Here is a 57,164-nt window from a genome sequence, read left to right on the forward strand (position 1 = left end):
GCCGCGGCCGATGCCGCCGAGAAGGGTGCCGTCGACACGGAGGCTCTGGTCGCGCGCAAGGGGCGAGCGAGCTATCTGGGCGAGCGGGCCATCGGGCACCGCGACCCGGGAGCGCAATCGTCGTCGCTCATCCTGCGCGAGGCCGCCGTGGCCGCGGGTGTCAAATGAGTGTCGGGCTACTGCTCGTCTCGCATTCGTCGAAGATCGCCGAGGGGGTGGCCGACCTGGCGCACCAGATGGCCGCGTCCGTGACGATCGTCGCGGCGGGGGGCACCGACGAGGATGGCATCGGCACGAGCTTCGAGAAGGTGCAGAGCGGTCTGGCCTCGGCCGACTCGGGCGACGGTGTCGTCGTCCTGTATGACCTGGGCTCGGCTCTGTTGACGACCGAGACGGCCGTGGATTTCCTCGAGGACGATGCCGTGCGTGAGCGGGTCCGCGTGGTCGATGCGCCGCTCGTCGAGGGTGCGGTCGCGGCTGCGGTCGCGGCCGAGATGGGTTCGGGGCTGGATGACGTCGTCGCGGCGGCGCGGACCGCCGGTGGCGGGGCTGAGGCCGGGGTCGAGGCAACGGCTGCGGCGTCAGGATCGGACTCGGGCGCTCACGATGGAGATGCATCCGCAGCCGCTGACGGTGCCGTCGAACGCACGGTCGTGCTCGTGAACCGCGACGGGTTGCACGCGCGACCCGCGGCCGACTTCGTGAAGCTTGCCGGATCGTTCGATGCGCGCATCGACGTGAACGGCGTGGATGCGCAGAGCCTGCTGGCGATCATGTCCTTGGGACTGGTTCGCGGGGCCGAGGCTCGTATCCGGGCCACCGGACCCGACGCACGTCGCGCCGTCGACGAGTTGAGCGAGCTCATCGAGACCGGCTTCGGCGAAGACTGACTGCCCAGAGCGGGGCAGTTTCTTGGGGCATTCATAGGAAAATGCCGCTTTATCGTCTCATCGGGCATTCGGTCGATGGAGCCCTCGGCGTGTCCCGAAAATCGCTTGTGTGACCCCAGTGGTCTGACTACAGTGATCGAGGATGTGGCCGCCGAGATGCGCGGGTGCTGCGGCCAATGTACTTCGGTCGAGACGCATCCGGTATGAAAGGCCTAGCCCCTATGACCCGTCGATCGTCCTTCTTCACCACCGTGACGGTGGCGGCCGTGCTGGCCGCCGGAGTGTTCGTTGGTCCGGCATCCCCGGCCCTGGCGGCGCCGAGCTACCCCAGCTGGGACGACGTCACGTCGGCGCGCGCCAACGAGAACCAGAAGAAGGCCGAGATTGATCGGCTGACGGGCCTGCTCCAGACCCTGAAATCGGATGCCGACGCCAAGGGCGTTGCGGCGCTGCAAGCGGGCGAGGCCTATCAGGTGGCTCTGGTTGCCGAGCAGGCCGCGACGAAGACATCCGACGATCTGAAGGCGAAGCTCGCCACCGCGAAGGAGACGGCTGACGCCTCGGCGAAGAAGGTTGGGCGCATCGTGGCGCAACTCGGCCGCACAGGCGCCGGGGGAGACCTCGAGGCGTCGCTGTTCACCGGCGGGGGCACGAACGCAAGCGATCTGCTGTCGAAACTGGGCACGCTCAACCAGGTGGGCGCGCATTCAGCCGAGCTGCTCGAGCAGGCCAAGAAGGATGCAAACCAGGTCACGTCGCTGAGCGAACAGGCCGAGAAGGCCGCCCAGGCGCTCACGGCCGCGGCCGAGAAGTCGAAGTCGGCGCTGGCGGTCGCGAACGCGGCGGCCCAGGCTTCGGAAAAGGCCTTGGCCGAGCAGCAGTCGCACGCCGACGAGCTCGACGCTCAGCTGGCCTATCTGAAGGGCCAGACCGAGAACACCGAGAAGGAATACCAGGCGGGCGTCGAGGCCCGCGCCGAGGCCGCTCGTCAGGCCGCTGCCGCGGCTGCGGCCGAGCAGGCGCGACAGGCTGCCGCTGCCCAGGCTGCGGCCGAAGCCGCACGCGCACGGGCCGCGCAGAACGCGCAACAGAACACGAACGGGTCGCGGCCGTCGGGCGGCGGCGCTGCACCGGCTGCTCCCGCGCCGGCGGCCCCCGCCGCACCCGCGCCGGCGCCGTCGGGATCCGGCGCGCCGAGTTCCGCCGCCGCGAGCGCCGTGGCGTTCGCCTACGCGCAGCTCGGCGACCCCTACGTGTTCGCGGCCGAGGGGCCGAACGCCTGGGATTGCTCAGGCCTCACGATGATCGCGTACCGCCAGGCGGGCGTGTACATCGGCTACCACACGGTGGGGGCGCAGTATCGCGAGCTCAGCAAACAAGGCCGCCTCGCCTCGGCGTCGAGCCTCGTGCCCGGCGACCTGCTGTTCTATTCGCCCGGCAAGTCCACCAACTCGCAGGGCATGTACCACATCACGATCTATGTGGGCGGCGGCAAGATGATCGAGGCACCTGAGCCCGGCAAGCGCGTTCAGCTGGTTCCCGTGCGCACGCACAACCTCGTGCCCTACGTCGGGCGACCGGCGGGCTAGGTCGTCGAGACGGGGGTCTTCCCGAGCGCGACCGAGATGGCGTCGGCCGCGCGCACGAGAGCGAGGTGCGAGAGCGCCTGCGGTGTATTGCCGGCCTGGCGTTCCTCGCCGACGTCGTACTCCTCGCTGAGGAGGCCCACGTCGTTGGTCACGCTCAAGAGGCGGTCCATGAGGCGCGCGGCATCGACCTGGCGACCCGAGTGCGCATACTGCTCGACGAGCCAGAACGAACACGCCAGGAACGGATGCTCGGTGCCCTCGAGGCCGTCGACGCCGGACTCCGTGCGGTAGCGCAGGACCAGGTCGTGGTCGAGCAGCTCGGACTCGATGCGTGCGACGGTTGCGAGCATGCGCGGGTCGTCGTAGGCGCAGAAACCGACCTGGGCCAGCTGGAGGAGCGCGGCATCCACATCGTCGGCGTCGTAGTGCTGCACGAACGAACCGTGCGCGGCGCTGACACCGGAGGCATCGATCTCGGCCCGCACGTCGTCCCGCAGGCGGCGCCACTCGTCGACGGGGCCCTCGAGGCCGAACTCCTCGACGGCGCGCACGGCCCGGTCGAAGGCCGCCCACACCATCGCGCGCGAATGCGTGAAGTGCTGCGGTTCGCCGCGGATCTCCCAGATTCCACGATCGGGGCGCTGCCAGTTGTCGGTGAGGTAGGAGAGCAGGGCGCGCTGCAGCGGCCAGGAGAACTCGTCCTCGCGGATGCCGGCCTCGCGGGCCTCGTGCAGGGCGACCATGACCTCCCCGATGACATCCGTCTGGAATTGGGTCGCGGCGCCGTTGCCCACTCGCACGGGCGACGCGCCCTTGTAGCCGGGCAGGCTCGGCACCTCGACCTCGGGCAGATTGCGCTCGCCCGCGATGCCGTACATGATCTGCACGTCGGAGGGATCACCGGCGACGGCGCGCAACAGCCAGTCGCGCCATCCCACCGCTTCGTCGGAGTAGCCGTGGGCGAGCAGCGCACCAAGAGCCAGGGCGGCGTCACGCAGCCAGACGTAGCGGTAGTCCCAGTTGCGGCTGCCCCCGAACTGCTCGGGCAGGGACGTGGTGACGGCGGCGACGATGCCGCCCGTGTCTTCGTGCGTGAGGGCGCGCAGGACGAGCAGCGACGTGACGACCGCGGGACGATAGGAACCGTCGTGGGCACAACGGTCGGACCAGCGGCGCCACCAACCGGCCGTCGAGGCCAGGACGGCCGAGATGTCTTCGGGTTCGGGGGCTTCGCGGTGCGAGGGGTACCAGGTGAGCGACAGATCGACGGTCTCGCCGGCCGCGACCGTGAATTCGACGCCATGGCGGTGGTCTTCCGCGGCCAGTTTCGGGCTTCGCAAAACGACCGAGTCGGGGCCGGCCGTGGCGAGGAGGGCGGGGGCGCCGTCGGAGTCGGTGATCTGGCGCACCCAGGGGAGCGCGTCGGCGTAACCGAAACGGAACCGCGCCTCCTCGCGCACCACGACGCGGCCGCTGATGCCGCGCACGCGCCGCACCAGGTCGGCGCGACGGTTGCCGTGCGGCATGAAGTCAATGATCTCGACCACGCCGTCGGGAGTGGTCCACGTGTTCACGAGCACGAGTGTGCCCTCGAGGTAGCGTCGGCTATTCACGGCGTCCGGATGCGTGGGCGCCACCTTCCAGCGCCCGTGATTCTCGTCGCCGAGCAGGGCGCCGAACATCGAGGCCGAGTCGTAACGGGGAAAACACAGCCAATCGATGCTGCCGTCGATGCCGACGAGGGCGGCGGTGTGGCAGTCGCTGATGACGGCGTAGTCTTCGATCGGCAAGCTCATCCGCTCATCCTGTCAGGCGCGGGAGGGAACTGCCTGAGGCGCGGCGGGGGTTGCGCCGCCAGAGGGAGTCTGCCGTTGCCGCGTTGCCGCGTTGCCGCGTTGCCGCGTTGTCGCGTTGCGGCCTCCTGCGCGATGCCCCGGCGGTCGGCCGTCGACATGCGGGTCGTCGGCCTGAGCCAGCGTTCAGGTACGGTCGGCTTCGCCCGGTGTGCTCGTCGTGCCCTGCGGGTCGACCGTCTCGCCCGTGAGGGCCTCGCGATTGGTGGCGTAGACGACGAGCCCGTCGAGCAGCCCGAAGTGTTCGAGTCGATGGGAGAGGTCAGGGCGCACGCGGCTGACGGCCAGTCGGATGCCGCGATCGTGAAGTTTCTTCGCAACGGCGGCGAATGACTCGGAACCCGTGACGTCGACATCCGTGACGGCTTCGAGGTCGAGCACGATGGCTCGGGGTGCCGGCTCGGCGTCGGCCAGAGCACTCACGGCGCGCTCGAACGCTGCCGCATTCGCGAAGAAGAGCGGCGCCGCGAAACGCAGGATGACGGGCTGGCCGGGTGCGGGTCGGCGGGTTGCCGCGCCATCCGCCCCCACGGTGTCGATAGCGGGGGAGGCCGCGCGTTTGGCGAGATTGATGAGCGCGAGCACGAAAGCGAGCAGGATGCCGAGGATGGGGCCCAGCAGCAACGCGCCCAGGAAGCACACGGCGCCCACGACGAACTCGAACCGGTCGGCGGACCAGAGGCGTCGCAGCTCACCGATGCCGAGAAGCGGCAGGATGGCGACCGCGACGATGGCACCGATGGCGGGGGAGGGGATGTGCTCGAGGAGCGCCGTGCCGAAGACGAGGAGGAGGAGCGTGCCCACGGCGGCGACGATCGAGGGCAGCTGGGTGCGCGAGCCGATCTGGTCGAGCGCCGCGGTGCGCGAGGTGGACGACCCGACCGTGAAGCCGCCCGAAACCCCGGCCGCCACGTTGGCCGCACCGAAAGCGAGAAGGTCGCGGTTGGGGTCGGTCGGATAGCCGCGCTTCTCGCCGTAGTTGCGCGAGACGAGGAGCCCCTCGGCCATGGTCACCATCGTGAGGGCCAGCGCGGACGGAATCAGGGCCAACCAGCTCGACCAGGGAAGCATCGGCCACGACAGCGTGGGCAGGCCGGCCTCGATGGCGCCCAGCACTGAGACGCCGCGCGCCTCGAGCCCCGTCGCCACCACCACGATGGTCGAGACGACCAACACGGCGAGCGCCCACGGCACCTGGCGGCCGAATCGCCGTCCCACGAGGAGCACGATGACCGAACCCACCGACAGGGCGATCGAGAACACGTTCGCTGTGCCGAGGCCCGAGATCAGCGCCACGACCTTGTCGACGAATTCGGCGCCGCTGTCGATCTTGATGCCGAGCATCTTGGCGAGTTGGCTGACCAGGATGTCGAGCGCCAGGCCTCCGACGAACCCGATCAGGATGGGCTTCGACAGGAAGTTGGCGAGGAAGCCCAGGCGGAAGAGTGCGAAGAGCCCGAACATGAGCCCGCCGATGATCGCCTGCGCAAGAGCGAGGGTGGCGTAGTCGGCCCCGCCGGCGACGGCGAGCCCACCGAGCGACGACGCGACGAGGGCGGCGGCCGCGGCATCCGGCGACGCGACTAGTTGGCGGGACGAGACCAGCAGGGCATAGACGACCGACGGCAGAATGAGTGCGTAGAGGCCCGCCGTGGCCGGCAGGCCGGCGATTTGCGCGTAGCCGATGTTGAGCGGCACGGCGAGGGCGAGGAGCGTGACGCCCGCCGTGGACTCTCGCAGGGCTGTGCGTGCCGTGAGCCCGGGAAGCACGCGAAAACGAGATGCCACCGCGAGCCTCCCCTCGGGATGACGGGCCCGGAGCCCGTCGATGACCTCACTATAGGGGCGAGGCCGCGCGAGCACTATGGAGCGGACGAAGGGAGAGCACGCTCGGGCGTGTCGGCTTCGTGCAGGTTTCGCGTCGGCGGCGCCCGGTGCTTTTCGACACGCCGTTCGGTCGGAGAAACCCGAGCCGATTTGCTGACCGCCATTTCGCGTCGTCTTGCCGATGTGCGACGGGATGACGAACTTTGTCCAAACACTGGCCCCCCGGGCGGGGGGAGTCCTAGGTTAGCGTCCAAGGGGAAATCACCCCGCCAGGAAAGGACCGGAAAATGGCTGATCTGATTGTTATTGCGTTCGACGATGAGGCAAGCGCCGAGGGGGCGTATAACGAGATCCAGAGTCTGCAAACCGACCTCGTGGTCGAACTCGCCGGGCTCGCGCTGGTCAAGGTTGACCACGAGGGCAAGGCCCATGTCGAGACTCCCGGCCCGGCCGGCAAGGTCGGCGTCGGCGCCGCGAGCGGTGCCCTGTTCGGCGCGCTCATCGGCCTGCTGTTCTTCGTTCCGCTGTTCGGCCTGATCTCGGGCGGCCTCTTCGGCGCCCTGTTCGCGGGGCTCGACAAGACGGGCATCGACCAGCAGTTCCGCGACCGCGTGAAGCAGAGCGTTGCCGAGGGTAAGTCGTCGGTCGTCGTGTACGCCCTCAAGCTGACCGAGGACAAGTTCGCCGCCGCGCTGGCCCCGTACGGCGGCCACGTCGTGCAGACGTCGCTGTCGACCGAGGACGAGAAGGCCCTCATCCACGACTTGAGCGCCACGGCGTAGGTTGCAGCCACACGCCCGGTTGACTGACGGGCGCGTGACATCGAGAACGGGATGCGGGAGCGGCGCGAGAGCGTTGGCGTCCCGCATCCCGTTCGTGCGCGCAGGGCCCGTTCGTGTGTGGCGGCCCGCCGAGATCAGAGGACCGTGCAGGATCCCGTGCCGACGAGGGCGGGCAGGGAGGCTCGGGCCAGGCTATCGGTCGAGATCCACGACGACGTGTCGAGGGTGCGCACCCCGACGAGCACCTGCCCGCCCAGGAGGTTCGAGAGCAGGGCGCCCTGGAACGTCGTCGTGTAGACGCCTCCCGCCGAGGGCCCGGTCGTCGCGACCGATGAGCTGAGCGGCACGGTCTGCACGCCGGAAGCCTGCCCGTTCGACGACCACAGATACACGATGTCGGATGCCGTGTGCCCGGCGGGCAGCGTCCAGGTGATCGTCACCCGGCCGCCGACCAGGAGGACGTTGGCGGCCGAACATCCCGTGATGGTCGGGGCGGGGATGACCTTGGCGGCGAACGGTGCCGTCGTGACGACCGGGTCGGTCCAGGCGGCCAGGGTCTCTGTGGGCGGCGGCGCCAGCGACACGGTGACGGCGGCCAGGGCGGCGACGAGGGCCGCACTCCCGGCGGCTTTCGCGCGGTGGCGACGCGGCCAGAACGCCCAGGTCACGACGGCGGCCATCACCACGGTCGTCGTGCCGAGCACGACAGGGTTGGATGCCTGCGCGACGAGGGGCGCGATGCCCGGGAGCGAGAAGATCACGCGTTTGACGCTGTCGACCGTGTAGGGCGCCGGATCCTCGGTGCGGTTCGCGTCGCCCTTCAACGTGAGCGTGCGGGCGTGGCTGTTGGCGGATGCGGCGGCCGCTGCATCCTCGGCGACGCTCGTCACGCGGTGGGTCACGGGCAGCACGCCGGGGCGATCGACCGTGACGATGTCACCGACTGCGACCGCATCGGCCGGCACCTCTTGCACGAGCGCGATCGAACCGGCGGGGATGGTGGGGGACATGGACCCCGTCTTGAACATGATGATCGACACATGGAAGACGACGGCGAGGAGCACCAGCACGATGCAGAGCGAACCCCCGACCGCCAGGAGTGTCAGGATGGCGTCGGCGGCCCGGCCAGCCCGGCCGGCGCGGGTGGCGGCCGGCGGCTTCGCGGGCGCGGAGGCGAAGCCCGTCGGCGATGGGTCGGCCGACACGCCGTCCGGCGGCATCATTGCGCCGACGTCGAGGTGACGGTCCAGACCGCCGTGGCGGATTTGCCCTGCAGGCTGTTCGACGCTCCCGTCGGCAGGGACACCTCGAAGCACAGGGGCGTGGCCGCGCCCGGGGCCGAGGTGGTGGCGGCCGCGAGCGCCACCGTGGTGCCCGCGTTCTGCCCGGTGTTGAGCGCGCGGACATCGGTCGCGCCGCCGACCACCCACGTCGGCGTGCCCGTGAAGGCCGCGGCCGTGCACGTCGCCGAGCGGACGAGTCGGTAGCGCAGGGCGTCGCCGAGCAGCGGCGCCGTGTCGGTCGTGCCGTTCGTGACGGTCGCCGCCTGGATGTTCAGGCTGCCCGCGACACTGTTCGTCTTGGTGCGGACGGAGAGGAGGCCGTAACGCACGCTGCCCGCCGACATCCCAGACGTATCGAATGCGATCGTGGCACCGGGCGCCGTGGGGTGGTCGGCATAGGTGGTGCCGTTGACGCTGGCCTCGGTGTCGAAGACGGTCGCGGTGAACGAGCCCGCGGCGTTCTCGCTATCGACCCAGGCTGCGAGCGTCGCCGTCGCACCGACCCCGAGCACGAGGCCGCCCGCGAGGAGCGCGCGCACGCGGCGAGGGAGTCCCCGACGCCGCCGCACGCGCCCCGCTCGAGGCGCCGCATGAGCGGGCACCGGCTACTCCGAAACGGCCTGGAACTGCCAGGTGACGGTTCCGGTCTGGCTCTGCGGCAGCGTCGGCCCCGCGGTCACCGTGAAGCACAGATAGGCCGGGTCGCCCGCATCCGGCGACGTTCCCGCGGTCAGGTCGAGCGTCGTGTCGGCCGGAACCGTGCCGACGGCCGTTCCCGCGGCGACCAGAGACGTGCCCGTCGTCGTTCCGTCGCACCCGAAGGCCGTCGGCTGCGTGAGTGAATAGGTGAGGCCGACGACCGCGCCGGCGGAGGTGGTGGCCGTGATCGCCGTCGTGGCGTCGTAGGTGGTGGTGTCGTCGAGGCGGATTGCAAACGGCGCGAAGACCACATCGCCGGGGCTCAGGTTGGCGGCGTCGAGGGTGAAGTCGAGGTCGGCTGCCGAACCGGCCGCGGCCGTGGGGTGCGCGCTGAACGCGGTGCCGTCGAGGCTGCCCTCGAGGTTGAACGCGCCCGACGCGAACGTTCCCTGCGCGAACTCCGAGTCGTTCCACGCCGCGAGCGTGATGGCGGCACCGACTCCGAGCACGAGTCCTCCGGCGAGCATGGCCTTGAGCCGCCGACGGCGGGTGCGGCCGTTCCGCGTGTCGTCGGTGTGCGGCTGTGTGTTGGTGAGCTGAGTCACGAGATTCCCCTGGTTGAACCGCGGTCGACTACGAAATGCCGTCGCCCGCCCGATGTACACATGCAAACAAAACGGTCATCCGGCGACAATGCGGGGCTGTACGGGTCAATTACTGAGCTTTGTTTGCACTACGGGGGCCCAGTTCTGAGGCGGCGAACAGATCCCGCAACGACGGTTGCACAAGAGTTCTTGTTAATCGTAGAGTAAGGCCATGACGACAACCCCGAGGAAGAAGAAGAAGACGACGAAGCCGAACGCGATCGCACTCGACGATCCGAAGGCCATGCGGGCGCTCGCCCACCCGCTGCGCCTGAAGCTTCTCAGCGAGCTGCGCATTACGGGCCCGCGGTCGGTGGGGGAGTTGTGCGGTGTGGTCGACGCCGCGCCGGGTTCGGTGAGCTACCACCTGGGCGTCCTGGCCGAGAACGGCTTCGTCGAGCCGGCCCCCGAGCTGGCACGCGACGCGCGCGAAACCTGGTGGCGGGCGCGGCATGCCTGGACGACGGTCGAGCCGACGGGCCCCGACGCCCCGCCCGAGGAGCGGCTCGCCAGCCGAGCGCTGCGCCACGGCATCCTGCAGGCCTATGTGGCTGAGGCGTCGGCCGCTCTCGAACGCGAAGAGACGTTGCCGACCGAGTGGATCGAGGCGGCGACGTCGGGCGACGCCGTTGCACATCTCACGGCGTCCCAGCTCGCCGCCTGCGGTGAGGAGTTGCGCGCCGTCGCGGAGAAGTGGGCCGAGATCGGGGCTCGACCGGGCGACGACACCGCCCCGGCCATCCTCATCTACCAAGCGTTTCGCAAGGCCTGATCCGTCGTGCGTGCGCTTCTCGGGGTGCTGTCTGCTCTGGCGCTGTCGAAGGTCGGCAACGCTATCGTCATGGTGGCCGTGCCGCTCTTCGTGCTCGACCGCACCGGTTCGGCCGCGGCGACGGGGGTCGCGGGCATGTTCTCGACGCTCCCCGTCGTGATCGGGGGCGTTCTCGGCGCGCCCCTCGTCGACCGGTTCGGCTCCCGCGTCTCATCGCTGGTCGCCGACTCCCTCAGCGCCGCGTGCGTCGTCGCCGTGCCGATCCTTGCGATGCTGGATGCGTTGCCCTTCGGCCTCCTGCTCGCCCTCGTGTTGCTCGGCGGCATCTTCGACACGCCCGGTGACACCGCGAAGACCGTGGTCTTGCCCGAACTGGGCGAGCGGTGCGGATGGACTCTCGACCGGGTGACGGGAACCAGTTCGGCCATCCAACGCAGTTCGGCCCTCGTCGGTTCGGCCGTGGCGGGGTTCGGGGTGGCGATCGTCGGGGCGGGAAATGTGCTGTTCCTCACCGCGGTGATGTGTGCGGGCGCCGTCGTGTTGATCGCCGTCGCGCTCCCCGCTCGGCGTGTGCCCGTTCAGGCGGCGCCATCGACACCCGCCGCCGACACCCGTGGTTTCTGGTTCGGTCTAACGTTCCTCTGGCGCACGCCCCTCCTGCGCGCCCTCATCCTCCTCATCCTCGTCACCAACGCCATCGACTCGGCCAACCTCACGGTCATCATGCCGATCTGGGCCACCGGTGTTTCGGCGAGCGGCGCGCTCTTCGGGTTCATGATCGGATGCTTCTCGGCCGGCGCCCTCATCGGGGCCGCCGTCTTCCCCATGGTTGCCGCCCGGCTCCCGCGCCGTCGGTTCCTCGTCGTCGCACTGGCGCTGGCCGGCCCGCCGCCGTTCGTCGCCATGCTCGTCGGCGCGCCACCCCTCGTGGTGCTCGGCGTCTTGTTCTGCGCCGGCCTGGCCGCGGGGGCCATCAACCCCATCCTGCAGTCCACGCTCTTTCGTCAGATCCCCGTGGATGCGCGGGCGCGCGTGTTCGGAGCGACCACGGCCGTCGCCGCATCCGCCATGCCGATCGGAAGCCTGGTTGGCGGCACCGGCGTTGCGCTCTGGGGGTTGGCACCCGTGCTGCTCGCAGCGGCCGTCGCCTATGCGGTCCTCGCGCTCGTGCCCGCCGTCGGCTCTGTGTGGCGGGGCCTCGAGCGGCCGGTTGTCAACGGGCCGGGGCGCGTGGGCCTGCCGAGTTAGAGTGACGTATGCCCGTGAGCGTACGATCCCTCGAAACAGCTGTGCCGAAAACGATCATCAGACAACCCGATGTTCGGGATCTGTTTCGCGCTCAGCCGGGGATGGGGCGTCTGGCCGACCGTCTGATCGGGGCCGCCTTCGACGCATCGGCGATCGAGACACGGCACACCGTACTGGGCGAATTGGGTGGCGAGTTCGCCGACGACACCGAGGGCGTCTTCCTCGATCGCGAGACCGGTGTGCTGCGCAACCCGACGACGGGCGTGCGCAACGAGGTCTACATCGACCGGTCGCCCGAGCTGTTCCTCGCGGCGGCACGGCTCGCGCTCGAGACATCCGGTGGTCTGACGGCCGCGGATGTCACGCACGTCGTCACGGTGTCGTGCACGGGTTTCTTCGCCCCCGGCCCCGACTATCGCCTCGTGCGCGACCTCGGCCTGCGCGCGTCGACGCAGCGCTATCACTTGGGGTTCATGGGCTGCTACGGCGCCTTCCCGGCCCTGCGCGCGTCCCGCGACTTCTGCCTGGCCGACCCGGATGCCGTGGTGCTCGTCGTCTCGGTCGAACTCTGTTCTCTGCACATCTCGTCGTCGAACGACCCCGACACCATCGTCGCCTCGTCGGTATTCGCCGACGGTGCCGCCGCCGCGGTCGTGACGTCGCGCGACGCCCCGGCCGGTCACCCCGTGCTCGACCTCGACGCCTTCGAAACGGTTCTGACGCCCGTCGGCGAGACCGATATGGCGTGGAAGATCGGCGACCACGGCTTCGAGATGGTGCTGTCGAGCTATGTTCCGTCGATCATCGAGAAGCACATCGAGGGGGCCCTCGACCCGCTGTTGGCGCGCCTGGGGGAGTCGCGACCCGAGGCCAGCGCCGATATCGAGCGGTGGGCGATCCATCCGGGTGGGCGCAGCATCCTCGACAAGGTGCAGGATGCCGTGAAGCTGAGCGATGCTCAGATGGTCGAGTCGCGGCGCGTGCTGCGCGACTTCGGCAATATGTCGAGTGCGACCGTGCTGTTCGTGTTGCGCGAGATTCTGCACGACGCGGATGCTGCGGGCACGGGCACGGGCACGGGCACGGGCACGAGCACGAGCGAGAGCGCTGGTAACGAACGCGTGTGCGCCATGGCGTTCGGCCCCGGACTCACGGTCGAAAGCGCCATCCTCACGAAACGGGTCGCCGGATGAGCCGCGCCGCGGGCACGAGACCCGTCGTCCCGGCATCCACGCCGCGCCGCCCCGAATTCTCGCGGCGCGACACGAGCCTCGTCGAGCTCATGGACGACCCGCGCTGCGACGCCGCCCTGCTCGACGCCACCTATCGCGACTTCCGCGTCATCAACGCGCTCGTGTCGGGGTGGAAGGACGTGTACCGCAGCCGCATCCGCCCGCGCCTGTCGGCCACGCGCGAGAACACGCTGCTCGACATCGGTTCGGGCGGCGGCGACATCGCCCGCTCGATCGCGCGCTGGGCCCACCGCGACGGGTATCGCCTGAGCGTCACGGGCATCGACCCCGACGAGCGCGCCTACGCATTCGCCGCCTCGCGCCCCGAACGCCCGGGCGTGCGCTTCGAGGCGGCATCCAGCCGTGACCTCGTCGAACGCGGCGACCGCTTCGACATCGTCACCTCGAACCACCTGCTGCACCACCTGGACGACGCCCAACGCGCCGACCTGCTCGCCGACTCCGAGGCCTTGGCCGACCGCTTCGTCGTGCACAGCGACCTCGAGCGTTCGCCCGTCGCCTATCGCGCCTACCAGGTCGCGACCTGGCCGGTTTCGCGCCGCTCCTTCATCCACGTCGACGGGCTTCTGTCGATCCGGCGCAGCTTCCGCGTCGACGAGTTGGCGCGCGTGGCGCCCGCCGGCTGGACCGTGTGCGGGCAGAAGCCGTTCCGCGTGCGCCTCGAATTCGACGCTGCTGCCCGACGGCGCGGTGCTTCCCGTGCGTGACGTCATCGTCGTCGGAGGCGGCCCTGTCGGGCTCATGATGGCGGCCCTCGCGGCCGACCGCGGCCTCGACGTGGCCGTGTGGGAGAAGCGGGATCATCCGGCCACCCTGTCGCGGGCCATCGGCATTCACCCACCCGCCCTCGGAATCTTCGAGCGCCTGGGCCTGGCGGATCAACTCGTCGCCGAGGGCATCCCCATTCGCCGCGGTGTGGCCCGCAGCGGAGGGCGCACGGTCGGCACGCTGTCGTTCGGGGGAGTGTCGGACCGGTTCCCCTTCGTGCTGTCGCTGCCGCAGTACCGCACCGAGGCCAACCTCGAGCAGAAGCTCGCCGAACTCGCCCCGGGTGCCCTGCGCCGCGGCATCTCCGTCTCGGGCATCGAGGAGCACCCCGGCCATGTCGCAGTCACGGGCACAGCATCCGATGGCAGCACGGTCACCGAGCGTGCGCGTTTCGTGGTGGGCGCGGACGGGCCGCGCAGCACCCTGCGGCGGTTGCTCGGCGTCCGCGTGGCCACGAGGTTCTACCCCGACACGTTCGTCATGGGCGATTTTCGGGATGACACGGGCGACGAGTCCGACGCCGTCATCCACCTCGAGCGGCGCGGCGTCGTCGAATCGTTCCCGCTGCCCAGCGGCCTGCGCCGTTTCGTCGTCGCCACCGACGCCATGATGGAGCAGCCCGACGCCGATCACGTGGCCTCGCTCGTGGCCGAGCGCACGGGGGCCGCTGTCGAACCCTCGAGCAACCTCATGTTGAGCGCGTTCACGGTGCGGCGTCGTTTCGTCGAACGCGTGCTCGGCCGGCGCGTGGCCCTCATCGGCGACGCGGCCCACGAGATCTCGCCCATCGGTGGTCAGGGCATGAACCTCGGATGGTTGGACGCCCAGGCCCTGCTCCCGATCATCGCCACCACGGTGCGCCGAGGCTCTGTCTCGTCCGATCGGGCCGCTGACTATGCACGCGAGCGGGGGGTCGCCGCACGCCGCGCGGCGCGACAGGCGGAAATCAACATGGCGCTCGGGCGCCGGGCGTCGTCGCTGACGGTGGCGGGGCGCAACCTGGCGCTCGGCGGATTGCTGAAGTCGCCGGCATCCGGCCTGCTCGCGCAGGTTTATGCCATGAAGCTCATCTAGCGACGCCGACTCGCGAGCCTCTCCGGAGCTATTCGCGGCACGGCGAACCGGCGGGCAGGGCTCGTCTAACTCGCGGCCGCCAGGATGGTGCCGCCGCTGAGCGCGAGCTGCGCGACCAGCACGAGTGCCGACACGATGATCAGCTGGAACAGGAGGCGGCTCGGTGGCCGCGTGAGAACCAGCACGATGCCCATCACCGCGATCGCGCTGACGACGACGAAACCCGCCACGGCGAGCACGCTCGGGCCCGTGTCGAAACCCGCGTCGATAACCGGGCCGAGCATGACGAATGCTGCGCCGACGACCAGCGCCACGAAGGCGATCGTTCCCGTGGCTCGTCGCCCGAGGCGGTGTGGCAGCCCCGAGACGCCCGTGCGCGCGTCGTCGTCGAGGTCGGGCAGCACGTTCGTGAAGTGGATGGGAATGCCGAGCACGGCACCCGTCGCGGTCGCCCACCAGGCCGCGGCCGACGGTTCGGCGGCCGCGAGCGTCACGACGCTGGGCAACAGGCCGAAGCTCACGAGGAACGGCACGAGCGAGAAGGCCGTTCGCTTGAGCCCGGCGTTGTAGGCCCACCCCGAGGCGATGAGGATGGTGTGGGCGATGCCGGTCCCCGCGCTCAGCGCGAACGACAAGACGACGGCAATGGCGGCGGTGACGAAGGCGGCGTTACGCACCGTCGACGCCAGGATGGCGCCCGAGGCGATGGGCTTATCGGTGCGCCCGACCTCGGTGTCGCGCCGGGCATCGATCCAGTCGTTCGAGAGCCCGATCGACAGCTGGCCGGCCAGGATGGCGAGACCCACGAGCGCGACGCGCCACGCATCCAGGCCCACGGCGACGCCCAGGATGATCGACAGCGTCGTGACCGCAACCGTCGGCCCCGGATGCGAGGACAACGCGAGCAGTCTGGCCCGACCGAGCACGCTCATCGGCCCTCACCCTTCCGCGTTCCGGGTGCCGTGGCACTGACAAGATGGCGAGAGCAGTTCACGTCGAGTCGGCGAGGCCCGCTCGCGTCGAGTTGACGAATCGGGCTCACGCCGCGTCGGCGGGCACGCGCACGATCATCGCGCCGGGTTCGATGCGGGCGTTGAAGGCCACGACCTCGCCGAACGTGTCGCCGTCGAGCTCGATCTCTTCGGGGCGCGAGAAGCGGGCGACGAAGGTTGTGCCCGTCTCGTAACGGATGTCGCGGTCGTTCTTGCGCTGACCCGCGAGGGCCCGGCCGGCCTTGGTGCGCATGACGACGCCGTTGGTCCAGGCCACCTTCAGCCACACGCGGATCCAGCCGAGCACACCCTTCGGGCGCATCATCATGACGTCGAAGAGGCCGTCGTCGACCTTGGCGTCGGGCAGCAGAAGAATGTTGGCGGGCAGCGACCCGCAGTTGCCGAGGATGAGGGTGTGCACGGTGCGGCGTTCAGGCCGGTGGTTGTCGAGCTGGAAACGCACATGCAACTCGTTCGGGTCGCGCAGCGAGGTCACGATGGCCTTGACGTAGGCGGCCCAGCCGGCCTTCTTCTTCAGGTCGTCGTCGGTGTTCTTGATCATCTTGGCGTCGATGCCGAGACCGGCCATGACGACGAACACGTGCTTCTCTCGCGTGCGGTCGGCGCGCTCGATGTCGATGACACCGAGGTCGATCTCACGGTCGGCGCCTGTGAAGGCATATTGCACCGATCCGGGCATGTCGTTCAGGGTGAGATGCAGGTTGCGGGCCAGGAGGTTGCCGGTGCCGGACGGCAGCAGGGCGACGGGAACGCTCGTGCCGCGCGCGGCCTCCGAGACGGCCCGCACGGTTCCGTCGCCGCCCGCCGCGAAGATGAGGTCGGCGCCGTCGTCGATGGCGGTGCGCGTGACGCCCTGTCCGACATCCTCGATGGATGTCTCATACCAGCGCGTCTCGCCCCACCCGGCAGCCGCGGCCTCACGGTTGACGGTCTCGCGCAACTCGTCAAGGTCGACCTTGATCGGGTTGTAGACGACGGCGGCGGTTTTCGTGGCTACATCGGTCATAAGACATCCTCGGGTTCGGGTCAGGCTCTACCTTATGTGCGGGGGCGATTCCGGCTGGCAAGCGGGCGGGGGCTACCGGCCGGGGGAGTAAGCATGCTAGCGCCCCCGATGTGCGCGGCTCACTCGGCCGGACCGTTACCGGATGACGTGGCCCGGATGCGTGTCGTCGTAGCGCTGGCGGGCATCGGCGATGGCGGCGCGCTCGGCCAGCGACCAGTCGGCGAGCGCCTTGATCAGGTGGGTCAGTCGCGCCCCCGAGTCGGTCAGCGCGTAGGACACCTGCGCGGGAACCGTGGGGTAGACCGTGCGGCTCACGAGCCCGTCGCGTTCGAGCCGACGCAGCGTGAGCGTGAGCATGCGTTGCGAGATGCCGTCGATGGCCCGCTGCAGTTCGAGGAAACGACGCTCGGACGCGCCCAGCTCGGTCACGACCATGACGGTCCAGGTGTCGCCGACGCGGTCGAGCATGTCGCGGATGCCGCAGTCGGGGTGGTCGCTCGCGCCGCACGGGTCGAGGGTGGCGGTTACTTCGGTGTGCGTCACTGACACGAGAGTGCCTCCTTGTGGCGGTCGAAACGGGCGAACACAATCAGCTTAGTTAGGCATCAGAACCACGAAAGGTCTCGTCTTGATTCTCGTCACCGGCGCCAGCGGCCAGCTCGGCCACGCCATCCTCACCCTCCTGTCCGAGCGGGGGACCGCCGCCCGGGGGAGTAGCCGCTCGTCGTCGGCCCGCGGCCCCCTCGTTGACTTCGATGACCCCGCGAGTATCTCGTTCGAGGGCGTCGCTACGCTGGTTCTCGTGTCGGCCGGGGAGGCCGAGGACGATGTCGTCGTCGCGCGTCACGAGGCGGCGATCGCGGCGGCCGAGCGGGATGGTGTCGCACATGTCGTCTACACCAGCCTGGCTTCCGAGGGTGACCACCTCGCGTTCGCGCTGGCGCATCGGTGGACGGAACGACGCCTGCGAGAAAGCTCGCTGTCCTGGACCATCCTGCGCAACGGCCTCTACGCCGAGCTGTTCGGTTCGCTCTTCGGCTGGGACGGTTCGCGCCTCACGTCGGCGTTCGGCGGCGGGGCCCTCGCGGCGGTGGCACGGGCCGATCTGGCCGAGGCGGCGGCCGTCGTGGCCGACCGTCCTGAGCGGCACGTGGGACGCACCTACGACCTCGTCGGCGAACCGGTGACGGCGAATGACGTTGCGACCCGTCTCGGGGTCGACCTCGCCGACGTCTCGCTCCACGACAAGCGGGTCGAGTTGGATGCCGCCGGCCTGAAGCCCTTCCAGCCCGCGATGCTCCTGTCGATCTTCACGTCGGTACGGCACGGTTTCTTGAGCGCATCGGGGAGTGACTTGCGTCTGCTCCTCGAACGCGAACCGCGGGATGCCGTGCAGGTGGCAACCGAGGCGGCGAGCGCGGGGCGCCCGAACCTGTAGACGACTCACCGCGCGGCCGGTTTACTCGTCGAGGTCCTGCGAGAATGGCCGTATGACCTCGACGCGTTCGGCCCGGGCCCTGCGGGGCGCGCTGGCGGCGATCGCGTCGACCTTCGTGGCGTTGCTCTCGCACGTGGCGGGCGGGGGAGAGGTGCCCGGGCTGCTCGGCATCCTCGTGCCTCTCGTTCTGGCGACGGCCGTCTGCGTTCCGCTGGCCGGTCGACGTCTGTCGATCCTCCGCGTGTCGGCTTCGGTGATCGCCAGCCAGATGCTGTTCCACGTGTTGTTCGTTCTCGGGAGCGCCGGTAACACGTCCGCGGCATCGGCAACCGGGGGAGTAGGTCACGAGGGGCACGGAGGCCACGGTTCGGCAGCGGCACCGCTTCTGCTGGCGACTCCGGCCAGCGGCCCTAGCGCAGGTGTCCCCGCGCACGCACACGCCGGCATGTGGGCGGCTCACGCTGCGGCGGCCGCCGTGACGATCCTGGCGATCTATCAGGGCGAGCGGGTCGTTCGGCGACTTCGCACGCTCGCGGTCGCGCTCGTGCGCGTTCTACTTCCCGTCGTCTCCACGATCCCCGTTCCATTCCTCGCCGCCGCTCCCGCGGACATCGAGACGGTCTCGCTTCCTCGGTCGCTCAGCGTCTATCCCTCCACGCGGTCGCACCGCGGCCCGCCCGCAGTCTCCTTCCCCTCACTCCCTCTCGCGACCTGAGCAGCGATTTCCGCTGCCGGTGACGCCGGATGCCGCGCCGTGCGGCCCCTGCGTTCCCGTGTCGCGTTTCGTGTTGCCGTCGTCGACGCCTGAGAAGGCGTCACCTCGGCGAGGTCATCGAGCGGTACGGCTGCGGCTGGCCGCTCAGGAAGGAGCCACCGACCGTGGCCGAAAACAGAGACAACCCCACCCCGACATCCCCTCGACCCGCGCCCACCCCGATGCCCGATACGGAGCCCGACACCGATGCCGGCCCCGCTTGGAGCCCCACACCGCCTGGCTTCGTCGCAATCGCCCTCGCGATCTCGGTGCCGCTCGCCGTCGTGGCGACACTCCTCGGCCTCTCCCTCACGGGTGAACTCGGCCGCGGCCAGCTGCTCACCAACCCGGGGGAGTTGGTCACCTGGGGGCTCCCCATCGCGCGCGTGCTGCACGACGCGGCCGCCTCGGTGACCATCGGTCTGCTCCTCGCCGCCACGTTCTGGTTGCCGGGCCAGAAGATCGCCCCCGGCCTCATGTCGTTCTCGCAGGCCAAGGCTGTGTGGTGGGCAAGCTGGGCGGCCTCCGTCTGGCTGGCGGCGGGCATCGCGGTGCTCGTCTTCACCGCCGCGAACTCGATCGGCGTGCCCCTGACCGCGCCGTCGTTCCCCACGACGTTCGTCTTCTACGCGACCCAGCTCGAGCTCGGCCAGACGATGCTGGTGTCGATGGGATGCGTGGCCGCCGCGCTCTCGATCGCCCTGCTCGCGCGGCGGCAGTCCTGGGTGGCCACGGCCGCCGTCCTGTCTGTCGCTGCGCTCCTGCCGCTTTCGTTGTCGGGCCACGCCGCCGGATCGGACGAGCACGGCAACGCCGTCAACAGCCTCGCCATCCACCTCATCGGCGTCACGGCGTGGGCCGGTGGGCTCGTCGCCGTCATCCTCCTGCGCAAGAAGGTCGGCGCCCAGCTCGGCGCCGTCGTCGCCCGCTACTCCCTCCTGGCCGGGTGGGCCTTCGGCGCGGTCGCCTTCTCCGGTGTCGTGAATGCATCGCTCCGCATCAGCTCGCCGGCCGACCTCGTCACGCCCTACGGCATCCTGCTGATCGTGAAGGCGACGGCGCTCGTGCTGCTGGGCGTGGCCGGCGCGTGGCATCGCCTGCGTCTCATCCCGCGGCTGCGGCGCGACCCCTCCGACCGATCGGCTTTCGTGCGCCTGGCCGTTGGCGAGGTCGTCGTCATGGCCGTGACGATGGGTGCGTCGGTGGCGCTCTCACGCAGCCTGCCGCCCGTGTCGCAGGAACCCGTGGCCGACGACATCCGCCACCGCCTGCTGGGTTTCCCGTATCCGCCCGATGTCACGCCCCTGCGCATGTTCACGGAATGGCATATCGACTGGATGTGGGCGGGCCTCGCGCTCGTGGGCGCCGGCTGGTACGTGTGGGCGGCCCTGCGCGTGCGGCGACGCGGCGACAGCTGGCCCCTCGGCCGCATCGTGTCATGGGTGGCCGGGTGCGCCGCGCTCCTCTATGCCACGAGCGGGGGACCGGCCGTCTATGGGCAGGTCCACTTCAGCACGCACATGCTGCAGCACATGACGCTCATGATGGTGGTGCCGCCCCTGCTAGTACTCGGCGGGCCCGTCCTGTTGGCGCTGCGCACGCTGCCCGCTCGCAACGACGGCGGCCGCGGCATCCGTGAATGGATGCTCATCCTCGTGCACTCGCGCTATCTGCGGGTTCTGTCGACCCCGGCTGTCGCGGCCGTGCTCTTCGCGGGCAGCCTCGTGGTCTTCTATTACACCGGATGGTTCGAATGGGCCATGTTCGCGCACCAGGGCCACGTCTTCATGACGGTGCACTTCTTGGCGACCGGATACCTCTTCTTCTGGGTGCTCATCGGCATCGACCCGGGTCCGAACCGCCCCACGCACCTCATGCGTCTGCTCGTGCTGCTCGCGACACTGGCCTTCCACGCCTTCTTCGGCCTCACGATCATGGCGAACTCGGCCGTGCTCGCCGAGGCGTGGTGGACGGCGCTCGGGGGAGCGACGACCGCTCAGCTCCTCGCCGATCAGGGCGTTGGCGGCGGCATCGCGTGGAGCGCGGGGGAGATCCCCACGGTGCTGATCGCGCTCGTCGTGGTGGCGCAGTGGGTGAAGAGCGACGAGAAGTCGGCCAAACGCTACGACCGACGCGCCGAGCGGGACGGGGACGCGGAACTCGTCGCCTACAACTCCCGGCTGCGGCGCCTCGACGATGACGATCAGGGCTGAATAATCACGACCTTGCCGGAACCGCTCTCGGCCACGGTGTGCGCCTCGACGATGTCGGCGAGAGAAAATTCGTGATCCACGCGCGGCGTGTAGAGGCCCTTCTCGCCGAGCGCGGCGGCGTATCGGAGGAGCGCAGAATCGTTGCGAGCGTCCACCTTGCGGAGGCCCAGTCGCGCAGCCCCCTGATCGTCGATGACGGTGACGACGCGCGACGGGTCCCCGACGATCCCGAGCAGATCCGGCAGCGATTTCGACGGTGCGGAATGGAGCGCTGCGTGGACCCCGTCGGGCGCCAGGTCGCGCACCCGATCGGCGAGACCCGCTCCATAGGTGGTCGGGTGGATGCCGAGCGATTCGAGGTAAGCGTGGTTGCTCGCACGGCCCGTGCCGATGACGGTGGCGCCGGCCGCGACGGCGAACGCGGCGGCGGCGCTGCCGACGGCACCGGAAGCGCCTTCGATGAGCAGGGTCCGCTCGTTCAGGTCTCCGAGGGTTTCGAGGGCGGCAGCCGCGGTCGCCGATGCGAGCCCGGCCGCCGCGGCCTGAGCCGTGGACCAGGCGCTCGGCACGTCGGCCCAGGCCGTGAGCACCGCGAATTCGCCCGTGGTGTCGCTGATCCCGCCCAGGCCGAAGACGCGGTCGCCGACGTGTGCGTCTGACACCCCCTGACCGATCTCGTCGATGATGCCGACGGCGTCGCGGCCGGGGATCGCGGGCAGGGTGAGAGGCAGGAACTGCTGCAGGTGGCCGGCGCGCAGGATGACGTCGATCGGGTTCACGCTGGTGGCCAGCACCCGGACACGAATGGAACCGTCACCCGCATGAGGTTCGGGCGCATCGTCGACGAGGAGAACGTCGGGGGAGCCGTACGTGTGAAAGCGCGCAGCGAGCATCGAGTCAGACCTTTCGAAGGGGAGAGCAGCAAATGCTTGCTGCGGAAAGTAACCTAACCCGGATTCCTTTCCGTGGCAAGTATCGGTATCGTGGTGTCGTGACCACCTCAGATCGCCTCTCGCCTCAGCAGGACCGCACCTGGTCGTTGTTCGTCGGCGTCATGATGTGGTTGCCCGCCGAACTCGATGTGTATCTCGAACAGGTGGCGGATCTCAGTCATGCCGAGTTCGGGGTCCTGCGCTGCCTGGCCCTGGGGGAGGATCGTGAGATCCACATGAGCCGGTTGGCCGCCACGGCGAGCGTGACGCCGTCGCACCTGTCGAGGATCGTCGGGCGTCTCGAGAAACGAGGACTTCTCGCTCGAAGTGCCGATCCGACGGATGCGCGCAAGACGCTCGCGAGGCTTACGCCGGCCGGCGATCGACTCCTGGCTGAGGTCGAACCCGGATATGTCGCCGAGGTGCGTTCCCGGGTGTTCGACCTGCTCGGCGATCGGCAGCTGGATCAGCTCGAAGATCTCGCCGAAGCCATCCTCACGCCGCTGCGGGGAGAATGCGTCGACCTGTTGCCGCCTCGGTCGGCTCGCTGATTCCCTCTACGACTTCGCTCACTGAGTTCGCCGGCTGGGGAGGGTTCGAAACGGCTTTGTTGACATAATGTGCATTATCGGCACTCTATTGGGGAGTGGGAGCGGGGTCCTTCTCGGGCTCGTTTCGCGACAGCTGAGGCGCCGGCAGTGAGACGCGTAACGCCGTGCCGCCTTCGTTGCCGGGGCCGATCTTCATATCTCCCTGGAAGGCCTGGATGCGTCGTGACAACGACAGCAGGCCGCCGTCGATGGACGGGTCGTCAGCGATTCCGACGCCATTGTCGAAGACGGTGAGAACGATTCGTTTTCCCGCGGGCTCGGCATCGTCGACGACAGACAGCGACACCCGGATGCTGTCGGCCGCACCGTGCTTGAGCGCGTTCGTGATGCCTTCCTCGAGGCTCCGAACGAGCAGGGATCGCTGCGACAGGCCGATGACGTTGTCGGCGGGGTCGTCGAGCGCCCGGAATTCACGCGAGACGTCGAACTTCGTGACGATACTGGTCGGCAGGCGCTGCAGAATGGCGCGGATGCTGGGCGCGACACCCACCTCGAGCAACGGCGGCGAGAGCAGACGACTCGTGGCGCGGACATCCCGCTCGCGCAGTTCATCCACCCGGTTTTCGACCGACCGGATGTCTTCCTCGGAAACCGTCTCCCCCGAGCCGACCCGTTTCGCCAGCTCGTCGAGGCTCGCGGCGATGAACACGAGGCGCTGCTGCACCGTGCCGTGCAAACCCTCCGCGACCTCGCTTTTTACGCGCAGCTCTTCGCCTTGGAGTGCCTGCAGCGCCAGGTCGGCTGCCCGTCGCTGAGCCGTCTGCTCGCGTTCCTCGTGGCGGGTCCTGCGGCGCGCGGCCGAGACGGCGAACCCGAAGGCGCCGCACACCATGAGCGTCGCCACCGAGGCCCCGAACTCGACCAGCACGACATCGGCGGTCGGCGAGCGATACACCCCGAGCAGCAGCTGCAGGCCGACCCGCACAAGCCCGGCCACGCACGACACGGCGAATGTGAGCGCGAGCACACGGGGCCGCCACCACTCGTGCAGCGAGGGACCCCAGCGGGTCATGAGCAGGAAGCCGAGCAGGAGTACTGCTCCCCCGATGCCGACGACGTTCGCGGTGATGCGCTCGAAGAGCATGCCGCGTGACCCGCCGGGCGCCACCCAGGCGAAGATATAGACCGTCTGCATGGCCGTACCGATGCCGAAGGCCAGGGCGACGGCACCCGAGGCGACGACGAACGACCGCGAATCGCTGATGCGGTCGTTGCGATCGTCGTGGTCCCGCCTGTCGGTGTCATCGGCGCGCGACTGTGCCAGCCCCCGCGCCGGTCTCCTGATCCCCACAGGTCGATTTTCTCAAAGGAATCTCATTTTCGGCGGCAATCGGCGTGCCTATTTTGGGGGCATCGGCGACGCTCGCTGCGCATCCCGCCGAGAGTTTCCTCCCCCTTCGCGCGCATCCCACCCGGCATACTCGTCACATGGACATCTCGGAGCGCACCCCGCGCGCAGGCGGAACGTCGCGGTCATCCGGGGGCACCACTCCCCTGCGCGTCGGCGTCGTCGAAGACCAACCCCTCTTCAACGGCATGCTCGGCGACCTGATCGACAAGCATCCCCGCACGCGGCTCGTCGGTCGGGCCACCACGGTCGCGCACGCGCGCAAACTCTTCCTGCCGGGCACGGTCGACGTTCTGACGATGGACATCGAACTTCCCGACGGAAACGGCGTGAGCCTCGGGGTCAGCCTGAAACGCCAGGCCCCCGAACTCGGCATCGTCCTGCTCTCCGCCTACGACCTCATGGACATGTTGCTCGAGATGCCCGACGACATGCGGGGCGGCTGGAGCTATCTGTCGAAGAAGTCGGCGCTCACCTCGGAGACACTGTTCGCCGCCATCGAGGCGTCGGCGCGGGGCGACTCGATGCTCGACCCCGACCTCATCGCGCACGCCACGCCGCGCACTGAGTCAGTGCTGCACCGTCTCACCGACCGGCAGTACGCCGTGCTGCAGCTGCTGGCCCAGGGCCTGTCGAACCAGGGCATCGCCGCCCGGCTCGGAATCGCCGAGAAATCGGTGCAGAACCACCTGACGAGCATCTACAGCATCCTCGGCGTGCCGGCCGATTCGGCCAAGAACCCGCGCGTCCTGGCCGCGCTCACCCTGCTGGCAGAAACCGGCCGGGACAGCTAGTCCCTTGTGACGCCCCGGCCACTCGCCTAGCGTCGAAGGATGACCGACAGTCAGAGTTCGTCCGCCAGCACGTCCGCCTTCGCCTCCCCCGCACCGTCGACCCCGTCGAGTGACGAGCTCGAGATCGTCGACCGCTGGTGGCGCGCCGCCAATTACCTCACGGTGGGCCAGATCTACCTGCTCGGCAATCCGCTGCTCACGCAGCCGCTGAGCCCCGACCAGATCAAACCGCGCCTGCTCGGACACTGGGGCACCTCCCCCGCCCTGAGCTTCATCTATGCGCACCTGAACCGCGTCATCCAACACACCGACAACGAGTACCTCTACGTTTGCGGCCCGGGTCACGGCGGCCCGGCCATGGTCGCGAACACGTGGCTCGAGGGCACCTACAGTGAGCGTTTCCCGCATCTCGGCCAGGGCGTCGAGGGCCTCGCGGCGCTGTTCCACCAGTTCAGCTTCCCGGGCGGCATCCCTTCGCACGCGGCGCCCGAGACCCCGGGGTCGATCAATGAGGGCGGCGAGCTCGGCTATTCGCTGTCGCACGCCTATGGCGCGGTGCTCGACAACCCGCGCCTGATCGCGGCGTGTGTCGTGGGCGATGGCGAGGCCGAAACGGGCCCGCTGGCCACGAGCTGGCACGCCAACAAGCTCATCGACGCGAAGAACGACGGCGCGGTGCTGCCCATCCTCAACCTCAACGGCTACAAAATCGCCAACCCGACTCTTCTCGCACGCATCGGTGAAAGCGAGCTTCTCTCACTGTTCCGCGGCTACGGCTACGAGCCCGTCATCGTGTCGGGCGGTTTCGACGGCGAAGACCCCATGCTCGTGCACGCCCGCATGGCCCGCGCGCTCGACGCCGCCGTCGCGCGTATCGAACAGATCTGGTCGGATGCTCGAGACGCGGGTCACACCGACCGCCCCGCGTGGCCCATGATCATCCTGCGCACGCCGAAAGGCTGGACGGGCCCGAAGGAGGTCGACGGCGAACCCGTCGAGAACACGTGGCGGGCGCACCAGATCCCCGTCGACGATGTGCGCGAGAACCCCGAACACCTGCGTATCCTCGAAGACTGGATGCGGTCCTACCGAGCCGACGAGCTGTTCGACGAGAACGCCGTGCCCGCCGCCGACATCCGCTCGCTGGCACCCGGGGGCGAACGCCGCATGAGTGCCACGCCGCACGCCAACGGCGGCGAGCTGCGGCATCCGCTCGTCTTGCCGGCCGTCGAACCGCACGCCGTGCCCGCTCCCCCGAACAAGGGCGAACTCGTGTCGGCCACGGGAACCTGGGGAAAGTGGCTGGCCGAGGTCGTGCGCGAGAACCCGCACACGTTCCGCATCTTCGGGCCCGACGAGACCGCCTCGAACCGCCTGCAGGCCGTCTACGAGGTCACCGACAAGGTGTGGGCCGCCGACATCAAGAGCACCGATCAGCACCTGGCGCACACGGGCCGCGTCACCGAGGTGCTCAGCGAACATCTGCTGCACGGCATGCTCGAGGGCTACATCCTCACGGGCCGCCACGGCCTCATCAACACCTACGAAGCGTTCGTGCACATCGTCGACAGCATGTTCAACCAGCACGCGAAGTGGCTCGAATCGGCGGCCGAGGTCGAGTGGCGCGAGCCCGTCTCCCCCTTCGTCTACCTGCTGTCGTCGCACGTCTGGCGCCAGGACCACAACGGCTTCTCCCACCAGGACCCGGGGTTCCTGAACCTCGTCGTCAACAAACAGGCGCATCTCGTGCGGGTTTATCTGCCGCCGGACGCCAACACCCTGCTGCACGTGGGCGCCGGCGTCTTCGACACGACCGATCGCATCACGGTCATCGTTGCGGGCAAGCAGCAACAGCAATCCTGGCTCGACATCGACGACGCCCGCGCGCACGTCGAGCACGGTATGGGCGTCTGGCCCTGGGCCGGCAACGAGGCGGCATCGTCCCCGGGTGACCACACCGGCGCGGATGCTGCCCCCGACGTCATCTTCGCCTCGGCCGGCGACGTGCCCACGCTCGAGGCCATCGCGGCCGCCCAACTCATCCGCGAGAACGTCGAGGGTATGCGCGTGCGCTTCATCAACGTCGTCGACCTCATGCGCTTGCAGGACGAGAAAGCCCACCCGCACGGCATGCCCGATGCCGAATACGACGCCATGTTCCCCGAGAACGTGCCCGTCGTCTTCGCGTTCCACGGCTACCCCTCGCTCGTGCACCAGCTGGCCTACCGCCGGCACAACCACGACGATATGCACGTGCACGGTTTCGCCGAGAAGGGCACGACGACCACGCCGTTCGACATGGTCATGCTCAACGAGATCGATCGCTATTCCTTGGCGATGGATGCCGTGAAGCGCCTCGCCGAGAAGGGCCGCGACGTTCCGGCGGGTTTGTCCGACACGTGGGAGGCCGCCCGGGTCGAGGCCCGGCGCTACGCCTACGACAAGGGCGAAGATCATCCCGATTTCACCGAGTGGGAGTTCCGGCCGGAACGCTAGACTCGTATATCAGCATCCGAATACGCTCTACCCGAGAGAGGACGCGCATGTCGCTCCGACGCACGCACGCCACCACCCCGAACGCCCGCGCTCACGCGAAGACCACGCCCACCGCGACCATCGTGGGGGCCGGGCCGAACGGACTCTCGGCGGCCGTCGTGCTCGCGCGCGCCGGTATCGAGGTGACGGTGCTCGAGCGCAACGACACGATCGGCGGCGGTGCGCGCACGGCCGAGCTGACGCTGCCGGGCTACTGGCACGATGTGTGTTCGGCCGTGCACCCGATGGCTTTCGCGTCCGGTTTCTTCCGCCGCTTCGGCCTCACCGACCGCGTCGACTTCGTCACGCCCGAGATCTCCTATGCGCAGCCGCTCGACGGCGGCGACGCCGGGCTCGCCTATCGTGATTTGCACCGCACGGCCGAGCACCTGGGGGTCGACGGCGACCAGTGGCTGCGGCTCATGGGCCCGCTCGTCGACCGCGCGCACGATGTCGCGCAGGCGACGGGGTCTCCCCTCACGCGCGTGCCCCGGCATCCGATCGCCCTGGCGCTCTTCGGGGTGCGCGCCCTCGAACTGGCCGCCACCATGGGGGCGTTCCGTTTTCGCGAAGACCGTGCGCCCGCCATGCTCGCCGGTGTGGCCGCCCACGCCATCATGCCCATGCCGCGGCTCGCGTCGTCGGCCGCGGGTCTGGTCTTGTCGGTCACGGGACACCAAGACGGCGGATGGCCCATTCCGATCGGCGGCAGCCAAGCCATCGTCGACGCCATGGCCGACGACGTGCGCGCCCACGGCGGGCGCATCGAGACCGGCCAGCACGTGACGAGCGCGGCCGATCTGCCCGATTCGACCGTCACACTGTTCGACACGACGCCCCGCGCCCTCGTCGAGATCCTCGGCGACCGCATACCCGCGGGTTACCGTCGTGCGCTCGAACGGTTCCAATACGGAAACGGTGTGGCCAAGGTGGACTTCGCCCTGTCGGGACCCGTGCCGTGGACCAACGAGGAACTGCACAAGACCGGCACCCTGCACCTGGGCGGAACGGCGGCCGAGACCGCGGCCGGCGAGAACCAGGTGGCCCGGGGTGAACACCCCGACAACCCCTATGTGCTGGTGTCGCAGCCGACGCGTTTCGACCCGTCGCGTGCGCCGGAGGGTAAGCACACGCTGTGGGCCTACACGCACGTGCCCGCCGATTCGGATCGTGATATGACCGAGGCGATCGTGCGGCAGATCGAGCGGTTCGCGCCGGGGTTCCGCGATGTCATCCTGGCGTCGTCGTCGCGCACGGCGCAGCAGATGGAGGGCTACAACCCCAACTACATCGGCGGCGATATCTCGGCCGGTGAACCGAACCTGTTGCAGCTCATCCGCCGCCCGACGCTCTCGCCGACGCCCTGGCGCACCGCCGTCGACGGCGTCTACCTGTGCTCGTCGGCGACTCCCCCGGGCCCCGGCGTCACGGGGCTGCCGGGCGCGTATGCCGCAACGGCCGCGCTGCGCGACCACTTCGGCGTGACGCGTCTGCCGCGCCTAGGCCCTGACCCGGTCTGATCGTCGTCGCCGTCTGATCGTCGCAGGTTGTATCCCGACCCGGTCTGGCAGCCGACCTGACCTCGGGGATATCTGTCTGGCGCCCGGCCCGGTCGAGCGTCTGTTCGGGCCCGACGCTTATTCCGTTCGTGCAGTCACGATGCGTTCTCCTTGTCGGCCCGACGGATGCTCGTCACGGTGCCCTCGCGATACAGCAGCGCCCGCACCTCCGACTCCCCCGACGCCGCGCGCTTCGGGTCGATGGTCTCGCCCTGGTTGTAGTGGTCGATGAGCCGCGGATCGACGTAGCTCGCCCGCGCGATCGTCGGCGTATTGCTCAACACCTCGGCGGCGTCGCGCATGGCCTGGCTGATCGCCCGGTTGCGCTTGGCCTGCGACGGCAGCGGCCCCGTCCTGGCGAGGCTGACGGCCGCCGTCACGGTGCCGTGCAGCGTGCGGAAGTCCTTGGCCGTGAAGTCGCCGCCGGTCATCTCCTTCACGAAGTCGTTGATGTCCGAGCTCGTCACGGGATGCCAGTGCCGCCCGTCCTTGTAGGCGAGCAACCGAGCCCGGCCGCCCCGCCGCTTGAGCTGTCGCACGACGGCCGCGAGGTCGGCATCCGTGATGTCTGACTCCCACTCCTTGCCGCTCTTGGCCGGGAAGTGCAGGTGCACGGTGTCGCCCGACACGCGCGCATGCGAGCCCAAGAGGGTCGCGAGGCCGTGGCTGCCGTTGCTGTTGGTGTAGCGCTCGGAACCCACCCGCAGCGACCCGGTGTCGAGCATGCGGAAGGCGGCGGCCAAGGTGCGCTCGCGCGACACGCCGTCGCTCCGCAGGTAGATCGTGACCTGTCGACGGGCGTTCGGCAGCGCCTCGGCGAGCTGCAGGGCGCGGTCGAACTTGATGCGATCCTTCTTCTCGCGCCAACCCGGGTGGTAGATGTATTGGCGCCGCCCGACCGCATCGACACCCGTCGCCTGGATGTGCCCGTTCTCGAACGGTGCGATCCAGACATCCTCCCAGGCGGGCGGAATTCCGAGCTTTTCGAGGCGTTCCCGCAGCGCGGGATCGGTGATGGTCGAGCCGTCGAGGTCGCGATAGCTGAAACCCGACCCCGAGCGCACGCGCCGATATCCGCGGCCGTTCGAATTGCTGCGTCTCAGTCTCATGTTCTCGCTTTCCGCTCCGCGGGTCGTCGCCGCACCTCTCGCGCGCCTTCCCTGGCCGGCGTCGCGAACGGAAATTGTTCCCCACGGGCCACGGATCTGCGGCAAGGTGGGCACATCAGCCTTCACCACGAAAGGAAGGTATCCGCCTCATGTCCACCTCAACGTTCTTCATCAACGTCGATTCGTCCAGACTCTCACCCTCGCAGGTGACGGGCATCCGGGTTGCCCTGGGGGTCGCCGGTCTGCTAGCCGTGATCCTCGGCATCTCGATCCTCGTGTGGCCCGGCGCCACGCTCGCGCTCGTGGCCTGGCTCTTCGGCATCTACTTCCTCGTCGTCGGCATCCTGCGCATCGTCAAGGGGTTTTCCGGCCACTCGGAGGGCACGAGCTATCGCGTGTTCAGCGTCATCCTCGGCGTGCTGCTCATCCTGGGTGGCGTCTACATCCTGCTGAACCCCGTGTTCGGCGTGGCCGTGCTCGCGGCCGCCATCGGCATCACGTGGATCATCGAGGGCATCGCGTCGCTCGTCGAGTCGGCGCCCGATTCCTCGCGCTGGTTCGGCGTGCTCTACGGCGTGGTCAGCATCGTGGCCGGTGTGATCGTGCTGTTCGTACCCGTGCAGTCGGCGGCGGCCCTGCTGGTCTTCGTGGCGGTTCTCGCGATCGTCGCGGGCGTCGTCGAGATCGTGCAGGCGTTCACGTTCGGCCGCGCCGCCAAGCGCGCTGGCATCGCCTAGACCCGGCGGCCGCAACCATCTCCGCGGTCTCGTGCCGGGTGGCACGTGCACGACCGCACGGGGCTTGCGCATACGACGCTGAAGGGGCGCTCACGATAATTCGTGAGCGCCCCTTCAGCGTTTGATTGTCAGACCTACTCGGCGACGAAGTCGCTCGTGTCTCCGACGAGGCGCGTGTTGTCGGCGGGGATCGGGTCGACGGCGGCCTGCGCCACCTCGGCCGCGAATTCGTTCACGTTGTAGAGGCGTCCGGCGGATTCCTTGCGCTGGCTGATAGCACCCGGGTTCGAGCGCTCGAGCAGCGTGGCCGTGATGGTGCCCTCGATCATGTCGCCCGAGACGACGACGAACTCGATGCCGCGCTCCTCGAGCTCGGGCAGCTTCTCGCGCAGGGCATCCTCGCCCGCACGCTTCGACAGCGCGACGGGCTCGTACTCGGGCATGGTGGGCGTGGTGCGGATGAAGTGCGCCTGGTGGCTCGTGACGAACACGATGCGCGATCCGGATGACAGCAGCGGCAGCGCCTTCTCGACCACGTTGAGCTGGGCGTCGCGGTTGAGCGTGAGCGCGTAGTCCGCGGCCATGCCCGACTCCATGCCGCCCGAGGCGTTCAGAACCAGGATGTCGAGCCCGCCGTATTCGGCCCGGATCGTGTCCATCATGGCCTCGACGGATGCCGGGTCGGTCAGGTCGGCGCCGATCGACAGCGCCTGGCCGCCCGCGGCCTCGATCTCCTTCTGCAGCTTGAGCGCACGCGCCTCTTTGTTGCGGAAGTTGATGACGACGCGCGCACCGGCCTCGGCGAAGAAGCGAACGGTATCTGCGCCGATGCCGCGCGAGGAGCCGGTGACCAGCACAGACTTTCCGTCGAGCGATCCGGGGCTGAGTGGCTGTGACACGTGTTCTCCTTGTCGATGCGGTCGCCGCGAGGGCGGTGATGTCCAGCCCCGAGACTACCAACTCCCATATGCCGCCCCGCCGCTAGCTGATAGGTTCGTTGAAGAGACCCCGGTCGATGACGACATCGACGGAGCCCCCCGACACCCTCTTGGAGGCCGGTATGGACTGGATCATCGACAACGCCTGGATCGTCTGGCTGGTGCTCATCCTGGTCTTCGTCATCATCGAGATGCTGTCGCTCGAGTTCACGTTCCTCATGATCGCCGTGGGTTCCGCCGTCGGCCTCGTGAGCGGCCTGCTCGGCGCCCCGTGGTGGTTGCAGATCGTCATCGCCGCCGTCGCATCCGTCGTTCTTCTCGCCTTCGTCAGGCCGTCGCTCCTGAGAGCCCTGCATCGGGGCGAAGACAAGACGCCGTCCAATGTCGAGGCGCTGCTCAACATGCCGGGCGAGGTGCTGCGCCCCGTGTCGTCGACCGGCGGCCAGGTGCGTCTCGCCAACGGCGACACGTGGACCGCCATCCTCTTGCCCACCGCGCCGGGCGGAACGCTCGAACCGGGCACGCACGTCTCCGTCCACGCCATCCAGGGAGCGACCGCTGTCGTCGCCCCCGCCGAAAGGAAAGCCCTATGACCGATTCTTCCGCCCTCGTCGGCACGATCGTGGCCTGGGTCGTCGGCATCGTCCTCGTCATCTTCGTGCTGGTGGTGTTGTTCCGGTCCATCCGGATCATCCCCCAGGCCAACGCCGGTGTCGTCGAGCGCCTCGGCCGCTACCACAAGACGCTTCTGCCGGGCCTCAACCTGCTGGTGCCGTTCATCGACCGCGTGCGCCCGCTCATCGATCTGCGCGAGCAGGTCGTCTCGTTCCCGCCGCAGCCCGTCATCACCGAGGACAACCTGGTCGTCTCGATCGACACGGTCGTCTACTTCCAGGTGACGGATGCTCGCGCCGCCACGTATGAGATCGCCAACTATCTCGGCGCCGTCGAGCAGCTGACGACCACCACGCTGCGTAACGTCGTCGGTGGCCTGAACCTCGAAGAGGCGCTCACGAGCCGCGACAACATCAACGGTCAGCTGCGCATCGTGCTCGACGAGGCGACCGGCAAGTGGGGCATCCGCGTGGGTCGCGTCGAGCTCAAGGCCATCGACCCGCCCCTGTCGATCCAGGACTCCATGGAGAAGCAGATGCGTGCCGAGCGTGATCGCCGCGCCGCCATCCTCATCTCCGAGGGAACGAAGCAGTCCGCCATCCTCGAGGCCGAGGGTGCCCGGCAGGCCGAGATCCTGCGCGCCGAGGGTAACGCCAAGGCCCAGGTGCTGGTCGCGCAGGGTGAGGCCGAGGCCATCACCACGGTGTTCAGCGCCATCCACGCCGGAAACCCCGACAGCACGCTGCTCGCGTACCAGTACCTGCAGACGCTGCCGAAGCTCGCCGAGGGGTCGGCGAACAAGCTGTGGATCATCCCGTCCGAGCTCACCGAGGCTCTGAAGGGCATCGGCTCGGGCTTCCTGCCGAAGAACGGCGAAGACCTGTCGAAGCTCATGGGCGCCGCCGGTCTCGGCGGAGGTCAGGGTGGCGGCCAGAAGCCGTCCGGCTCGTCGTCGACCCCTGCCGAGTCGTCGGACGAGCACGCTCCCTCGAGCGCGCCGGCACCGTCGGGTGACGCTGCGCCGTCGAGCATCCAGCCGCCCAGCGTCCAGCCGCCGACCGGGTTCCCCGACTCGCCGCCCAGCGCCCCGCCGGCCGGTCCCGGCAACTAGCCGACCATGCAGCGTCCACGCGTGGTCTCACGGTATCTCGATGCCGCGGGGCCACGCGTTTTCGCGCACCGGGGCTTCGCCGACGGCGTGCCCGGCAACACGCTCGCCGCCTTCCGGGCCGCCCTCGAAGCGGGTGCGTCGCACCTCGAATCGGATGTCCGCGCGACGCGTGACGGCGTCCCCGTCCTTTTCCACGATGAACACCTCCCGGCTGGCGTCCTCCCCGAGGTCGCGCCCGACGACGCTGCAAGTTCTTCGCCACTCGACGACGTCGCTATCCGCACGCTCACGCTCGCTGAGGTGCGCCGCATCGATCTGGGCGGCGGCCACCGTATCCCGACGGTCGCCGAAGCGCTGGATGCCTTCCCCGATGCGCTCTGGAACCTCGACCTCAAGGCACCCGACGCCGTCGTCGCTACCGCAAAACACGTCTGGCGCGCGGGGGCTGCCGACCGTGTCCTGCTCACGTCGTTCTCCGAGGTGTCGCGTGCCCGCGCCGTGCGTCTCCTCCCCGGCATCGCGACGTCCGCGTCATCCATTGGCACGGCTGTCATCCTGCTCGCCGCCCTGACCGGTCGACCCGCGCTGGTCCGCGCCGTCACGCGGCTCCTCCCCGGCACGGTGCTCGCCCTGCAGATCCCCGAACGGGCCGGCCCTCTCCCCCTCGTCACGACGCCCCTGCTGGCCACGCTGCACGGCGCGGGCCTCGAGGTGCACGTGTGGACCGTGAACGAACGCTCCGACATCCGCCGCCTGCTCGAACTGGGCGTCGACGGCATCGTCACCGATCGACCGGATGTCGCTCGCGCCGTCGTCGACGTGCTCGACGTCTTCGAGGCTTTGGGGCCCTCTCACGCTGGCAGTTGACTGGGAGAAAGCGGCCGCAGGGAAGCTCCCGCACAGCTTGGGGGTTTATAACTGAGCATGCATCGCGAGAGGAGACCACACAATGGCAGATCGCAGTTTGCGCGGAATGCGCCTGGGCGCCCAGAGCCTACAGAGCGAAGAGGGCGTCATTTTTTCGGAACGAACCCACCACAGCTATCTGTGCCCGGTTTGTAACAAGGAGACGTCGCTGTACTTCGCGGCCGACGCCGAGGCGCCGGAAACGTGGGAATGCCGTCACTGCAGCAGCGAGGCCGTGCTGATGATCGGTTCGGAGCCGATTCAGCTCACGCGCGCCGACCCGAAGCAGGCACGCACCCACTGGGACATGCTGCTCGAACGCCGGACCGAAGCGGAGCTCGAAGAGCTTCTGCAGGAGCGTCTGAACTTCTTGCGGGCCCGCCGCGGTCAGAAGATCGCTTAGCAGGCAGGTTCCCTACTCATCGACCGCGGTCGTCGCCTCTCGGCGGGACCGCGGTTTTTGTGTGCCCGAACGGGAACCGGTCTGCCACTCGCCGGCCGCGCCGTAAGCCGCGCCCTCCCCCACTGACCGCTGCGCACGGCACGGGCTACGCTGCGCCCCGACACAGGCGACTCAGCCGCGACGGCGACGCTCGCGCTGCGAGATGCCGGCGACGATGAGCCCGAGCAATCCGCCGAGCGACACGAACCACGCCAGCTGGGCGCCGAAGGCCATCGCGGGCGTGATGGTCGATACGAGCGGCAGCGTCGCCACCATCGAACCGGGTTCGTAGGCGGGGATCTCGCTGAGCGTCTCTCCCCGCGGCCCGATCATCTGGCTCGTGCCCACGGTCGAAATGTTCACGAGGCTGCGAGCCGTCTCGATGCTGCGCAGTCGCGCGATCGCCAGCTGCTGCTGGTTCTCGTCGGTGCGGCCGAAATCGGCGTTGTTGGTCTGCGCGAGGATGACCTCGGCACCGTCGCGCACGGCATCCCGGGTGAGCGCGTCATCCGCGATATCGAAGCAGATCGACAGGCCCGCCATGACGCCGCCGATGTCGAAGACGTTGTCGCGCGTGCCGGGCGTGTACTCGCGCTGGATGAGGCCGATCAGATCGGGCGCGAACGGTTCCCAGAACGCGCGGTCGGGAACGTACTCGCCGAAGGGCACGGGATGCTTCTTGTCGTACTGGTCGGTCGAGCCATAGCCCGGCTCCCACAGCAGTGAGGAGTTGTAGTACTTGCCCTCGTTTTCGGTGATCGTTCCGACGACCAGGGGCGCCTGGAGCGCGTTACCCAGATAGTCGAGCACATCGGCCGCCTGCTTGTTCTCGAGCGGGTTCAGGTCGCTGCCGTTTTCGGGCCACACGACCATATCGGGCTGCACGTTCTTGTCGATGAGCGCCAAGGTTGCGGATGCTTGAGCCGCCAGCACATCGCCCGGTGCCGCACCGTCGAAGTACCCCGCCTTGCCGTTGCCCTGGACCGCGGCGATCGTCGTCGTGCCCGTCTGAGCCACGGGCCACAACGGGATGGCGAAGAGCACCGTGATCGCGGCGACCGCGGCCGTGATGCGCGGCAGGTAGCCGACGCGCGCCGGAGCGCCCGCCGCGGCGGATCCGGTGAACGCAGGACGTCGGCCCCGGGCATCCCACCCGATCGTGTTCTCGCGCGGAGTGCGGACGATCTCGACGATGACGGCGACGAGCAGCACCATGAGGAAGCTGAGACCCGAGACGCCCGTCCAAGCGACGACACCGGCGAGCGGGCTCTCTGACTGGCTGAGGGCGACGCGGCCCCACGCGAAGCCGCCGTAGGGCCATGTGCTGACGATCTCTTCGCGCAGTGTCCAGAGGCCCGCCACGACGAGGGGCAGCAGCAGGTAGCGGCCCAGGCGGTGGGGCCAGACGCGCGGCACCCAGCGGTAGGCGAGCGTGAGCAGCATGGCGCCGGCCGCGAAGAAGAGCGACTCGAGCGTGGAGAGCGCGACCCAGGGCACGGGGCCGAGGTAGAGCGCCGTCCACGAGACGTGCACGAGGTAGAACGCGAGGCTGGCGACGAATCCGACGAGGAACGCCGAGCCGAGCCGCCGGCCGATGAGCGTCACCAGGATGAGCGCGATGCCGACGAATGTGAGGGGCCAGATGCCGAGGTCGGGAAAACCGCCGTCGAGCACGATGCCCGCGCCGGCCGCGACGATGAGAGCGGCCCAGAGGGGAAGGATGGGCCGGGGAGAGCGGGAGTTCACCTGATCAGCCTACGGTGCGAAACCGGACGAATTCTGACGCTCGGCCGCGCCCAGGTATTCCCGCGTCTGCCGGGCACGATCGCCGGCGCAGCAGCTCATCGAGGGCAACCCAGCCGCGCATCACACCGTGCTGTAGGCGACGATTCCTCGGCGAATTGCTTCGAGGGCGGCGCGGGCGTTGCGCCCCACTCCCCCGTCGGCGACGATCGACAACTGGTCGAGCAGGTCGATGGTCTGCTTGGTCCAGCGCACGAAGTCGCCCGCCGCGAGATCGGCTTCGGTCAGCACCGAGTCGAGGGTGTGCCCACGCGCCCAGTGATACATGGCCGTGCTGAGCCCGGTGGCCAGCGGCTCGCTCCCCGGCAGCTTGTGTTCGCGTTCGTAATCGTCGAGGCGCGACCAGATGTCCTCGGTGCGGGCCAACGCCTCACGGAACGCGCCGCGCGGCAGGAAGCGCTCGGGCAGGTTGCCGGTGTCGCGCCGCGGTTCGAACACGATGCACGTGGCCATGGCGGCGAGGCTGGCCGGGTCGAGGTCGTTCCAGAGATTGCGGCGCAGGGCCTCGGCCACGAGCAGGTCGCGTTCGCCGTAGATGCGCTTGAGGGTGCGCCCGGCCGCGCTCAGCACGACGGCGCCGTCGGGGTCGCGCACGAGGTATTCGTAGTTCAGCAGCACATCGGTGACGCGGTCGAAGATCTTGGCCACGGCTCCCGTGCGCGTCGAGATCTGGCGGCCCAGCTGATCGGTCTGCTTCTTGAGCTTGAACCAGCGCTCGGCCCAGCGCGCATGCTTCTCGCGGTCGGAGCATCCATGGCACGGGTGGCTTTTCAGCCGCTGGCGCAGATCAGCCAGGGCCGCCTGACGCTTCTGCTGCGCGGCCTTCGAGTAATTCGAGGTGCGCTCACCGCTGCGTTCGAGATCGCTCAGCTCGCGTCGGATCGCCGCGTACTCGGAGAAGTCGCCCAGGTGGCACTCCATGGCCTTCTGATAGCCCTCGAGCGTCTTCTGCTGCTCGCGCACCTTCTGCGCGATCGACACGACGGCGCGGTCGGCTTGGAACTGCGCGAAGGACGATTCGAGGATGTCGCGCGTGCGAGACCGGCCGAACTGATCGATCAGGTTCACGGCCATGTTGTAGGTCGGTTTGAAACTCGAGTTCAGCGGATAGGTGCGACGCGATGCGAGTGACGCCACCGATTGCGGATGCAGCCCCTCCTGCCACTGGATGACGGCGTGTCCCTCGACGTCGATGCCGCGGCGCCCGGCGCGCCCCGTGAGCTGCGTGTACTCCCCCGGGGTGATGGGCACGCGCGCCTCGCCGTTGAATTTCTCGAGCTTCTCGAGCACGACGGTGCGGGCCGGCATGTTGATGCCGAGCGCGAGCGTCTCGGTGGCGAACACGACCTTGACCAGTTTGCGGCGGAAGAGCTCTTCGACGACCTCTTTGAACGCGGGCAGCATGCCGGCGTGGTGGGCTGCGACGCCGCGCTCGAGCCCGTCGAGCCACTCGAAGTAGCCGAGGACGGCGAGGTCTTCGTCGAGCAGGGTGCGGCAGCGCTCCTCGACGATCTCGCGGATCTCGGCGCGCTCGTGCGTCTCGGTGAGGCGCACACCCGAGCGCAGGACCTGTTTGACGGCTTGGTCGCAGCCCACGCGGCTGAAGACGAAGAAGATGGCGGGCAGCAGGTTGTGCTCGTCGAGCATGCGGGCGATGTTGCCGCGGTCCATGCGTTCGGGACGGTGGTACTGCGAGCGGCGCTGGTTGTAGCGCGAGACATCCTTGTGTTGGCGGTTCGAAACCGTGCGCCCGCCGAACTGGGCCATGCGCACGAGCTCGGGGTTGACCTGGTGCGTATCGGCGAGCGAGGGGGCCGCGAAGAGGTCGATCAGCTTGGTGCCCATGAGCACGTGCTGGTCGAGGGGCACCGGCCGCTCCTCTGACACGATGACGTCGGTCTCGCCGCGCACGGCCTGCAGCCAGTCGCCGAACTCCTCGGCGTTCGACACCGTCGCGCTGAGCGAGACGAGCCGCACCTGCTGCGGCAGGTGGATGATGACTTCTTCCCAGACCGCGCCGCGGAACCGGTCGGCGAGGTAGTGCACCTCGTCCATGACGACGAAGCTCAGGTCGGTGAGCAGGTCGCTGTCGGCGTAGAGCATGTTGCGCAGCACCTCGGTCGTCATGACCACAATGCGCGCGTTGGAGTTGATGTTCGTGTCGCCCGTCAGCAGGCCCACGTTCTCGGGGCCGTACTCGGCCACGAACTCCTGGAACTTCTGGTTGCTGAGTGCTTTCATGGGCGCCGTGTAAAACACCTTGTCGTAGCGGCGTTCCATGGCCATGTAGACGGCGAACTCGGCCACGATCGTCTTGCCGGCACCCGTGGGGGCCGCCACGAGCACGCTGCGCCCCTTTTCGAGGCTCGCGCACGCCTCCAGCTGGAACGCGTCCAGGTCGAAGTCGAGGCGATCTCGGAACCCCCGCACCAGGGAGGTGTTCTTCTTCGCGCGCGCATAGCGTTCTGCGGGCGACAACGTGGTGTCACTCATCCGACCAACTCCGCTTCTCGAACCTTCTGCCGTTTGGCGGCCCGTCGATCGTGCAGGTAGGCCACTCCGTAAGCCACGAAGTATAGGAACACCATGGGGATGGCGAGCAAGAACATTGACACCAGGTCGGCGGCCGGTGTAGCGACGGCGCAGAAGAGCGCGATGACGAGCACGGCCACGCGCCAGCCCTTGATGATGGCGGCGGCGCTCAGCACGCCGACGAAGTTCAGCAGCACGAGGAACACGGGCAGGACGAAGGCGATGCCCACCGCGATGATGAGCTTCAGCACGAAGTCGTAGTACATGGCCGCGTTGAAGAAGTTCGACGCGTCGGCCGGGGTGAAGCCGACCATGAGTTCGACGATGTGCGGCATGACGTAGTAACCGGCGGCGCAGCCGGCCAGGAACAGTGGGATTGCCGAGAGGAAGAAGCCCAGCACATAGGCGATCTCTTTGCGCGTGAGGCCGGGCACGAAGAACGCCCACACCTGGTACAGCCACACCGGGCTCGAGATGACGAGACCGGCCGTGAACGCGACCTTCATGCGCAGGTCGAAGGCACCCGTGATGGCGTCAAAGTTGAGGATGGCTCGGCCACGCTCTTCGGCGATCTCGGTGATCGGAATGGCGATCTGATCGATCAGCCATTCCGAGATGATGAAGCCGACGACCATCGCGACCAGGATCGCGATGGCACTGATGAAGAGGCGCTTGCGCAATTCGGCGAGGTGCTGGCCGAACGACATGCGCCCTTCGGAGTTCTTCGACGGCTTGGCCGTTGCCACGCTAGTTCTTCTGGTGCGATTCGGCGTTCTGCGCGCCCGCCGAGGTCGCCTCACCGTGAGGAGCCGGCTGGACCGGCGGTGCGCTCAGAACGGGCGCGGGCTCGGCCTGCGGTGCCTGTGGTGCAACGTACGGCTGCGCAACCGGCTGCTGCGCCGGTGCCTGCTGAACGGGAGCCGGCTGCTGCGCGGGAACCTGAGCGGCGGGCTGCTGCGTCGGCACCTGCGCGTCGGCGGCAGCGGCGTGGTCACCATCGACCTTGTCGCTCTTCACCTCGTTCTTGAAGATCTTGAGGGACTGCCCGACGCTCTTGGCGAGGCCCGGAAGCTTCGGAGCACCGAACAAAAGCAATACGAGGAAGACGATGGCGAGAAGGTGCCATCCGGTCAGGTTGCCGAAAATACCCATGATTCGTTCCTTGACTGTCGAAGTTCGTTCCAGTCTAACCCGCGGTGCCCGCGACCGCCCGATTCTGCGCAGTCTCTCGGCGTCTCGCTCGGTCTCGTCACGATGCTGAGGATGCCTCGCCATAGCGTTCGAGCGCCTGCCTCGACCATTCGGCCACCGCATCCCGTGCCTCGTCGGGCTCAAGCACCTGCACGACCCCCGGCAGACTCGCCACCAGGCGCTTGAGGCCGTGGTAGTGCGCCAACCGCAACTCGACGCGCACGCGGGAGCCGTGCGGCACCGGTTGCGTGTCCGGCGCGATGTACTCCGCGATGAGGGGAACCGAGTCGGCCTCGACCTCGATCAAAACGGCGAGGTCCTCGTCGGACCCCTCGAACAGCGTTTCGGGCAGCGCGACATCCGCCGGCGTCTTCGTGATCGGGATGTCGGTCGTGCGCAGTTCGGACAGCCGGTCGAGCCGGAACGTGCGAACGCCGCGGCGCGCATGGTCCCAGCCGCGCACGTACCAGTCCTCGTCGACGGATTCGATGCGCAGCGGGTCGACCGAGCGCACCTCCCGTTCGCCGCGCGAGTTGAGGTAGACGAACTCGATGCGTCGACCGTCGGTGAGGGCTGCGCGGATCTCATCCAGCGAGGAGTCGACCACGGCTCGCCCGACGAGCACCTCGCTCGGAACCCCGGAAGCGCCCCGCGATAGCTTGAGCAGCAGCGAGTCGAGCACGGCGCGATCGTTCTGGCCGGGCAGCGCCGACAGGTACTGCAAGCCGGCGATCAGCGCAGCGGCCTCGCGCGCCGAGAACCGGGGCGAGTCGTCGATGGCCACCTGGTGTGTGAGCGCGATCTCGTCGTGCTCCTCAAAAGCCGTCCAGTCGATGTCGAAGAGGTCTTCGTGCTGGTAGGACGTGGTCTCGCCGGGCACGCCAGACACGGCGATGAGCCGCACCGATTGCCGGATCTGCTCGGCGGGCACGCCGAAGTGGGCGGCGGCATCCGCCACGCTCACGCGCTCGATATCCATCAGGTAGGGCACGAACGACAGCAGGAAGGCGAGCTTGTCTCGCGCCTGCGGTGCCGGGGTCCTAGCTGCCATGACGACCTCCGATGGGGCGGGCGGATCCGGCGTCGGCTGCCGATGAGTCACCGGCACTGCCGCCTGCGTCGTCGTTGAGACGGGCGTGTGCCTCGAGCGTGCGACGGTGGCGAGCGATGACGCCCGCTCGCAGTCGCTCCGGCGACACGGCTTCTGCCTCGGGCCCATAACCCGCGAGCTCGTCGGCGAGGAGGTCGACATCCGTGTAATGCAGCTCGATCGTGGGCTCGCCGGCATCCGCATCGACGAGGGTGCCGCGCTTGCCGAGACGGGCCTCGGCGTCGCTGCCCGGTGCCACGCGCACGCGCGCCACGTTCGCCTGCCAGAGGGCGTCGAGTTCAGCGAGGGCGCGTTCGGCGAGACCCGTTTCGGCCGGCGCGTCGAACGTGCGGTTCTTCACCTTCACGACGCCGACGATGCGCGAGAGCAGGAACGTGCGGCGGTCTTTCACGCCCTCGTCGTAGGCCGACAGATGCCAGCGCCCGCGGTACTGCACGAGCGCGAGCGGATGCACGGTGCGCAGCCGCGGCGCGCTCCCCCCGGGTTTGACGTAGACGAACGTCACCACCTGGTGCCGGTCGAGCGCCGTGCGCAGGGGGTCGAAGGCGTTCTCGCGGGTGCGGACACGCGGCGCATAGCCGATGACGGGTTCTGTCGACTCGATGCCGAGTGAGCGCAGTTTGAGGATGGCGCGCTGCGACTCCCCCGACAGTGAACCCTGTCGCCACACGGTCGCCGCGAGCGACAGCATCGCGATCTCTGCCGACGAGAACGTGATGTCGGCTGGCAGATCGTACGCGCCCTTGGGGATCAGGTAGCGCAACAGCTGGTTGTTGCCGGAACTCTCGGGCGCCTCGATCGTCTCGAGCGGGATGCCGAGCTCGCGGATGTCGTCCTTATCGCGCTCGAATTGGCGCTCGAGGCTCGTGTTGTCGCCTCCGACCACGAACTTCTGCCGGTACCCCTGGACGGTCGACAGGACCTCGGTCTTCGTGAGGCCCTGCTCGGTGGCGAGCAGCGCGAGCACGAGCGAGAACAGGCGCTCCTCGACCGCGACGCGCGGTGAGGCGGAACGTTCTGCCACGGACGGCTCCCCGCTGATTGCTCTCGGTGTTACTGGATGCCCAGGATGTCGATGACCCAGACGGTGGTCGAGTCGCTTTGTGCGCCCTCGGCCGGCGGCAGGATCAGGAGCACCTGCGAGCCGACGGTCTGACCGACGAGAGCATCCTGGATTCCGGCCTGCAGCTGTGCGACGGGCAGCGGCTGGGCGCCACCCTCGGACGTCCACGTCGACTGCGTGACCTCGCGGGTCTTCCAGTCGGCGATGAGCGCCTGCACGTAGATGGTCGAGTCCTTCGTGACCTTGGCGCCGTCACCCTTCTTCAGGGCGACGAACTTCAGATCCTTGGGCGGGTCGGACTTCGGGATGGTGAGGCCGGGGACGCCGTTCTCGTCGGTGACGACGGTCGGGAAGCCGGACTCCCAGACGTACTGGTCGGCGCCGTCGGCCTTGGACAGGTACACGTCCTGCACGTCCATGACGGCGATGACGGAGTCGCCCGCGTTGACGCCCGCGGCCGGGTTGCCGGCCTCGCCGAACGCCTCGGCGCCGGGGATGACGGCGACGACGCGCGAGCCGGCGACGGCGCAGTGCAGCGCATCGCGCATACCGGGCAGCAGGTCGGACTGCGGGATAGAGGCGGCCTCGCCCGTGAAACCGGTCGACGTGACGGATGCGCCCGTCGTGCCGTTGTAGAGCGCGATATCGAGCGTGATCAGCTGGTCGTTCGAGATGATGCGTTCGCCGTCGCCCGCGATAACCGTGGACGCCTCGGTCTTCTTGGCGTCGAGCGGCGTCGGGAAGTCGACCTTGGGGGTCTTGCCGAAGTCACCCGAGGCCTGCACGAGGCGAGAAGCGTCACCCGCGGGTGCGGCGGGCGTGCACGACGACCCTCCGGCCGGCGCGCAGCCTGTCAGCGCCACAGCGGCGAGTCCGGCGGTCGCGATCAGTGCGGGGACTTTGCGCACAATGCCTCGTTTCGGTGCAGAGAGAGTCGGGTTTGGGCGTCACCGCATGCAGCGGGCCGCCTCGCATAGTTTAGTCGCGCGGGTCGTCGGGCGTGACCGCATCCACGCCGCCGGGGTTCACGTCGAGCGCTACCTCAGCGGAACCGGTTTCGGGCGCCGCGTCGATCTCCGTCTCGATGTCCGCCTCCGGGTCCACGCCGCGCGAACGCGACAGATCCGCGGATGTCCGGGCCGCGCGCACGCGCTTGCGCAGGCTCTTGGCGCTCACGTTGCGTTCGCCGAGCGCTCCCGGCGTCCAGATCTCGACATCCTCATCGCTGAAGTCGGTCTTGGAGGGGCGGCGCTTGAGCTCGGGCAGCACGGTGCCGTCGGCCAGCTTGCGGGCGGTGATGAGGAAACCGGTGTGCCCGATCATGCGGTGTTCCGGGCGCACAGCGAGGCCCTCGACGTGCCAGCCGCGCACCATGGTCTCGCTCGAGATGGGGTTGGTGAACCGCTCGGTGTCGCGCAGGGCCTCGGCCACACGCGACAGCTGCGTGACGGTGGCGACGTAACAGAGGATGACTCCACCGGGCTTCATGGCGTCGGCAGCCTCGCCGATGCACTCCCAGGGCGCGAGCATGTCGAGCACGACGCGGTCGACCGAGCCGGGCTTCTGCGTGAGCGGCAGCTGCTCCTGCAGGTCGCCGACCGTGATGGTCCAGTTGGTGGGGTCGTCGCCGAAGAACGTGGCCACGTTGTCGCGGGCCACATCGGCGAACTCGTCGCGGCGCTCATAGGAGGAGAGCGTGCCGGTGGGGCCGATGGCGCGCAGCAGCCAGAGCGAGAGCGCACCCGATCCAACGCCGGCCTCGACGACCGACGCCCCGGGGAAGATGTCGGCTTGCGCGATGATCTGCGCGGCATCCTTCGGGTAGATGATGGCCGCGCCGCGCGGCATCGACATGACGAAGTCGACGAGCAGGGGCCGCAGGGCGAGATATTCGACGCCGACCGTGTTGGTGATGACGCTGCCGTCGGGCGAGCCGATGATGTCGTCGTGCTTCACGGCGCCGCGGTGGGTGTGGAACTCTTTACCCGGCTCGAGCGTGATGGTGTTCATCTTGCCCTTGGGCCCCGTGAGCTGCACGCGGTCGCCGGGAACGAACGGGCCGCTCGGCTGCGGGCTGTAGCGGGGGGCCTCGGCCGCAGGATCGGTGTGGGTCATCGGTGGTCCTATCGGCTGGTGGTCGTGGTGCGGGCGGCGCGGTGCGCCTCGAGGATGCCGCTCAACTCGGCGAGCGTGGCACCCGCGAGCGTGTCGCGCGACGTGAAGTCGGGGCGCGGGGCGACGGGCACGGCGTGCGGCACGCCGATGGTCGCGGCCCCGGAGGCGACGGCCGAGGCGATGCCCGGCTCGGAGTCTTCGATGGCGACGCAGTCGAGAATGTCGACACCCAACAGGCGAGCGGCTTTCAGGTAGGGCTCGGGGTGCGGTTTGGCGTTGTCGACCTCATCGCCCGAGACCACGAGATCGAAAGCCTCGAACGGGATGAGCGACGCGACCTTCTCGGCCATGGGGCGGATCGACATGGTGACGAGGGCCGTCGGCACGCCCGCCTCCTTCAGCTCGGCCAGCAGCTCGCGTGCACCCGGCTGGAACGGCACGCCGTCGCTCTCGAGTTGCTCGATGACCTTCGACGTGAGCGTCGTGACGATCTCGTCGGCCGAGAGGGCGACGCCGCGGTCTTGCAAGATCTGCGCGCTGTCCCACAGGCCCTTGCCGACGAGCGTCAGGCCGTCGGCGTCGGTCCAGGTCCCGCCGTAGGAGGACACGAGAACCTTCTCGGCCGACATCCAATAGGGCTCGGTGTCGACGAGGGTTCCATCCATGTCCCAAAGAACGGCGGCAGGCAGAGAAGTAGTCACGGGGTTCAATGCTACTGGGTTCTGCGAACGGCCTATTGTGGAGGGAGCGTCGGGGCGACCCGCGCGGGATTGCTGGAGGAGACAAACGCCTATGGGGATGCTGAACGGCCGACTGCTCGTGGTCGCTTTCGAGGGCTGGAACGATGCCGGAGAGGCGGCGACCGGTGCCGTGAAAACGCTCAAGGAGCAGCTCGAACTCTCCCCCATCACCGAGGTCGATCCCGAGCTCTACTACGACTACCAGTTCAACCGCCCCGTCATCACCTCGAACGACGACGGGTCGCGCAGCCTCGAATGGCCGGGCGCCGTGCTTTATGGCCCCGAGAACCCCGCACTCTCCGACAGCGAGCTTCTGGCCGACGACGCCGAGATGCAGATCTCGGGCGACAACGGCAACAACGTCTACCTGCTCATCGGCACCGAGCCCTCGCGCAGCTGGAAGGCTTTCGCGGCCGAGATCATCGACGCGGCGCTGGCGGCGGATGTCTCGGCGATTGTGTTCCTCGGCTCGATGCTGGCCGATGTGCCGCACACCCGCCCGATCTCGGTGTTCTTGTCGAGCGAGAACGCCGACATCCGCCGCGAGCTCGACATCGAGCGCAGCACGTACGAGGGCCCCGTCGGCATCCTCAGCGTGCTCGGCGAGGCGGCCGAATCCACGGGCATTGCCACGGTGTCCCTGTGGGCATCGGTCCCCCACTACGTGCAGAACGCGCCGTCGCCCAAGGCCATGCTCGCGCTCATCGACAAACTCGAAGAGATCGTGGATGTCGTGATCCCCCGCGGTTCCCTCATGGACGACGCGCGCGACTGGGAGACCGGTATCGACGTGTTAGCCGGCGAAGACGAAGACATGGCCGCCTACATCCGCGGGCTCGAGCAGGCGCGCGACACGGTCGAGTCGCCCGAGGCATCCGGCGAGGCGATCGCACGCGAGTTCGAGCAATACCTGCGCAAGTCGGATGATCGCGCCGACGTGCGCGACAACAAGGCCGGGCAGCGTTCCGATGGTCCCGCGCGTGACAAGCCCGCGGGCGGCGCCGCGCCTCAGGCCGACGGAAACGCCGACGCCGACGCCGACGACGCGGACGCACCCGCAACCGACGGTGCTGCTGCGCCCGAGGAGCCCAGCGCGGACACGGAGTCCGACGGAACGACGAACGCTCCCGGCGAAGGCGACGAAGAAACCCCGTAACCCGCCGCTTCTCCCGTCGAACCTCGGGGCCGCCTGCTGTGCTTAAGCGGTGCGCCCGGCGCCGGCCGTGGCAGGCACGTTGGCGTGCTCGAGCGACACGCCCAGAAGGGCGTCGGAGGCGCGGGCAGCGAGAGCGGCGACGGCATCCTCGCCGCTGTCGAAGAGCGCGTCGAGGATAGTAAGCGCCGACGGGGTGTCGAGGTCTCCCGCGAGGGCGTGTCGCAGCGGAGCCAGGAGCTCGATAGCGCGTGACTCGGCGAGCGAATCGGCCGAGGTGGCGCGCGAGCGTCGGGCCGCCGACATCCAGGACAGCAGTCGCTGCGTCGCGGCGGACAGGGCCTCGTCGGTCCACTCCCAGTCGCTGCGGTAGTGGTGCGCCAGAATCGTCAGGCGAATGGCCCGGGGGTCGACGCCCGCCGCGCGCAGCTTCGAGACGAGCACGAGGTTGCCGAGCGATTTCGACATCTTCTCGCCCTCGTAGGCGACCATGCCCGCGTGGGAGAAGACGCGAGCGAGCGGATGCCCCGACAGCACGGCCGCATGGCCAGCGCTCAGGTCGTGGTGCGGGAACACGAGGTCACTGCCGCCGCCCTGCACCGTGAAGTCGGCGCCGAGCGCGTCGAGCGCAATGACCGAACACTCGATGTGCCAGCCGGGGCGCCCCTCGCCGACGGCGGTCGACCAGGACGGCTCGCCCTCGCGGTGGGCGCGCCAGAGCAGCGGGTCGAGCGTGTGGCGTTTGCCGGCGCGGTCGGGATCGCCGCCGCGCTCGGCGAAGAAGCGCTGCATGGTGGCGAGGTCGAGGTTGGTCTCCTGGCCGAGGTGCCACGGGGACAGCTCAGCCGCCTTCTGCGTGTCGAAGTAGATGTCGTCGCCCGTCGAGCTGTCGGGCGTGTCGACGCGGTAGGCCGCCCCCTTCTCGAGCAGGGTGTTCACGGCATCAGCGATCGGTTCGATGACCTCGGTGACCGCCACGTAGTCGTCGGGCGGCAGGATGCTGAGGCTCGCCATATCGGTGCGGAACAGCTCGACCTGCTCGGCCGCCAGGTCTCGCCAATCGACGTTCGTGGCGGCGGCACGCTCGAGCAGCGGGTCGTCGACGTCGGTCACGTTCTGCGCGTAGTGCACCTCGAGGCCCGCGTCGAGCCACACGCGCTGCAGCGTGTCGAAGGCCAGGTAGGTGGAGGCATGGCCCATGTGGGTGGCGTCATAGGGCGTGATACCGCAGACGTAGAGTCGCGCGACGTCACCCGTGTGCGCCCAGACGAGTTCGCCGCTGGCCGTGTCGTAGAGACACGGGGCTTCGGAGGTGCCGGGCAGGACGGGAACGGTGGGACGCGGCCAAGATTTCACTGCTCAAGCCTAAGCCCGCGGCATCCGCCCGGCCGACGTGCACGAACGACTAGGCCGTGATGACGCCCGTGCCGAGCAGGATCATGAGCGCGGCGCCGAGGGCGATGCGGTAGATCACGAACGGCAGGAAGCTGCGCTTCGAGATGTAGCTCATGAAGAACGCGATGACGACGAGGCCGACGCCGAACGCGATCACGGTGGCCACGAGCGTCTCGAGCGGGCCGAAGACATCGGGGGTGCAATTGGTGGCACCCTCGAGGCATGGCTTGGCGATGCTCTTGTAGACCTGGTAGAAGCCCGAGCCGAGAACGGCGGGGATGGCGAGCAGGAAGGCGTAGCGGGCCGCCGCGGCGCGCTCGTAGCCCATGAACAGCCCGGCCGTGATGGTGCCGCCCGAGCGGGAGACACCGGGGATGACGGCGAGGGCCTGGGCGAACCCGTAGACGACGCCGTGGCCGTAGGTGAGGTCCTTGAGCTTGCGCTTCTTGGCGCCCACGTAGTCGGCGATGCCGAGCAGCACGCCGAAGACGATGAGCATGGTCGCCGTGATCCAGAGCGAGCGCAGGCTCGTCTCGATGGCGTCCTGGAAGAACAGGCCGATGACGACGATGGGGATCGAGCCGATGATGATCAGCCATCCCATGCGCGCGTCGGGGTCGGACCGCGGGATCTTGCCGAACAGGGCCCTGAACCACGCGCCGATGATGCGGGTGATGTCACGCCAGAAGAAGATCACGACCGCCAGCTCGGTGCCGATCTGCGTGATGGCGGTGAACCGCGCACCCGGGTCGCGACCGTCGAGCAGGAACTCGCCCACGATGCTGAGGTGCGCGCTCGACGAGATGGGCAGGAATTCGGTCAAACCCTGGACGAAGCCCAGGATGATGGCGTTCAGGAAATCCACGTTCGGCAAGCTCCAGGGTGGCTCAGTAGGTCAGGAGCAGGTCGGTCAAAACCTGCCTGCCAAACACTAGCGCGTCGAGCGGCACGCGCTCGTCAACGCCGTGGAACATGCCGGGGAAGTCCATGTCGGCGGGAAGCTTGAGCGGCGCGAAGCCGTATCCCGTGATGCCGAGCAGGCTGAGCGCCTTGTTGTCGGTGCCGCCCGAGAGCATGTAGGGCAAGACGGGTGCGCCCGGGTCGTGTTTCGCCAGCGACGACGTCACGGCCTCGATCAAGGGCCCGGAGAACTCGTTCTCGAGGCCGATGTCGCGGTGCATGGTGGAGATCTCGATGTCGGGGCCGATGAGCTCGCGGATCTCGGCCAGCACCTGCTCCTCGTCCCCCGGCAGGCAGCGGATGTCGACGAGCGCCTCGGCCGTGTCGGGGATCACGTTGTGCTTGTACCCGGCGTTCAGGAGTGTCGGGTTGCTGGTCGTGCGGAGCGACGCCTGCACGAAGCCCGAGGCCGTGCCCGTCGCCAGAGCCAGCTCGTCGGGGCCGACGCGCTGCGGGTCGACGCCCAGGATGCGCGCCACCTCACCCAGCAGCTGTGACGTGGTCTGGTTGAGCTTGATGGGCCACTCGCGGCGACCGATTCTAGCGATCGCCTCGGCCAGCGCCGTGATGGCGTTGTCGGGCACCAGGCGCGAACCGTGCGCCGCGCGACCTCGGGCGATGAGCTTGATCCAAATGAGGGCCTTCTCGCCCGTCTGCAGCAGGTAGGCGCGTTTGCCGTCCATGGTGATCGAATAGCCGCCCACCTCGCTGATGGCCTCGGTGGCGCCCTCGAACAGGTGCGCGTGGTTCTCGACCATGTAGTGCGAGCCGAAGACGCCGCCGTTCTCCTCGTCGGAGAAGAAGGCCACGACCAGGTCGCGCTCGGGCTGGCGGCCCGAACTGAGGATGTCTTCGAGCGACGCCATGATCATGGCATCCATGTTCTTCATATCGACGGCGCCGCGGCCCCACAGCAGGCCGTCCTTGATGTCACCCGAGAACGGGTCGACGGTCCAGTTCGCCGGATCGGCCGGCACGACGTCGGTGTGGCCGTGCACCACCAGGGCGCCCTTGGAGCTGTCGCGCCCCTTCACACGTGCGATGACGCTCGTGCGGCCCGGAGCCGCATCGTGCATCTCGGGCTTCAGGCCCGCTTTGGTGAGCAAGTCTTCGAGGTATTCGGCCGCAACGGTCTCGCCGTTGGACTTTCCCCCGCCATAGTTCGTGGTGTCGAATCGGATCAAATCTCGTGCAATAACCGCCGTGCGGTCGAGATTTGCGTCGCTCTCAGGGGTTTCGTTTGCCGCATCCGTCATGACTCAACGCTATCGCGGCTGGAGAAGGTGTCCAGCGTGTAAACGCACTCCAAATCCGTGCTATCGTCTTATCTCGGCGCCGGAAACATATCGGAGCCGATCGAAATGCGCGGGTGGCGGAAATGGCAGACGCGCTAGCTTGAGGTGCTAGTGCCCGAAAGGGCGTGGGGGTTCAAGTCCCCCTTCGCGCACGATCGAAAAAGCGGCTGGAATTTATTCCAGCCGCTTTTTCTGTGCCTACGGTTCGCCCGTTGGGCGACACGATTACTGTCTTCATGGTTCACCCGTTGGGCGACACGATCATTGCTCAGTGGTGGTTGAGGCGTTTGCGCAGGTAGTCGATGCGCGCCTGCAGCTGCGTGACGCTCGCCTGGGGCACCGCGGGGCCGCCGCACGCGCGGCGCAGCTCGGCGTGAACGAGACCGTGGGGTTCGCCCGTGTTCTTGGCCCAGAGGCCCACGAGGCTGTTCAGCAGGCTGCGCTGCTCCTTCAGGGTGCGATAGAGCGGCGGGGGGATGTCGGAGCCGCCACCGGCCGCCGAGTCGCCGCCCGCAGCATCCGAGACGCCCGTCTTGCGACGGGTCGACTGACGCTTCGCCTGACGCGCCTGCCGCTGCTGCAGCAACTCGTGCACCTGCTCGGGCTCGAGGAGCCCCGGCAGGCCGATGAAGTCGAGCTCCTCGTCGGTATCGGGCTGAGCCAGCGTGCCGAACTCGGCGCCCTCGTAGACGACGCGGTCGAACGTGGCCTCGGACGACAGGGCCTCATAGCTGAACTCGCTCGTCAGCGAATCGGACGCCTTCTCCTCGCGGTTCGCGGCCGCCACCATGGCGTCCTCGGGGTTGTAGAGGTCGCCCTCCTCGCCCTCCTTGGTGGGGCGGTCGAGGGCGTGGTCGCGCTCGAGTTCCATGGTGTTGGCCAGAGCCATCAGGTTGGGCACATTGGGCAAGAAGATGGATGCCGTCTCACCGCGTCGCCGCGCCCGCACGAAGCGCCCGATGGCCTGCGCGAAGAACAGCGGCGTCGAGGACGAGGTCGCATAGACGCCTACCGACAACCGCGGAACGTCGACGCCCTCGGACACCATGCGCACGGCCACCATCCACCGCGAGGTTCCGCTCGAGAACTCGTCGATGCGGTCGGACGCTTCTTTCTCGTCGGACAGCACGACAGTGGGGTACTCCCCCGTGATCTCTTTCAGAATGGCGGCGTAGGCGCGTGCCGCGACGTGGTCGGTGGCGATGACGAGGCCACCGGCATCCGGGATCTGCTGACGCACCTCGCTCAGGCGCCGATCGGCCGAGCGCAGCACAGCGGGAATCCACTCGCCCTCGGGGTTTAGAGCCGTGCGCCAGGCCTGCCCCGTGATGTCTTTGGTGTTGCCCTCGCCGAGACGGGCCTCCATCTCGTCGCCCGCCTTAGTGCGCCAGCGCATGTGGCCGGCATAGACCATGAAGAGCACGGGGCGCACGACGCCGTCCTTGAGCGCGCGACCGTAACCGTAGTTGTAGTCGGTCTGCGACGTGCGGATGCCCTTCTCGTCGGGCGCATAGGTGACGAAGGGAATGGGCGCGGTGTCGCTGCGGAACGGCGTTCCCGTGAGCAGCAGGCGCCGCGTGGCGGGCTCGAAAGCTTCTCGGATGGCATCGCCCCAGCTGAGCGCGTCGCCACCGTGGTGCACCTCATCGAGGATGACGAGCGTGCGCCGGGACTCGGTGATGGTGCGGTGCAGCGCCGCGCGCACGGCGACCTGCGCGTAGGTGACGGCGACACCGTGGTAGTGCCGCCCGTAGGTGCCCGCGGCGTTGGAGAACATGGGGTCGAGGCGGATGCCCGCACGGTGCGCGGCGTCGGCCCACTGCCGTTTCAGGTGCTCGGTCGGGGCGACGACCGTGATGCGGTCGATGGCCCGGCGCGCCAGCAGCTCAGCGGCGAGGCGCAGCGCGAACGTCGTCTTTCCGGCGCCGGGGGTGGCGGCGGCGAGGAAGTCGCGCGGCTCGGACACGAAATAGGCCTCGAGCGCTTCGGCCTGCCAGGCTCGCAACTTGGAGGCCGTGCCCCAGGCGGCCCGCTCGGGGAACGCGGGCGAGAGATGTTCGGCAGCCGAGGTGCCGAGGCCCGGCCCCTCTGATCCACTCATCGACAACTCTGCGCTCACTAGACGAAATCCTACCCGAGCCCCACCGACATTCGGGCTGGACCCGACACTTGACGGCCCGTTGTGGGGGAAGAGTACGCTCGCAGAGGGGTTTCGTTTCACACCCCTCGGACACAGAAGACCGTCTGTCTCCCGGCACGCCGGTGGTGGGACGGTCTGAGGAGGAAGATTTTGGCGGTTCAGAAGCATCCGTGGTCGCGTTACGTGGCGATCGGCGATTCGTTCACCGAGGGGCTGGGCGACCCCGAGCCCTCGGTTCCGGGCGGCAACCGCGGATGGGCCGACCGAGTTGCCGAGGTGCTGAGCCGCGGCACCGACGACTTCGCTTATGCCAACCTCGCCGTGCGCGGCAAGCTCATCCAGCAGATCATGGACGATCAGATCGAGCCCGCCCTCGAATTGCGACCTGACCTCATCACGATCTCGGCCGGCGGCAACGACGTCATCCGCCCGGGCAGCGATCCCGACGCGATCTCGGCCAAGTTCGAGACCGTCATCCAACGCCTGCAGCGCGACGGGGCCACCATCGTGATCTTCACCGGTGTCGACGTGGGCTTCGCTCCCGTGTTCCGCGGCATCCGCGGCAAGGTCGCCATCTACAACGAGAACCTGCGCGCCATCGCCAAACGCTACGACCTCGTCGTGGTCGACCAGTGGGCGGCCACCGACCTGCAAGACTCCCGCTTCTGGTCGGTCGACCGGCTGCACATGAACCCGCTCGGCCATCACACGGTTGCGCGCCTCGTGCTCGAGGCCCTGGCGGTCGACAACGACCTCGAGCCGCTGAAGCCCGAGCCGCTGCCCGCCGCGAGCTGGCGGCACGCGCGCGCCGAAGACCTGGCCTGGGCGCGCGAGTACTTCGTGCCGTGGGTGATCCGCCGCATCCGCCACCAGTCCTCGGGCGACTACGTTTCGGCCAAGCGTCCCCTCGCCGAGAAGTACAGCCGACTCGACGCCGAGATGGAGATCGACGAAGAGATACAGGCCGCTACACGCGCGGAGGCCGCCGATTCCGAGCGTTCGACGAATGCCCTCGATGGCAACGACGGCGCCCTCGTCGACGCGCAGCAGACCATCGAGAAGGCCGCCGACGTGCCCGTCGAAGAGGTCACGCGCCTCGACTGAGCGCTCGCGCCGGTTCACTCCCCGGTGCGCTCGGTACTCGTGACTCAGGGCTGCGGGTGCGCCAACCGCCAGGCGGTGTCGGGCTCGTCGAGCGCCGTTTTCGTGGTGAGCGGGTAGTCGGTCTTCTGTTCCCCCACCGTGATGGTCAGCGTGCCCACGTTCTCGCCCGCCTCGGCAGACGTCAGGCGACGCGCCGTGGTGGTGATGGTGATGGGCGTGTCCTGCCACACGATCGCGGTGGCCTGAGCATCCGACACGAGGGATGTCTCGTCACCCCACGGCGTCGCATAGGTCCCGTACTCCTGCCCCGGCGTTGCCAGCGTCACGGAGTGGAACGCCGAGTTCACGGTGCCGAGCAGCGTGAGGATCGAGTCGTTCAGCACCTTGTGGTTCGGAGCGCCGAGGATCACGCCCACGGCCGTGACGGTGCTGTCCCCCACAGGCATTTCGGCGGCGAAGAGCAGGCACGCCCCGGCCTCGGGCGTCGTGCCGGTCTTCAACCCGATGACGCCGTTCAACCCGAGCAGCTTGTTCGTGTTCGACACCTGGCCGATGCTCGGCAGCACGGCATCCTTCTCTTTCACGACCGAGGCCAGCACCGGGTTGGCGAGCACGAGCTTGCCGATCTCGACGAGGTTCGCGGGCGACGACACGCTCTTCGGCGACAGGCCGCTCGAATCCGCCAGGTAAGTGTCGGTGAGCCCCTTCGCCGTGAGCCAGTTGTTCGCGGCCACGAGGAACGCGTCGAGCGAGCCGTAGGCCCAGTCGGCCAGCATGATGCTGTAGTTGTTGGCGCTCGGCAGCATGAGCGCCTCGAGCATCTGACGTTGGGTGAGCGTGGCCCCCACGACGACGCGGGCGCTCGACCCGTTCTGGGCGATGACCTGGTTGTAGATCTCGACGTCGGCGTCGGTCAGCGTGATCGAGGGCCCCTGTTCGCCGTCGGCAATGGGCATCTTGTCGAGCACGACCAGCGCGGTCACGGTCTTGGTGACGCTCGCGATCGGCACGCGCCCCTGGTCCCCGTGCTCGGCCAGCACGCCGTCATATCCGACAGCGCCGACGGCCCCGCGCCCGAACGTCGGCCAGGTGAGCGGCTGGGCGGCCTGCGTGAGCTCGGGTGTCGCGGTGAGCTGGGCGGATGTCGCGGGCAAGGGCTTCGCGAGCACGCTCCCCCCGGCGAGGAACACCTGGGCGATCAGCAGCACGATGGCCAGGATGGTGACGCGACCCCGGGCGTTCATGCGTCGACCCGCAGCGACCACAGGGCGACGGCGCTGGCCGAGGCCACGTTGAGCGAGTCGACGCCGTGCAGCATGGGGATCATGACGGTGGTGTCGGCGGCCTCGAGCGCGGCGCGGCTGAGCCCGTCACCCTCGGCACCGAGCGCGAGTGCGACGCGCTCGGGCGGCGTGTGGCTGAAGGCATCCAGCGTGACGGCCTTGTCGTCGAGCGCGAGGGCCGCGATGTGGAAACCCTCCTCGTGCAAAATCGCCTGCGCCTCCGACCATTCGGGCATGCGCGTCCACGGCACCTGTAAGACGGTGCCCATGCTCACGCGCACGCTGCGTCGATAGAGCGGGTCGGCGCAGCGCGGGCTGACGAGCACGGCATCGGCGCCGAGGCCCGCGACCGAACGGAAGATGGCGCCCACGTTGGTGTGGTCGACGATGTCCTCGAGCAGCACGATGCGACGCGCGCCGCGGATGAGGGAGCGCATGTCCGGCATCTCGGGGCGGTGCATGGCGGCCAGGGCACCGCGGTGCAGGTGATAGCCGGTGAGGGATTCGAGGGTCGCGGCATCCCCCACGTAGACGGGCACGTCGGGGAAGGCGTCGAGCAGCGGCGCGACATCTTTCACCCACTGCTCTTGCAACAGCACCGAGCGGGGGCGGTGGCCGGCGGCGAGGGCGCGCGTGATGACCTTGGTCGACTCGGCGATGTAGAGCCCGCCTTCCGGTTCTGACACTCGGCGGAGCGCCACATCGGTGAGGCGGGAGTAGTCGGCGAGACCCTCGGTGTCGAGGCTCTCGATGGGGATCAAACGCACGCGCGCTACCTTACTTGTCGGGTGAGGGGCCGGGCGGATCCGGCGGTATTGTGGAGGACGAAACCCCGTCGCTGACTCCATCATGTCAGGGGCGAGCGTGAGGAGGCTTCATGACCGTGCTGACCCAGGCGGGCGATGGCGACCGGTCGACGGCCGAACGCATCGACGAGGCCACCGAGATCCTGCGCGGCCGACGTTTCGCCGTGCTGACCGGGGCCGGCGTGAGCACCGACTCGGGCATTCCCGACTACCGCGGCGCGGGTGCCCCGAAACGCACGCCCATGACGGTGCAGCAATTCCTGTCGGATGACCTGTCCCGCAAGCGCTATTGGGCGGGCAGCCACCTCGGCTGGGCCATGTTCGACGCCGCCCGCCCGAACGACGGCCACCGCACGCTCGCCGAACTCGAGGCGCGCGGACTGGTCTCCGGTGTCATCACCCAGAACGTCGACGGCCTACACCTGCGCGCGGGATCGCGCCGCGTCGTCGACCTGCACGGCTCGATGGACCGCGTCGTGTGCCTCGACTGCGGCCAGAGCTTCGCCCGGCCCGATATCGCGCACCGCATCGACGAGCTCAACCCGTGGCTGCAGAAACCCGAGTCCGTGTCGCTCAACCCCGATGGCGACGCCGAGGTCACCCACGTCGAAGACTTCGTCGTGCCGGCCTGCACCGTGTGCGGCGGCCGCTTGAAACCCGATGTCGTCTTCTTCGGCGAATTCATCCCCACCGAGAAATACGCCGAGGCGCGCGACCTGGTTCTCGGCTCGGACGCGCTCGTCATCGCGGGCTCGTCGCTCGTCGTCAACTCGGGCATCCGACTGCTCGAGCAGGCTCGTCGCCGCAAACTGCCCATCGTCATCATCAACCGCGGCGTCACGAAGGGCGACCAGCGCGCCGCCGTCAAGGTCGATGCAGGCGCCACCGAAACCCTTCAGGTGCTCGCCGCTAGGCTGTAGCGGTGACTTCACTGACCCTCGTTCGCCACGGACAGACCGACTGGAACCTGCAACGCCGCATCCAGGGGCAGACCGACATCCCCCTCAACGACACGGGTCGCCGTCAGGCCCGCCAGGCGGGTGACCTGCTGGCCGAGCGCCGCTGGGATGCCATCGCCGCCAGTCCCCTGTCGCGCGCCTACGAGACCGCCTCGATCATCTCGGCGCGCCTCGGCCTGCTCGACCCGCACCCGTTGCCCGGCCTCGTCGAGCGCCACCACGGAGCCATGGAGGGCATGACGAGCGAAGAGCGGCGCGAGGCCTTCGCTGCGGGCGCCGAGGTGCCGGGCCTCGAGACGGATGCCATGATCATCGACCGGGTGCTGCCCGACCTGAGCGCGTTCGCCGCACGCCATGAGGGTGAATCGGTGCTTGTCGTCACGCACGGCGGCGTCATCGGGTCGCTCGTGAAGCACCTGTCGGGCGGCGAGCTGCCGGCGGCCGGTCAGTTGATCGCCAACGGGTCGTTCCACGACTTCAGCCTGGTCGACGGGGCGCTCGAGATCGTCGCGTTCAACGGCACGGCGGTCGACGAAGACCTGGTCCCGCAAGACGCCTGAGAAGTGACGCTCGCGACGCCTGGGTAGCGCTGCTGGTCTTGCCCGCGCGGGCATATCCGGCAACGTCGGGCCTGCTCGGTCCGCACCAGCGGTTCTGCTCGAGGGGCTCGAATTGCTTGGGGCAGACTGCCTCAGCGCCCGAGGAAGTCCCGGATGAACTCCGCGGCCTCGCGCGGCGTCTCGTAGTGGATGAGGTGGCCCACCTTCGGGATGATCTCGAGCCGGGCATCGGGGAACAGCTGCACGAGCTCGCGCTGAGCGCTGACCGACG

The 57,164-nt window shown here is 68.6% G+C and carries 51 protein-coding genes, 1 tRNA gene and 2 pseudogenes (2 of these 54 only partly in view); 26 read left to right on the forward strand and 28 right to left on the reverse strand.

Going from position 1 to position 57,164, the window contains the following annotated elements:
• From dhaL to ALI44B_RS02160, 3 genes are all read left to right on the forward strand, one after another.
• Positions 1-168, forward strand: the 3' end of a protein-coding gene (dhaL, locus tag ALI44B_RS02150; protein WP_077053125.1) for a dihydroxyacetone kinase subunit DhaL. It extends 468 nt beyond the left edge of the window; only the last 168 of its 636 coding nucleotides appear in the window; its start codon lies off the left edge, out of view; the stop codon is at positions 166-168.
• The gene (gene dhaM, locus ALI44B_RS02155) at positions 165-890 is read left to right on the forward strand and encodes a dihydroxyacetone kinase phosphoryl donor subunit DhaM (protein ID WP_077053126.1); all 726 of its coding nucleotides are present in this window, start codon (positions 165-167) and stop codon (positions 888-890) included. The genes dhaL and dhaM overlap by 4 nt, the downstream gene beginning before the upstream one ends.
• A 221-nt stretch (positions 891-1,111) precedes the next feature.
• Positions 1,112-2,479: a C40 family peptidase gene (locus tag ALI44B_RS02160; RefSeq protein ID WP_077053127.1), complete on the forward strand. Its 1,368-nt coding sequence runs from the start codon at positions 1,112-1,114 to the stop codon at positions 2,477-2,479.
• Here ALI44B_RS02160 and ALI44B_RS02165 read toward each other — a convergent pair.
• Both ALI44B_RS02165 and ALI44B_RS02170 read right to left on the reverse strand, forming a co-directional pair.
• Positions 2,476-4,275, reverse strand: coding sequence for a glycoside hydrolase family 15 protein (locus tag ALI44B_RS02165; protein WP_077053128.1), 1,800 nt, complete (start codon positions 4,273-4,275; stop codon positions 2,476-2,478). The genes ALI44B_RS02160 and ALI44B_RS02165 overlap by 4 nt on opposite strands.
• A 183-nt stretch (positions 4,276-4,458) precedes the next feature.
• Entirely contained in the window at positions 4,459-6,120 is a 1,662-nt protein-coding gene (locus ALI44B_RS02170) for a SulP family inorganic anion transporter (protein ID WP_083709417.1), read from the reverse strand.
• Between the two features lie 326 nt (positions 6,121-6,446).
• Between ALI44B_RS02170 and ALI44B_RS02175 the strand changes: the two genes are divergently transcribed.
• Positions 6,447-6,941, forward strand: a complete 495-nt coding sequence (locus tag ALI44B_RS02175; RefSeq protein ID WP_077053129.1) for a DUF1269 domain-containing protein — start codon at positions 6,447-6,449, stop codon at positions 6,939-6,941.
• A gap of 134 nt (positions 6,942-7,075) precedes the next feature.
• Here the strand turns inward: ALI44B_RS02175 and ALI44B_RS16070 are convergent, their stop codons facing one another.
• The 3 genes from ALI44B_RS16070 to ALI44B_RS02190 all read right to left on the reverse strand — a co-directional run bounded on the left by ALI44B_RS16070 (position 7,076) and on the right by ALI44B_RS02190 (position 9,468).
• Entirely contained in the window at positions 7,076-8,164 is a 1,089-nt protein-coding gene (locus tag ALI44B_RS16070) for a S24/S26 family peptidase (RefSeq protein WP_077053130.1), read from the reverse strand.
• Positions 8,161-8,763 carry a SipW-dependent-type signal peptide-containing protein gene (locus ALI44B_RS02185; protein ID WP_179100193.1) on the reverse strand — a complete coding sequence of 201 codons (603 nt, stop codon included), beginning with the start codon at positions 8,761-8,763 and terminating at the stop codon, positions 8,161-8,163. Before ALI44B_RS02185 ends, ALI44B_RS16070 begins: the two co-directional genes overlap by 4 nt.
• A 66-nt stretch (positions 8,764-8,829) precedes the next feature.
• Positions 8,830-9,468: a SipW-dependent-type signal peptide-containing protein gene (locus ALI44B_RS02190; RefSeq protein ID WP_238592001.1), complete on the reverse strand. Its 639-nt coding sequence runs from the start codon at positions 9,466-9,468 to the stop codon at positions 8,830-8,832.
• A 211-nt stretch (positions 9,469-9,679) separates the two neighbouring features.
• On the opposite strand from ALI44B_RS02190, the gene ALI44B_RS02195 reads away from it, so the two are divergent.
• The 5 genes from ALI44B_RS02195 to ALI44B_RS02215 are packed head-to-tail and all read left to right on the forward strand — an operon-like array spanning position 9,680 to position 14,622.
• On the forward strand, positions 9,680-10,279 hold the full coding sequence (locus ALI44B_RS02195) for an ArsR/SmtB family transcription factor (RefSeq protein ID WP_077053132.1): 600 nt from the start codon (positions 9,680-9,682) through the stop codon (positions 10,277-10,279).
• 6 nt (positions 10,280-10,285) lie between these two features.
• Complete coding sequence (locus tag ALI44B_RS02200) at positions 10,286-11,527, forward strand: MFS transporter (protein ID WP_077053133.1); 1,242 nt, start codon at positions 10,286-10,288, stop codon at positions 11,525-11,527.
• Between the two features lie 8 nt (positions 11,528-11,535).
• Entirely contained in the window at positions 11,536-12,720 is a 1,185-nt protein-coding gene (locus ALI44B_RS02205; RefSeq protein ID WP_077053134.1) for a type III polyketide synthase, read from the forward strand.
• Positions 12,717-13,487: a class I SAM-dependent methyltransferase gene (locus ALI44B_RS02210; protein ID WP_077053135.1), complete on the forward strand. Its 771-nt coding sequence runs from the start codon at positions 12,717-12,719 to the stop codon at positions 13,485-13,487. Before ALI44B_RS02205 ends, ALI44B_RS02210 begins: the two co-directional genes overlap by 4 nt.
• Complete coding sequence (locus tag ALI44B_RS02215) at positions 13,480-14,622, forward strand: FAD-dependent oxidoreductase (RefSeq protein WP_077053906.1); 1,143 nt, start codon at positions 13,480-13,482, stop codon at positions 14,620-14,622. Before ALI44B_RS02210 ends, ALI44B_RS02215 begins: the two co-directional genes overlap by 8 nt.
• A 65-nt stretch (positions 14,623-14,687) precedes the next feature.
• On the opposite strand, the gene ALI44B_RS02220 is transcribed toward ALI44B_RS02215, so the two are convergent.
• The 3 genes from ALI44B_RS02220 to ALI44B_RS02230 form a co-directional block, all read right to left on the reverse strand.
• Positions 14,688-15,554 carry a UbiA family prenyltransferase gene (locus ALI44B_RS02220; protein ID WP_077053136.1) on the reverse strand — a complete coding sequence of 289 codons (867 nt, stop codon included), beginning with the start codon at positions 15,552-15,554 and terminating at the stop codon, positions 14,688-14,690.
• A 106-nt stretch (positions 15,555-15,660) separates the two neighbouring features.
• Complete coding sequence (locus tag ALI44B_RS02225) at positions 15,661-16,641, reverse strand: diacylglycerol/lipid kinase family protein (RefSeq protein WP_077053137.1); 981 nt, start codon at positions 16,639-16,641, stop codon at positions 15,661-15,663.
• 135 nt (positions 16,642-16,776) lie between these two features.
• Positions 16,777-17,190, reverse strand: a complete 414-nt coding sequence (locus tag ALI44B_RS02230; protein ID WP_077053138.1) for a winged helix-turn-helix transcriptional regulator — start codon at positions 17,188-17,190, stop codon at positions 16,777-16,779.
• A gap of 79 nt (positions 17,191-17,269) precedes the next feature.
• Between ALI44B_RS02230 and ALI44B_RS02235 the strand changes: the two genes are divergently transcribed.
• The 3 genes from ALI44B_RS02235 to ALI44B_RS02245 all read left to right on the forward strand — a co-directional run bounded on the left by ALI44B_RS02235 (position 17,270) and on the right by ALI44B_RS02245 (position 21,046).
• Entirely contained in the window at positions 17,270-18,079 is an 810-nt protein-coding gene (locus ALI44B_RS02235; protein WP_077053139.1) for an NAD(P)H-binding protein, read from the forward strand.
• A gap of 52 nt (positions 18,080-18,131) precedes the next feature.
• Positions 18,132-18,794: a hypothetical protein gene (locus tag ALI44B_RS02240; RefSeq protein WP_077053140.1), complete on the forward strand. Its 663-nt coding sequence runs from the start codon at positions 18,132-18,134 to the stop codon at positions 18,792-18,794.
• Positions 18,795-18,958: 164 nt separating this feature from the next.
• Positions 18,959-21,046 (forward strand): bifunctional copper resistance protein CopD/cytochrome c oxidase assembly protein, encoded by a 2,088-nt coding sequence (locus tag ALI44B_RS02245; protein WP_238592003.1) that lies wholly within the window; start codon positions 18,959-18,961, stop codon positions 21,044-21,046.
• Here ALI44B_RS02245 and ALI44B_RS02250 read toward each other — a convergent pair.
• On the reverse strand, positions 21,037-21,939 hold the full coding sequence (locus tag ALI44B_RS02250) for an alcohol dehydrogenase catalytic domain-containing protein (RefSeq protein WP_077053141.1): 903 nt from the start codon (positions 21,937-21,939) through the stop codon (positions 21,037-21,039). The genes ALI44B_RS02245 and ALI44B_RS02250 overlap by 10 nt on opposite strands.
• A gap of 98 nt (positions 21,940-22,037) precedes the next feature.
• Here ALI44B_RS02250 and ALI44B_RS02255 point away from each other — a divergent pair, with 98 nt between their 5' ends.
• The gene (locus ALI44B_RS02255; protein ID WP_077053142.1) at positions 22,038-22,529 is read left to right on the forward strand and encodes a MarR family winged helix-turn-helix transcriptional regulator; all 492 of its coding nucleotides are present in this window, start codon (positions 22,038-22,040) and stop codon (positions 22,527-22,529) included.
• Positions 22,530-22,614: 85 nt separating this feature from the next.
• On the opposite strand, the gene ALI44B_RS02260 is transcribed toward ALI44B_RS02255, so the two are convergent.
• Complete coding sequence (locus ALI44B_RS02260) at positions 22,615-23,880, reverse strand: sensor histidine kinase (RefSeq protein ID WP_077053143.1); 1,266 nt, start codon at positions 23,878-23,880, stop codon at positions 22,615-22,617.
• Positions 23,881-24,017: 137 nt separating this feature from the next.
• On the opposite strand from ALI44B_RS02260, the gene ALI44B_RS02265 reads away from it, so the two are divergent.
• From ALI44B_RS02265 to ALI44B_RS02275, 3 genes are read left to right on the forward strand one after another with little or no spacing between them, the layout of a single operon-like run.
• A complete protein-coding gene (locus ALI44B_RS02265) occupies positions 24,018-24,731 on the forward strand; it encodes a LuxR C-terminal-related transcriptional regulator (protein WP_077053144.1) in 714 nt (237 codons plus the stop codon).
• Between the two features lie 39 nt (positions 24,732-24,770).
• A complete protein-coding gene (locus ALI44B_RS02270; protein WP_077053145.1) occupies positions 24,771-27,227 on the forward strand; it encodes a phosphoketolase family protein in 2,457 nt (818 codons plus the stop codon).
• A gap of 47 nt (positions 27,228-27,274) precedes the next feature.
• On the forward strand, positions 27,275-28,786 hold the full coding sequence (locus ALI44B_RS02275; RefSeq protein WP_083709424.1) for a phytoene desaturase family protein: 1,512 nt from the start codon (positions 27,275-27,277) through the stop codon (positions 28,784-28,786).
• Positions 28,787-28,920: 134 nt separating this feature from the next.
• Here the strand turns inward: ALI44B_RS02275 and ALI44B_RS02280 are convergent, their stop codons facing one another.
• Positions 28,921-29,934 (reverse strand): DNA topoisomerase IB, encoded by a 1,014-nt coding sequence (locus tag ALI44B_RS02280; protein WP_077053146.1) that lies wholly within the window; start codon positions 29,932-29,934, stop codon positions 28,921-28,923.
• Positions 29,935-30,083: 149 nt separating this feature from the next.
• Here ALI44B_RS02280 and ALI44B_RS02285 point away from each other — a divergent pair, with 149 nt between their 5' ends.
• Complete coding sequence (locus tag ALI44B_RS02285) at positions 30,084-30,671, forward strand: HdeD family acid-resistance protein (RefSeq protein WP_077053147.1); 588 nt, start codon at positions 30,084-30,086, stop codon at positions 30,669-30,671.
• 134 nt (positions 30,672-30,805) lie between these two features.
• On the opposite strand, the gene ALI44B_RS02290 is transcribed toward ALI44B_RS02285, so the two are convergent.
• Positions 30,806-31,570, reverse strand: coding sequence for an SDR family oxidoreductase (locus ALI44B_RS02290; protein WP_077053148.1), 765 nt, complete (start codon positions 31,568-31,570; stop codon positions 30,806-30,808).
• 116 nt (positions 31,571-31,686) lie between these two features.
• Here ALI44B_RS02290 and ALI44B_RS02295 point away from each other — a divergent pair, with 116 nt between their 5' ends.
• The 4 genes from ALI44B_RS02295 (at position 31,687) to ALI44B_RS02310 (ending at position 34,644) form a co-directional block, all read left to right on the forward strand.
• Positions 31,687-32,202, forward strand: a complete 516-nt coding sequence (locus tag ALI44B_RS02295; RefSeq protein WP_327196300.1) for an NfeD family protein — start codon at positions 31,687-31,689, stop codon at positions 32,200-32,202.
• Positions 32,199-33,335 carry an SPFH domain-containing protein gene (locus ALI44B_RS02300; RefSeq protein ID WP_083709426.1) on the forward strand — a complete coding sequence of 379 codons (1,137 nt, stop codon included), beginning with the start codon at positions 32,199-32,201 and terminating at the stop codon, positions 33,333-33,335. The genes ALI44B_RS02295 and ALI44B_RS02300 overlap by 4 nt, the downstream gene beginning before the upstream one ends.
• Positions 33,336-33,356: 21 nt before the next feature.
• Positions 33,357-34,202 carry a glycerophosphodiester phosphodiesterase family protein gene (locus tag ALI44B_RS02305; protein WP_238592007.1) on the forward strand — a complete coding sequence of 282 codons (846 nt, stop codon included), beginning with the start codon at positions 33,357-33,359 and terminating at the stop codon, positions 34,200-34,202.
• Positions 34,203-34,284: 82 nt separating this feature from the next.
• On the forward strand, positions 34,285-34,644 hold the full coding sequence (locus ALI44B_RS02310) for an RNA polymerase-binding protein RbpA (RefSeq protein ID WP_077053150.1): 360 nt from the start codon (positions 34,285-34,287) through the stop codon (positions 34,642-34,644).
• A gap of 171 nt (positions 34,645-34,815) precedes the next feature.
• On the opposite strand, the gene lnt is transcribed toward ALI44B_RS02310, so the two are convergent.
• From lnt to ALI44B_RS02355, 9 genes are all read right to left on the reverse strand, one after another.
• Positions 34,816-36,429, reverse strand: a complete 1,614-nt coding sequence (gene lnt / locus ALI44B_RS02315) for an apolipoprotein N-acyltransferase (RefSeq protein WP_077053151.1) — start codon at positions 36,427-36,429, stop codon at positions 34,816-34,818.
• A 120-nt stretch (positions 36,430-36,549) separates the two neighbouring features.
• Entirely contained in the window at positions 36,550-38,979 is a 2,430-nt protein-coding gene (locus ALI44B_RS02320) for a DEAD/DEAH box helicase (protein WP_077053152.1), read from the reverse strand.
• Positions 38,976-39,725 (reverse strand): twin-arginine translocase subunit TatC, encoded by a 750-nt coding sequence (gene tatC, locus ALI44B_RS02325; protein WP_077053910.1) that lies wholly within the window; start codon positions 39,723-39,725, stop codon positions 38,976-38,978. Before tatC ends, ALI44B_RS02320 begins: the two co-directional genes overlap by 4 nt.
• A 40-nt stretch (positions 39,726-39,765) precedes the next feature.
• Positions 39,766-40,170, reverse strand: a complete 405-nt coding sequence (locus ALI44B_RS16600) for a twin-arginine translocase TatA/TatE family subunit (RefSeq protein WP_496507413.1) — start codon at positions 40,168-40,170, stop codon at positions 39,766-39,768.
• Between the two features lie 97 nt (positions 40,171-40,267).
• Positions 40,268-41,260: a helix-turn-helix transcriptional regulator gene (locus ALI44B_RS02335; RefSeq protein WP_077053153.1), complete on the reverse strand. Its 993-nt coding sequence runs from the start codon at positions 41,258-41,260 to the stop codon at positions 40,268-40,270.
• Positions 41,250-42,344, reverse strand: coding sequence for a helix-turn-helix transcriptional regulator (locus ALI44B_RS02340; protein ID WP_077053154.1), 1,095 nt, complete (start codon positions 42,342-42,344; stop codon positions 41,250-41,252). The genes ALI44B_RS02335 and ALI44B_RS02340 overlap by 11 nt, the downstream gene beginning before the upstream one ends.
• A 29-nt stretch (positions 42,345-42,373) precedes the next feature.
• Complete coding sequence (locus ALI44B_RS02345; protein ID WP_077053155.1) at positions 42,374-43,291, reverse strand: FKBP-type peptidyl-prolyl cis-trans isomerase; 918 nt, start codon at positions 43,289-43,291, stop codon at positions 42,374-42,376.
• 70 nt (positions 43,292-43,361) lie between these two features.
• Positions 43,362-44,498, reverse strand: coding sequence for a tRNA (adenine-N1)-methyltransferase (locus tag ALI44B_RS02350; RefSeq protein ID WP_083709427.1), 1,137 nt, complete (start codon positions 44,496-44,498; stop codon positions 43,362-43,364).
• Between the two features lie 8 nt (positions 44,499-44,506).
• The gene (locus ALI44B_RS02355; protein ID WP_077053911.1) at positions 44,507-45,199 is read right to left on the reverse strand and encodes an HAD family hydrolase; all 693 of its coding nucleotides are present in this window, start codon (positions 45,197-45,199) and stop codon (positions 44,507-44,509) included.
• A 91-nt stretch (positions 45,200-45,290) separates the two neighbouring features.
• On the opposite strand from ALI44B_RS02355, the pseudogene ALI44B_RS02360 reads away from it, so the two are divergent.
• Positions 45,291-46,220: pseudogene (locus ALI44B_RS02360) on the forward strand (proteasome assembly chaperone family protein); the annotation flags it as partial.
• A gap of 216 nt (positions 46,221-46,436) precedes the next feature.
• Here ALI44B_RS02360 and mshC read toward each other — a convergent pair.
• Genes mshC through ALI44B_RS02375 form a run of 3 tightly spaced genes read right to left on the reverse strand, consistent with a single transcriptional unit; the run spans position 46,437 to position 50,002 of the window.
• Positions 46,437-47,747 (reverse strand): cysteine--1-D-myo-inosityl 2-amino-2-deoxy-alpha-D-glucopyranoside ligase, encoded by a 1,311-nt coding sequence (gene mshC, locus ALI44B_RS02365; protein WP_077053157.1) that lies wholly within the window; start codon positions 47,745-47,747, stop codon positions 46,437-46,439.
• 49 nt (positions 47,748-47,796) lie between these two features.
• Positions 47,797-48,651 carry an undecaprenyl-diphosphate phosphatase gene (locus ALI44B_RS02370; protein ID WP_077053158.1) on the reverse strand — a complete coding sequence of 285 codons (855 nt, stop codon included), beginning with the start codon at positions 48,649-48,651 and terminating at the stop codon, positions 47,797-47,799.
• Positions 48,652-48,673: 22 nt separating this feature from the next.
• Positions 48,674-50,002 (reverse strand): M20/M25/M40 family metallo-hydrolase, encoded by a 1,329-nt coding sequence (locus ALI44B_RS02375; protein WP_077053159.1) that lies wholly within the window; start codon positions 50,000-50,002, stop codon positions 48,674-48,676.
• 107 nt (positions 50,003-50,109) lie between these two features.
• Between ALI44B_RS02375 and ALI44B_RS02380 the strand changes: the two genes are divergently transcribed.
• Positions 50,110-50,193 (forward strand) — tRNA-Leu (locus ALI44B_RS02380).
• A 116-nt stretch (positions 50,194-50,309) separates the two neighbouring features.
• Here the strand turns inward: ALI44B_RS02380 and ALI44B_RS02385 are convergent.
• Positions 50,310-52,142 (reverse strand): DEAD/DEAH box helicase, encoded by a 1,833-nt coding sequence (locus ALI44B_RS02385; RefSeq protein ID WP_077053912.1) that lies wholly within the window; start codon positions 52,140-52,142, stop codon positions 50,310-50,312.
• 189 nt (positions 52,143-52,331) lie between these two features.
• Here ALI44B_RS02385 and ALI44B_RS02390 point away from each other — a divergent pair.
• Positions 52,332-53,093, forward strand: a pseudogene (locus ALI44B_RS02390) (SGNH/GDSL hydrolase family protein); the annotation flags it as partial.
• Between the two features lie 236 nt (positions 53,094-53,329).
• On the opposite strand, the gene ALI44B_RS02395 reads toward ALI44B_RS02390, so the two are convergent.
• Both ALI44B_RS02395 and ALI44B_RS02400 read right to left on the reverse strand, forming a co-directional pair.
• A complete protein-coding gene (locus tag ALI44B_RS02395) occupies positions 53,330-54,529 on the reverse strand; it encodes a D-alanyl-D-alanine carboxypeptidase family protein (protein ID WP_077053160.1) in 1,200 nt (399 codons plus the stop codon).
• Positions 54,526-55,335, reverse strand: a complete 810-nt coding sequence (locus tag ALI44B_RS02400; protein ID WP_077053161.1) for a TrmH family RNA methyltransferase — start codon at positions 55,333-55,335, stop codon at positions 54,526-54,528. Before ALI44B_RS02400 ends, ALI44B_RS02395 begins: the two co-directional genes overlap by 4 nt.
• A gap of 110 nt (positions 55,336-55,445) precedes the next feature.
• Between ALI44B_RS02400 and ALI44B_RS02405 the strand changes: the two genes are divergently transcribed.
• Positions 55,446-56,294: a Sir2 family NAD-dependent protein deacetylase gene (locus ALI44B_RS02405; protein WP_077053162.1), complete on the forward strand. Its 849-nt coding sequence runs from the start codon at positions 55,446-55,448 to the stop codon at positions 56,292-56,294.
• A 2-nt stretch (positions 56,295-56,296) separates the two neighbouring features.
• A complete protein-coding gene (locus ALI44B_RS02410; RefSeq protein ID WP_077053163.1) occupies positions 56,297-56,893 on the forward strand; it encodes a histidine phosphatase family protein in 597 nt (198 codons plus the stop codon).
• Positions 56,894-57,024: 131 nt separating this feature from the next.
• On the opposite strand, the gene ALI44B_RS02415 is transcribed toward ALI44B_RS02410, so the two are convergent.
• Positions 57,025-57,164: the 3' end of an alpha/beta fold hydrolase gene (locus tag ALI44B_RS02415; protein WP_077053164.1), read on the reverse strand. 754 nt of this gene lie beyond the right edge of the window; the window shows 140 of its 894 coding nt (coding positions 755-894); its start codon lies off the right edge, out of view — the gene reads right to left on this strand; its stop codon occupies positions 57,025-57,027.

It is taken from the genome of Leifsonia sp. ALI-44-B (assembly GCF_001984125.1).
Taxonomy (GTDB): Bacteria; Actinomycetota; Actinomycetes; order Actinomycetales; family Microbacteriaceae; genus Okibacterium.

Bases quoted from the DNA above. Each gene is read 5' to 3' on its own strand.
- ALI44B_RS02350 (WP_083709427.1), bottom strand. From the start codon at position 44,498: ATGACCCACACCGATCCTGCGGCCGAGGCCCCCCGCTACAGCCCGCAG.
- tatC (WP_077053910.1), bottom strand. From the start codon at position 39,725: ATGTCGTTCGGCCAGCACCTCGCCGAATTGCGCAAGCGCCTCTTCATC.
- dhaM (WP_077053126.1), top strand. From the start codon at position 165: ATGAGTGTCGGGCTACTGCTCGTCTCGCATTCGTCGAAGATCGCCGAG.
- ALI44B_RS02160 (WP_077053127.1), top strand. From the start codon at position 1,112: ATGACCCGTCGATCGTCCTTCTTCACCACCGTGACGGTGGCGGCCGTG.
- ALI44B_RS02240 (WP_077053140.1), top strand. From the start codon at position 18,132: ATGACCTCGACGCGTTCGGCCCGGGCCCTGCGGGGCGCGCTGGCGGCG.
- ALI44B_RS02265 (WP_077053144.1), top strand. From the start codon at position 24,018: ATGGACATCTCGGAGCGCACCCCGCGCGCAGGCGGAACGTCGCGGTCA.
- ALI44B_RS02405 (WP_077053162.1), top strand. From the start codon at position 55,446: ATGACCGTGCTGACCCAGGCGGGCGATGGCGACCGGTCGACGGCCGAA.
- ALI44B_RS02295 (WP_327196300.1), top strand. From the start codon at position 31,687: ATGACGACATCGACGGAGCCCCCCGACACCCTCTTGGAGGCCGGTATG.
- ALI44B_RS02285 (WP_077053147.1), top strand. From the start codon at position 30,084: ATGTCCACCTCAACGTTCTTCATCAACGTCGATTCGTCCAGACTCTCA.
- ALI44B_RS02225 (WP_077053137.1), bottom strand. From the start codon at position 16,641: ATGACCGATGTAGCCACGAAAACCGCCGCCGTCGTCTACAACCCGATC.
- ALI44B_RS16070 (WP_077053130.1), bottom strand. From the start codon at position 8,164: ATGATGCCGCCGGACGGCGTGTCGGCCGACCCATCGCCGACGGGCTTC.
- ALI44B_RS02310 (WP_077053150.1), top strand. From the start codon at position 34,285: ATGGCAGATCGCAGTTTGCGCGGAATGCGCCTGGGCGCCCAGAGCCTA.
- ALI44B_RS02395 (WP_077053160.1), bottom strand. From the start codon at position 54,529: ATGAACGCCCGGGGTCGCGTCACCATCCTGGCCATCGTGCTGCTGATC.
- ALI44B_RS02220 (WP_077053136.1), bottom strand. From the start codon at position 15,554: ATGAGCGTGCTCGGTCGGGCCAGACTGCTCGCGTTGTCCTCGCATCCG.
- ALI44B_RS02385 (WP_077053912.1), bottom strand. From the start codon at position 52,142: ATGAGTGGATCAGAGGGGCCGGGCCTCGGCACCTCGGCTGCCGAACAT.
- ALI44B_RS02275 (WP_083709424.1), top strand. From the start codon at position 27,275: ATGTCGCTCCGACGCACGCACGCCACCACCCCGAACGCCCGCGCTCAC.
- ALI44B_RS02210 (WP_077053135.1), top strand. From the start codon at position 12,717: ATGAGCCGCGCCGCGGGCACGAGACCCGTCGTCCCGGCATCCACGCCG.
- ALI44B_RS02280 (WP_077053146.1), bottom strand. From the start codon at position 29,934: ATGAGACTGAGACGCAGCAATTCGAACGGCCGCGGATATCGGCGCGTG.
- ALI44B_RS16600 (WP_496507413.1), bottom strand. From the start codon at position 40,170: ATGGGTATTTTCGGCAACCTGACCGGATGGCACCTTCTCGCCATCGTC.
- ALI44B_RS02195 (WP_077053132.1), top strand. From the start codon at position 9,680: ATGACGACAACCCCGAGGAAGAAGAAGAAGACGACGAAGCCGAACGCG.
- ALI44B_RS02205 (WP_077053134.1), top strand. From the start codon at position 11,536: ATGCCCGTGAGCGTACGATCCCTCGAAACAGCTGTGCCGAAAACGATC.
- ALI44B_RS02270 (WP_077053145.1), top strand. From the start codon at position 24,771: ATGACCGACAGTCAGAGTTCGTCCGCCAGCACGTCCGCCTTCGCCTCC.
- ALI44B_RS02300 (WP_083709426.1), top strand. From the start codon at position 32,199: ATGACCGATTCTTCCGCCCTCGTCGGCACGATCGTGGCCTGGGTCGTC.
- ALI44B_RS02335 (WP_077053153.1), bottom strand. From the start codon at position 41,260: ATGGCAGCTAGGACCCCGGCACCGCAGGCGCGAGACAAGCTCGCCTTC.
- ALI44B_RS02250 (WP_077053141.1), bottom strand. From the start codon at position 21,939: ATGCTCGCTGCGCGCTTTCACACGTACGGCTCCCCCGACGTTCTCCTC.
- ALI44B_RS02175 (WP_077053129.1), top strand. From the start codon at position 6,447: ATGGCTGATCTGATTGTTATTGCGTTCGACGATGAGGCAAGCGCCGAG.
- ALI44B_RS02165 (WP_077053128.1), bottom strand. From the start codon at position 4,275: ATGAGCTTGCCGATCGAAGACTACGCCGTCATCAGCGACTGCCACACC.
- ALI44B_RS02375 (WP_077053159.1), bottom strand. From the start codon at position 50,002: ATGACGGATGCGGCAAACGAAACCCCTGAGAGCGACGCAAATCTCGAC.
- ALI44B_RS02320 (WP_077053152.1), bottom strand. From the start codon at position 38,979: ATGAGTGACACCACGTTGTCGCCCGCAGAACGCTATGCGCGCGCGAAG.